We start from the raw sequence: 57671 nt of genomic DNA on the forward strand, positions 1-57671 counted from the left end.
GATGGGACGCCGTATGACGGGAAACTGTCACGTACGGTGTTAGGTGGGGGAAAAGGTGGAGATGATATCAAAGCTTTACCTATCACGCACAAGTGTATCTACTTGCAGTTTTTCTTTTTTCTCTAGCATTATTTTATCTTTAAGAGGCACAACATACTTACGTATGGATTCGGCTAGTTCATAGCAATCTATCGCTGAATAATCAAAACGCTCGTATTTTTTGAACATATAATCGCGATAATTCTCTAGTTGAATATTTTTTGCTTTTTGATGGCGAATTTCAATTAATTGATTTAATATGTTTTGGAGTTCTTTTTCAACAGATAAAAATTGTTCAGAAATAATAGTTTTTGCCTTTTTACGGATGTCACGATTCGAATCTTGTAAATAGGATTGTAATTCTGTTATCGTTTTTTCTTCTCCGTCCCAAATGGCACTTAATCCTCCAGTGATTTCAAAGTACTCTGTGACTAATTTGTCTTCCTGTATTTCTAATTCAATATTTTCCTCACAAAATAACTTTTGAGCATTTTTTATTTTTGTATCTAATAAACCATATACGTTAGAATCTAATTCCATTCGAAAAGGTGACTCTAAATATTTATTATCCAATAAATTTTGGTACCGCTTTAAAAGTGGCTTTACAAATTGTTGATCATGTTCAAATGTATCCTTTATTTCTTCATCATCCGTATTACATTGAAAGGCGATGTAATGTAATCTTAATTGTTCTTCGATTTCCCAAATTACTTTTGACTGCTCTTTTAACCAATTTTCAAGGTCTAGTTTTGAAGAAATCATCTTATTTAATAAAGTCGAAAGAGTTTTTTCCAATTGTAGTACATTACTAATATCAATCGTATTTACACGTTGCATTATATATCCCTCACTTTTTATTTATTCATAGAGATATTCTATTTATTAATTGTAATTCCCTTGTTAAGTGGGGAAAATGTGAAATAATGTTAAATTTAATAATTATAGAAGGTATTTATATGTCAAAGTAAAAAGTTTATCGTAAATGAAAATGTGTGGAGGGGTGCTACATGAGAAAGGGAACAAAGGTACTTGTATTATTAATTCCATTTGCTTTATTATGTGCCTGTGAGAATGAGATTGAAGATGCTAAAAGTGAAGATTCTATAGTGATGGATATTGCTACAGCAGCGGTAAAGGAGGAATCTTTTTTTAGTGCTGCTATATGGGATGAAAAAGCAAGAATAGTAGATTTAGAAATTGCTGATAGCGAAAATGCTAACGAAATAAAAAAAGAAATTAATAAAAGATTGCAAATTCAAGGTGTTACGTCCTATAAAGTAAATATATCTCAAAGAAACAAGGAGATTGTAAATGCAGAACATAGATGGGAGTTAGTTTTTGGACAGATATTTGATGACGTATTCAGGAAGAATGGATATGAAGGGTTTGGGATTCAGCAAATAAATTATAAAAAGAATCAACCTGTTACCATTGATATAAAAACTAAGATTAGCGATGATGAAGTAGGGGCGAGAGAACTTGGACAGAAAATAGAAAAAGAAGTTGAAGGGGTACTTAAAACAGAAGCAGTAAAGAAATGGATTGAAAATGATTCATACGCTATTGGGATTTACGATATAGATGATCGGAAAATTAACTAATTGAGGAATGAATGCTATATGAATATAAAATCGATATAATTAAATAGAAAATTGCTGAAGGAGGTGTAATATGTATAAGTATTTACATATTTTAAACGACATAGAAAATATGATTCAAAATGGAGAAATAAATGAAGGAAAGAAATTACCGTCTATACGGTCACTCGTTACGCAATATGAATGTAATAAGGCGACAGTTATACGTGCGCTTCATGAATTAGAAAAGCGTCATATTATATATTCTGTCCCTCAAAGTGGATATTACGTTGTTAAGAAATCTGGGAGTACCATAGAAAATAACGAGATAATTGATTTTGCTTCCTCAGCACCAGATCCAGATGTTTTCCCATATTTAGATTTTCAACATTGTATTAATAAGGCTATTGATACGTATAAAAATGATTTGTTTGTATATGGAACGCCGAAAGGTTTACCATCTTTAATACCAGTTATTCAAAAACAACTAGCAAATTATCAAGTCTTTACAAAAGAAGAAAATATTTTTATAACGTCAGGTGTTCAGCAGGCACTTGCTATATTAACTTCCATACCATTTCCGAATGGAAATGAAACTGTATTAATTGAACAGCCAACATATTATCTATATATTGATTATCTAGAAATAAATAAAGTTCCTGTAATCGGTATTAGACGTACGAATAAAGGTATCGATTTGAATGAATTGGAGCAAATATTTCAAACTGGAAAAATAAAATTCTTCTATACGATACCGAGATATCATCATCCGCTTGGAACGTCTTATTCTAAAGATGAGAAAGAAAAAATCACACTATTGGCTAAGAAATACAATGTATTTATAGTGGAAGATGATTATTTAGCAGATTTAGAAACTGATTCAAAAGCAGATCCGTTATATAGCTTGGATAATTGTAGTCATGTCATATATTTGAAAAGTTATTCGAAGATTATTTTTCCAGGTTTACGGGTTGGAGTTGCGGTCATCCCACGATCCATTGCAAATGCTTTCTATACATACAAAAAAATACTAGATATTGATAGTCCGATGATTTCTCAAGCGGCTTTAGAAATTTATATAAAGAGTGGTATGTTTGAACGTCATAAAAGTAAAATTAATTCTTCCTACTACAATAGATCAATAAAACTAGCAGAAACATTAGAAAAAGTGCAAAATGAAAATTCATCATTATTTACATATAATAGACAAAACACACTGGGAATACACACTTGTTTAGAAATGCAGAAAAACATAGTTACAGAAACACTTATACAAAAATTAGGTGACATTCAAATAAGTGTCGATACTATTGATAAGAATTATATGAGGGATTTTCCTAAAGAAAAACTATTAAAATTAAATGTTTCGAATGTAAAAGAAGATAAGATTGAAGAAGGTATTCGTAAAGTAATTGAGGAAATCAAGCAATCAAGACAGTTGGATTTTCAGTTTAGAAAGGAATAATTTGAATTAGGAGGTTTGTTGTGAGATTGTTTTACAATTAGTTACTCCAGATGGAGAAGCCTATATGAGGAAATATGATAGGAAGCATATACCAGAGGTTATAAAGCTGAATTATAAAAGTTGAATAAAATGAAACGATTACGGAGAAAAGTAGCAGTTGTGGCCGGAGCAACTATATATGTAACTGAATAACTATATGTTTTTTAAGAGCACTCTTAGCAAAAAGTGCTCTTTTTCATTAATGTAAATATTTACTTAGCATCTTTTTAAAATGATTTTTATCATAATTTACATATTGCGTAGCTGTATTTCGTATTGAATCTCCCGCGTAAAATCTTTCGTACAATTCGTGTCTAGATCCTAATGGGCTTCCGATGATATCCCAGGCTAACTTAAATAATTTTGTACGTTGTTCGGCATCTATATTCGTTCCATTAAAGTATTTTTTCAATAAATCAGCTATCGGACTCTGGAAGTCATTCGAGCTCGAAGGAAGTTGAATGAAACCACCTGCTCCAATTAATTGTAAAATTTCTATTGCACGGGGATAATATTTGGAACCAAGATTCCTTGCAGTTTCGATATATTTAAATTTCGGCAAATAAGTTTTTGTTTCATTTGTAGTACCTTCAACTTCTGCAGCAATTAAAAGTGCGCGAATTGTTTCGATTTGCATAATTAATTCCCCAAGCTTCTCTTGAACATGCAAATAAGTAGTAGCACCGATTGCTTCAGCAATTTCACAAGCAATTGCAGTTATAAATTCTAGCTTTACTACTAATCGTACAATTGCTTGGTGATAAGCTAAACTACTAGAAGCTATATCTGACTTTATTGCTCATAACGCTTCAGGGTTGTTATATAGTAAGACACGTTCCCATGGTACAAATACATTATCAAAGATTAATAGTGCATCCATTTCATCGTACTGTGAGCTAAGAGGGGAATCAACTGTAATTGAATGTGTATTCGCAAATGGTTCTCTACAAACCATATGTAATCCAGGAGAATTGGCTGCCACAATGAGAAAGTGAGCTAAATCTTTTTGAGTATCAGTCAGTTTTGCTAATGGATAGATTAATAAATCATTTGAATAAGGAGAAGCAGTACCGATCATTTTAGCACCACTTAAATAAATTCCGTCAGAAGTTTTCTTCGTAACTCTTAGTAATCCTAAGTCATTTGTATTCAACATTGATTCTGTAGATCGATTTATTTGTGGATCACGTTGAACTACGCTTAAGAACAAGTGATTATCTCTCGCTTCTTCATAATAAGATGTAATTTTATCTGGAAACTGTACATCGAATTTTTTATAAAAATATTTTGATACGTACCAGCCGGTAAGTCTCGATCTTGCGTAATCAGATAGTCTACTCATTACACCGTCTGTAGCATAACTCCACGTTTCAAAAGCGGTTCTTCTCATTAATAATTCGTTATAGGAATTCGGAATTAAAAAGGCTGTATGGACAAATTCTTTCGTTTTTGGGCTAACATATCCAACAGAATCTCTTCGTATTGGATCATCAAACAATGAAAATAAATTAGAAATGGTACTTAATGTTCCTGCAAAATGTTTGTCTGTAGTTACATCTACTTTTTGTCCATAGAGCCAAACGTTACGACCATCTTGTAAGCTCTTTATATAGTAATCTTTCAAATTTTGCATATTTCCTCCTTCTAAAGACTATTCATATATTTGGACATCTTTTAATGGTGGGGAATATACGTGGAAAGTTATTACTGCCGAATCTGTAGCATTATACATTTTATGCACAGTATCTTTTTTTACTGTGAAAATATTTCCCTCTGTAAACTCTTCAATCCGCTCGCTATTATTTTCGTACGTTATATTTTGTAGCGTACCATTGACTATTAGCATACATCCTACAGATATTCCGTGATCGTGCACAAAAGTCTTTGCTTTGCTGGGGAAATTTAATACTAAAATCTCTACAAATTCAGACTGATAGATAACGTTCCTTCCGTATTCAAGATTAACTGGTGAAGTAATAAAAGGAGATATTTTATGAAGTGAAATATTTAATGATTGAATAGCGTGTATTAAATTGACTGTATCGTAGTGACATAGGTTATGAAACGCCTTTCTTATGTTATGAATCAATTACATGTACAACTTCCTCCTAAGCATTTGCAGTGAAAGAAAGTAATCTCCTATTATATCGTGTGTAGTTGATTATATAACATTGTATTGAGTAAATTCAAAAAGGTGACTGGTTTTAATTGGGTAATATCTTCTTGGGGTAATATGGTAATTAATCCCGTTTTTTGTGATATGCTTGAACTATAGCCTATTTTCTATTGGAAAGGTGATGAAATAAATGGCAGTTCTTTTATTGGAAAATCTATATCAAATGTCTATTGTTTTACTGATCTTATGTTCATTTTGTTTTTATAGATATTTAAAGAAAATAAAAAGGGAAAGAAAGCTTACAGGTTTTGAAATTACGATGTATATCGTTACGCAACTTGCGTATTTTATTTGGGCGGCAACAACTTTTCTTAAGATGTTATCAGAATAGTAATCTTAAAGTGTTAGATGCTGAACAGTAATGTACAGAAGCAGTAACGGTATAAACCTGGGCAAGGGTAATTTCTCTATTAGGTAAATAAATATAGTCGATAACTAGATGGATAACAATATTACTTATAACATCTTTATAAAAAGAGAGGATATAAATGGAACAATATAAGTTAATTTTAAAAGAGCCTAAACAAATCGAGTGGGAAACAAATGAAATTAAGGACATACAGGACGATGAAATTATCGTTAAAACAATTGCAGGTGCAATAAGTATTGGAGCAGAGTTACCACAGTATAAAGAATCGGATGTTACAGATACAAATCCTATCTATCCAAAAAAAACTGGATATGAAAGTTATGGTGAAGTAATTCAAGTTGATAATAAAGTAACAAATTTAAACGTAGGTGATAAAGTAGTTTCTTTTTATGGACATGAAACGATAGGAATAGTTAAGGGAGATAAAGTAATTCGAGTGCCTAGTTATATAGCTTTATTATCTATTCTTTCGTGTGATGCTGCTAAAGGAGTATTGAAGCTAGACCCGCGACAGGATGAAAAAGTACTTATTACTGGAATGGGAGTTATCGGTTTACTCGCTTGTTATTTCTTAAAATACTATGTAGGTGTTGAGCGTGTGGATGTTGTTGAGCCTAATAAAAATAGAAGAGAATTTGCAAAGAAGTTTGGTGCGAAAAACCTCTTTGATTCAGAAAAACAAATAATAGAAACATATAATTACGGTTTGGAATGTTCTGCTATAAATAGAGGGTTTCACACATTGCAAAAGGCTATTAATAGTAATGGAGCGATATGCATTCTTTCTGATGGTAATATAGAAGACTTAACATTAACCGCCGACTTTTATCGAAAAGAATTGAAAATCATTGGTTCAAGTGATGGATATGATTACCAAAAACATGCAGATTGGTTTTTTAGTCAAATAGAACAGACGCCATGGATAGAAGAGATTTTTCAACATGAAATTCATTATACTGCGCTTGAAAAATGTTTTGAGGAATTAAGTGAAGGAATAATTACTCCTTTAAAAGTATTTGTCTCATATGAATAAAATGACAACGTACTTGTCACGTAGCTCACATATATTTTGTCATTAATATGATAATAAAACGAGGAGTAGCATGTACGTGTTAATTTTTAATAGGCACAACGGGTTGTTGCTCTTTCATTATGTACAAATCGTATATTATCTTTCTCAATGTACATATTAAGTAAAGTATTTAATATCACGTACATAAAAGGCGGGGTAATATGGATGGAAATAAGAAAAATGAAGAATTGAGTAAATTTAAGAAACAATGGTTTAATGAAGATAATCAACCAGTAGCTGGTATAGAGCTAGCCTTACCGCCTGATATAGGCAGCATGTTAGACTCGAAATCAGTTGATGATCAAAGTGGAGAAAGTAATAATGAATAAGTTTAATCTATACGCATCCATTTGGGTGCTTTTGTTTTTTTGACAATAGAAAATAGATCATCAAATTCTTATTGAAAAAAGATGGATCTAAATAGATCCATTTTCTATATATGTAAGTTTTAATTTTCACCAAAAAGTTTAAAGTGCATCTAGAATGCTAATAACATTTACCATTAAAGGATTGGGCTATTATGCATATTATTGTTGAAAGCATTATTTTAATTCTCACTGGGATTCTTGCATTAAAAATGACAGGTAGTAAATCTGTTAGCCAAATGACAAGAGCTGAAATCATCATAGTAGTATCAATTGCGCGTATTATTGTAGAGCCTGTATTAAGTAGGAAAGTAGTCCCATCTATATTTGCAGCTGTAATATTTGCAAGCGTACTTCTTATCATTCATTTCTTTGAACTGAAATCAAGGGAGGCGGAACAATTCCTAAATGGCAGTAGCTTTGTAATTGTTGAAAATGGAGAGATTATTAAAGCGAACTTGATGAAGGCAAAAATGTCTGAACAACAACTTTATATGCAATTAAGAGAAAAAGGAATACATGATTTAAAGATTTTGCAGCAAGTTACAGCTGAGCCGAATGGACGTATTGGTTATCAATTAATAGAGAAAGCTCAACCGATAACTTTAGAAATGTTAGAAAAAACATTAGATCAGCACAAAATAAAAAGATAATTTCTTATGTGAAATGCCAATATACAATTGAATTATTGGCATTTTTTATTTTTTCTAAATGTAAAAGTTAATATTTAGAATAGATATTCAGCCAATCTTTAAATTAGATATAGGCTTATTAATATGCTATATTCAATGGAGCTATAGTGACTGTGGTGAAAAAAGCAGCGTTAAAATGAATAGGTCTTTCATGTGATATTAAACATGAGATAAGAATAAGGAGATAAAAATAAAATGGAATTTTGGGAATCAAGTTTTATTGAGAAACAAACAATGTGGGGATTTGAACCTACAGAATCTGCAATTTTGACAAAAGATTTTTTTCTAGAAAAGAACATTAAGGACATATTAGTTCCCGGTATTGGATATGGTAGAAACGCAAAGGTATTTATCGAAAATAGTATAAATGTAACAGGTATTGAAATTTCGAAAACAGCGATCGATTTAGCAAGAGAAAACGGACTAGAAGATGTTAGTATGTATCACGGTTCAGTAAACGAAATGCCTTTTGATAATAAACTGTATGATGGGATATTTAGTCATGCACTTCTTCATTTGTTGAATGGACAGGAAAGAGAGAAATTTATTGAAGATTGTTATAATCAGTTAAAACCAGGAGGATATATGGTTTTTACAACTGTTTCTAAAAAAGCTCCCATGTACGGAAAAAGAAAACAGTTGGATAAAGATTATTATGAGATAATGGAAGGTGTAAAAATGTTCTTCTATGATTCTGAATCTATAAAAAAAGATTTTAATCAATATGGATTAGTACAAGTTTCGGAAATTGATGAACCAAATAAGAACATAGTAAATAAACCTTCAATCAATTTCTTAATGATAAAATGTAAGAAAGAACGATAACTAAAAGTTATTAAGAATGATTAAAGATGTTTATATATTGATTATGCACAAATAAAAAGGACAAGCATATAATATAAATACCTTTTAACTTTAAGTAACCTTAACTTTCGTTAATAGGGTATCTCAAAATCCCCAAAAGAGCACTTGCGGAAACAAGTGCTCTTTTATTTTTTTGTTTCATAAATATTTATACTTGCAAATTTCGTGCAATAAAAATAAATCTGAGAGAAATAACCATATCTTTATTATACGATTATTTCTGAACTACAAACGTTATAGCATTTGTTTTTAATTGAATGTGTCTTTCATTACGAACTATATTATAAGCTAATTCTTTTATTTCAACTTTTACTTCTTTCCATCCTTTATAAATACTTTTTAATAGATGTATCATTTCATCAGTTGGGAGATTAATTTCAATTAAAGCTTCTAATTCTTCATTCGTTTTTAAAACAATTTCTTGTATGTTAGAGTTAATAATTAAACAATTAATACCGTCGTTTTTTGTCCCTTGTTTCATAGAATGGAGCACTTTTTTAAAATCTTCTTTTGATTTAACATGCTCTAAACTTGATACTGCAACGATATAATCATAAGCGTTAGAGTCAATATGATAGTTTTCAATTTCTGCTTGTTCTGTTTTTATAACCTCGAATACATCATGTTCTTTGCTATAAGTTTGTAGCTTTGTTAAAGCGGAATTAAGTAAATCAACACATGTAACAGTGCCGCTAGTATTTCTTAATTTTTGTGCAATTGGAATGCTATTTCTACCGACGCCAGAGCCAAGATCAAGTACTTGCAAGTTGTTTTGTCCTTCAAAGTGATCCATCAAGTCCATAACTGTTTTAACCGGTTTGTACAGCCAAGAGCCAATTTCAAATAGTTTATATTGTTCATAGCAAAGGTCGTGATATTTCTTTTCTTCTTGTCTTATGTAATCGATACGGTTCATATTGTTTCAGCCCCAATATTTTTATTGCAAAATTCATATGTAGGACAACCTTTTATATTTGTTTGAATTCGAAAAATACCACCAGCATGTGGATACTCTTTTAATTCGTCATCCGTCATTCTTGTTCTGGCTGTTGTAACATATAAATCTGTTAAATTAGGTCCTCCAAATGTACATGATGTTACATATAAAGCTGGAATTGGAATATTTAATATTTGTTCTCCAGTAGATGGATTCCATCTAGTTATTTTTGAACCTCCCCAATGTGCAATCCATAAACAACCTTCTTCGTCAATTGTCATACCATCAGGTAGACCATCATTTTCAGAGAAATTGATTACATCACTTGGATTATGAATGTCTCCAGTACGTATATTATATTGATAGCGAACCACTTTTTTAGTAGGTGTATCTATAAAGTAAAAGTATGTATGATCAGGTGACCAAGCAATTCCATTTGATGTATTTACATGTGAAACTTTTTTCTCTACACTTAAATTATGATGTAAACAATACAAGGAACCTGCAGCATTCATACCGTATGTATCTGTAGAACCTGCCCAGAAACGACCAGCTGGATCACATTTTCCATCATTGAAACGATTTTCTATTAAATGTGGTTCAGGGTCAAAAATATGTGTCAGTTTTTCGGTATTTACATTAATAGAATAAAAGCCTTTTTCCATAGCTAAGAGTAGTACATCCTCTAAATATGGAACAACACAGCCAATTTGTTGATTGAGTGCAATTACTCGGTTCGTATTAGCGGTAGGATTGTAGATGCATAATTTTCTCTCCATAATATCAACCCAATATAAAAGTTGCTTTTTTTCATTCCAACATGGTCCTTCAGCTAAACTTGCTTTAGCATCTAAAACTAATTCTATATTACTGAACAAGATGTTCACCTCGCGTTATAAGATATTAATATAATTCGATAAGAATAGAGGTAAACCTTTTAGTCAGAGGATATTAAGATTTATACTGTAGAAAAATGACCTTCTCACAAGTGATTAAAAAAGTGTATAAACAAGGAGAGGAAAATGCATATGATGTTTTATGAAATTGTTTGCTTTTCTTGTAAGAATATATTTCGTGTTTACGAAGGCAGTGAAAAATATAAGCGATTTAAAGAGAAACCAAACGGGGCATATTGTTGTGATGAGTGTAGTCATAAAATTCAATTAGAAGCGATAAAGAATTTTTTTAGGTAATTAAACTAAAATTCCGGAAGTCATAACTTAATTTTTATTTTAGAAGATTTTTTAAGAATAATGTCTAAATATAGAATGTAAATAAAGATGAAGTATACACAAAACAATTCGTTTAATCGATAAGTATATATTATGAAAATTGAGTTAGAAATAAAAACGGCAAGCTAGAATTCGCTTGCCGTTTTTTTGAACCTTGGTGACTTTTACTGCTGTATTACCACATGCGCTTAATAATACAACAAGAGTTAGAATGAGAAATAAACGTAGTAATTTCATAGTGATCCCCTTTTTATCATTATAAAATTTTTCCAATGCGTAAATTAGTTTATCATTTTTTTATAAATAAATATATACATTAAAACTAAAAGTTGTTATTTAGTGATAATCTCTTATATACCATTTGGTTTCTATTAGTCTAAGAAACTTCAGTACATGTTGAATATTCGATTAATAAAATGTTATAGGAGTTAAATATTTTATCTTACTATTAGATTACTTGAATGAAAAGAAAACACCGAAAGTATATATAAAAACAGGTACTTTCGGTGTTTTCTTTTTTACTATCGTGAATACATTTTCGGACATTCATCACCACTTGGTTCATAAAAACAATGGCTTTTAAACTGTCCTACAAATGGCTGATTATACCATTCAGGTGGACAAGCTCCAACTGGACGGAAATACCAAAGAGCCCATCGTGCAGGCCAGCGCCATTCACCTTGTAAAACTTTTCGTGCGATTTCTTTTTCTGATTCACGAGCGCGTTGATAAAAATATCCATATTGTACTGCTTCAAATCCGCCGGGGCTTTGATATACAGCGTCTCGTACGGTACGGAGTTGTTTAAAATCTAAGCAATCACAAAATACACGGTTTACTACAACGCATCCAACTAACTCCTCACCTTGGCGACCTTCGCCCTCAGCTTCAGCACGAATTAAACGAGCTAGTAAATCAACATCACTTTCGTTGTATGGAATAAGGGGCATAGTGATACCACCTTTCTGTTATAGTAAAGAGTGTATGTTATAAAACAATCTGCGTGCTTTTTTACATAAAAATAACATTTAATTTTAAGAGGAGCTTGTATAAAAAAAGCTAATTAGTAATAGTAGATAACTATAAAAGGGAGAGGTATTATGTATCGAATTCATAAAGACCATATCATTTACTCAATGTCACCAGAGAATAAGCCGTGTATGGAAGTGGAAATTGGGAGCAGTCTTGTATTTGAAACATATGATTGCTTTGAAAATCAAATCGATTCTGAAGATATTGTGTTTCAAGAATTAGATTGGAATCGAATTAATCCAGCGACTGGACCTGTATATATTAAAGGAGCAGAACCTGGCGATATATTAGTTGTAACGATTGAAAAAATTAAAATTGCAGAGCAGGGCGTTTTAACTACAGGTGCAAACCTTGGTGTAATGGGGGATGAGTTAAATGAAAATACAGTGAAAATTGTCCCAATACATAACGAACATGTTTTGTTTTCAAGTGAACTACAAATCCCGATTAATCCAATGATTGGGGTAATTGGTACTGCACCGAAAGAAAAGAGCATTTCATGTGGCACACCGCATGATCACGGCGGGAATATGGACTGTAAAGAAATTAAAGAAGGAACAACATTACTACTACCAGTTAATGTCCCAGGAGCACTATTAACGTTAGGTGATTTACACGCAGCAATGGGTGATGGTGAAATTGGTGTTAGTGGTGTAGAGGTTGCTGGTGAGGTAACGGTAACAGTTCAAATTATAAAAGGAAAGAAATGGCCGTTACCAATGGCTATTCAAAAAGAAAAAATGATGACGATTGCTTCAGAGAAATTGTTAGATGATGCAGCAAGTCGTGCTGTACATAATATGGTGAAATTTTTACATGAAGAATTAGCAATGTCTAAAGCTGATGCAACTCTTTTATTATCGGCAGCAGGTAATTTAAAAGTTTGCCAAGTTGTGGATCCGTTGAAAACGGCGCGTATGGAATTAGGGATGGATTATGTGGAGAAACTAGGATTTACTTTTAGTAAATTTCATATTAAATAGATAAGGGACGAAAAAGGATACTTTTGTATAAAAGCATCCTTTTTTAATTTACGGATTTTGTGAAAAGGGGTAGTATTTAATTTATATAAGTATATTTGAGAATGTGGATTAAAAAGGAGTTCAATAATGGTCAAAATTATGATTGTAGAAGACGATATGAAAATTGCAGAACTATTATCAACACATGTCGCGAAATATGGTTATCAAGGAGTTATTGTATCGGACTTTCAAAATGTATTAGACATTTTTTTAGATGAACAACCAGAGTTAGTTTTATTAGATATTAATTTACCGAGTTTTGATGGGTACTTTTGGTGTCGTCAAATTCGCGGTGTTTCTACATGTCCGATACTATTCATTTCGGCCCGTGAAGGCACGATGGATCAAGTTATGGCGTTAGAAAATGGTGGCGATGATTTTATTCCGAAGCCTTTTCATTATGAAGTTGTAGTGGCGAAAATTCGTAGTCATTTAAGACGTGCATATGGAGATTATGCACCGAAACTAGAAGAGCGAATGATTGAGCAACAAGGCCTTTGTTTATATCCTGAAAGACTTGTATTGAAACTTAGAAACGAAGAGATTGATATAACGAGAAACGAAGCTATTTTATTAGAGACATTAATGAAAAATTATCCGCGTGTTGTGAGTAGGGAAGTGTTGTTAAATAGATTATGGGATAGCGAATCTTATGTTGATGATAATACATTAAGTGTAAATACAACACGTGTGCGTAAAAAGTTACAAACGTTACATATAGAAGGTGCGATTGAAACGATTCGTAGTGTTGGATATAGATTGCATATTACTTGGGATACTGGTATAGAAAAATGATAAGGTTGTTTATACGTGATCATATACCACTTATTTGCTTTACTATAATTCAACTACTAGCTATATTTCTCGTATATTGGTTTGATGGGCATAATCATATTACAACGGCGTTATATGCAATGTTTCTAGGGGCTTTCTTTATGGGAAGTTATTTAGTGTTTCGTTATTTTACACATCGTTCTTTTTATGAGCGCTTAGCAAACCCGATGCAATCTTTGGATGAATCTGTTCAAAAATCTGATTTTGCAGCTGTATCGGCTGCTCTTCAAGAACTACTTGAGGTGCAATATCGACATTATCAAAATCAGCTGCAAATGCAAGAGAGAAAAAATAATGACCATTTAACCTTTATGAATCAGTGGATTCATCAAATGAAAACACCTTTATCTGTAATAGAATTAATTACACAGGATGAAGTAGATTCACGTTTTGAAAGTATAAATGAGGAAACTGATCGATTAAAAAAGGGATTAGAAATGGCTCTGTATGTCGCACGTTTAGAAGCATTTACACAAGATTTTTATGTAGAAAGAGTACAACTACATAAAATAGTGAATGATTCGGTACATGAGCATAAACGGTTCTTTATCCGGAATTTTGTATATCCAGAGCTTGAAATTGATAAGGACATTACTGTAGAAAGTGATGCGAAATGGTTACAATTTTTAATTGGGCAAATACTATCGAATGCGATTAAATATTCATCAGGTAGTAGAGAAAAGATTAAAGTGAAAGCTTGTAAGGAAGGTAATACCGTTATACTTGAAATTGCTGATAATGGCGTAGGTATACCGAAGCAAGATTTACCAAGAGTCTTCAAACCTTTCTTTACAGGAGAAAACGGTAGAGATTTTAAAGAATCAACAGGAATGGGGCTATATCTCGTATATGAAATTACGAAGCAATTAGGACATAGTGTAGAAATCCATTCAGAAGTTGATAAAGGTACGGTAGTACGAGTAATATTTTTTAATGTGTAAAAAGTGATCAAGGCTAAAGAACGTTGGAGATAAGTTTTTTAGCCTTGTTTTGTATTTTTTAAAAAGTTTTCATATGAATAAATGATACAAATTAGTAAAAATTAAAGATATGAGCACATGAAATTGTAAAAATAAACTTGAAGAAAAATAATTGCTTTTGAAGTACAAATAATAATATTTACGCATACAGTATTATCATGGTACAATATGGTTATTAATGACAGAAAGGAATGATGGGTGGACGATGATTAACTAATCTTATTTTTAAATGTTGAAATTCAATAAATTTCAATTTCTAAAAAATAGGATTAGTCTGCCCAATTTCCATAGAACGGTATTGCTATTTATGTTACGTAATAGCTTATTTGGGTGTGAATATTTTAACGACTAATCCTGCCAAATTTATTTGGGAGGATTTTTTTATTCTCCCTTAATGAAAGGGATCGGTATTATGAAAGAACTATTAAAATTAAATGATGTTTATGTTGAAATAAAAGAAAATATGTTGTTAGAGAAAATGAATGTGACAGTAAAACAAGGGGATGTTATCGGATTAATTGGTAAAAACGGTGCTGGTAAATCAACGTTACTTCAATTAATAAATGGAAAGATTGAGCCTTCAAAAGGGATTGTTGAATGGCAGCAAATGAATATGACAACCGCATATGTTGAGCAAGAAATAGAATCTTTTATTAGTAATGATGTAATTGCAAAAGAAGCAGAACTTCTTGCGAAATGGGGCGTGCCAACGAACGATTTTCATACTTTAAGTGGTGGTGAAAAGCTGAAAATTCGATTAGCAAAAGGATTTGCTGAAAATCCTAATGTCTTAATATTAGACGAACCGACAAATCATTTAGATGAGATCAGTACGGGATTTCTCATTAAACAAATAAAAAACATGAAAGGTACAGTTATCGTTGTATCACATGATCGATATTTTTTAGATGTTGTCGCAACAAAAATATGGTCAATTGAGGACAAAAAATTAATTGAGCATAGTGGTAATTATACGAGCTACATGAAAGCACGTGAGCAAAAAAGAAAGTCGCAGCAGCGTGAATATGAAAAGCAGCAAAAAAAGATAGAACAAGTAGAAACACATATAAAAGAATTGAGTTCATGGTCACAAAAGGCACACGCGCAGTCTACAAAACAAGAAGGTGTGAAAGAAGAGTATTCAGTTGAGTTTTCTATTCAAGCGAACAAAAAAGTAGGAAAACGCTTTTTAGAAGTAAAGCAATTAAAAAAAGACTTTCATGGGAAAGTATTATTTGAAAACGTTAATTTTACAATTCAGCACGGTGAGAAAGTTGCGATTGTTGGACCAAACGGTAGTGGGAAAACAACATTACTGAAGATGATTATGGGAATGGAAACTGCTGAAGGAGAAATATGGATTTCACCTTCAGCAAACATCGGCTATTTAACACAAGAAGTTTTTGATTTACCGCTTGATAAAACACCAGAAAATTTATTTTTTAAAGAGACGTTTGAAGAACGAGGAAAAGTCCAAAATTTAATGAAACATTTAGGATTCCAAGCGTCTCAATGGAAAGAGCCGATTGAGCATATGAGTATGGGAGAAAGAGTAAAGTGTAAGCTAATGGCTTATATTTTAGATGAAAAAGATGTACTCATTTTAGACGAACCGACGAATCACTTGGATCTACCTTCACGTGAACAACTTGAAAATACATTAGCTGAGTATAACGGAACATTAGTAATTGTATCTCACGATCGATATTTTCTGGAGAAAACAACTAACACAAAACTCGTGTTTTCAAACAATACGATACAAAAGCAGCTAGAAGAACCTACTAAAACAAGAGATGATATTGAAGAGCTACGTTTAACGTTAGAAACAGAGAGACAAGAAGTATTAGGGAAATTAAGCTTTTTAACTTCTAAAGACAAAGAATATAAAGCACTGGATGAACGGTTTATTGAACTTACGAAGCAGATTAAGGAGCTATAACGTAAGTAAGGGGGATTAACATGGGAGAAGAGAGATTCACTAAGTTATTTAAAATAGATTGTGGAGATATATACTTGCAAGAGTTTACGGTCAAAGATGCAGAGAGTATTTATAAAATAGCAAATCAACCGGAAATAGCAAAATTTTTACCAGACTGGAAATCAACGAAAGAACAAAGGGTGGATTGGATTGCAGATTATGAAATACCAGCAAACAAAGCATTTCTTGATGCAGTGAAAACTACGAATAACATAGATAATTATATGTTAAAGCTAGGAATATTTAAGAAAGCTACAAATGAACTCATTGGATGGTGCTGCACAGGTATGAAAGAAGAACTCCCTTCACCAAACAGAGAGGTAATGTATGCTATCTCAAATGAATATCAAAATCATGGCCATGCTACAAAAGCGACTAAAGGTTTAATTGACTATTTGTTTAAAGAAACAAATTTAAATGTCCTTAACGCAATTGCTTTAATTAACAATGTAGCATCAAATAAAGTTATTGAAAAATGCGGGTTTATTTATAAGAGCCAACAGAGGATAGAAAATCAAATATATAATCATTATATATTGAGAAAATCTGAGTGGATAAAAATATAACGTTTGGTAGTAAAAGACCGATAGCAATCGGTCTTTTCTCATTTATATAATAAAGATTTATTATACATTATATTTCCTACTACTATACAATTATTATAAGATAGTTATGCGTTAATTTTAGTTTGAAATAATTATGTTGTCAGTTTTTTTAGAAATCTCACAAGCGTGTAAGGTAAATGAAAGATGAATCAATATGAGCTGTAAGACAATTCATTTACACTTTATAGTGAGCAGTGGAAATGAAGGGAGAATATACATGGAAATTTTACATGCAAAAAGTATTAGTAAAGTATATAAAGGGAAAGTACCTTATAAAGCATTAGTAGATATTGATTTATCAATTCAAGAAGGTGAATTTGTAGGAATTATGGGTCCATCAGGTAGCGGAAAAACAACGTTATTAAATATGGTATCTACTATTGATTCTCCATCATCGGGAGAAATATTTATTAATGACACAAATCCTTTTCAATTATCATCAGAAGAATTAGCGTTATTCCGCAGAAAACAATTAGGATTTGTTTTTCAATCATTTAATCTTCTTAGCACACTTACTGTAAAAGAAAACATCGTATTGCCGATGACTTTAGATGGTGTTTCCGTGCAAGAAATGAACAAGCGATTGGAAGAGATTGCAGAGAAGTTAAATATTACAGATATATTGAATAAAAGAACGTTTGAAATATCAGGGGGACAAGCTCAAAGGACAGCAATCGCTCGTGCGATTGTTCATAAGCCGCAATTATTACTTGCAGATGAACCAACAGGGAACTTGGACTCTAAATCTTCAAATGATGTAATGGAGATGCTGGATACTCTAAATAAAGAAGAAAAAGCAACGATGATGTTAGTTACACATGATCCGTATGCAGCGAGCTTTTGCAGCCGAGTAATCTTTATTAAAGATGGTCAACTATATAACGAAATTTATTGTGGTGAAAGCAGACAAGCCTTTTATCAAAAGATTATGGATGTCCTTTCTTTGTTAGGAGGGAAAAGGCATGACTTTTCGTCAGTTCGCATTTAATAATATTTTTCGTAATAAGCGTACATATGCTGCCCATTTTTTAAGTAGTGCATTTTCTATTATGATTTTCTTTACGTATGCTCTTTTATTATTTCATCCTGATTTACAAGGTGAGTTGAAATCGACAAGTGCAACAATAAGTGCATTTGGTACATTGGGATTTTCAGTTTCGCAAGGATTGATTTTTGTATTTTCATTTTTCTTCATTTTATATTCAGTTAGTTCGTTTTTAAAAACGCGTAAGAAAGAATTTGGCGTTTTAATGATGCAAGGTATGTCAATGAGACAGCTTAAGAAATTATTATTAATTGAAAATATGTTGATTGGACTTGGTTCAATTTGTATAGGGATTTTCATTGGACTCATATTTTCTAAACTAGTCTTATTGATAAGTGCAAGTGTATTAATGATTAATAATGGTTTACCTTTTTATATACCAGTGCGGGCTGTATTATTAACAGTTATCACATTTCTTTTCTTGTTTTTAATTGTTTCATTATTTACATTTAAAATGATAAAAGTAACGGAACTTGTGGAACTTATTCGAGCAGAGGAAAAGCCAAAACCTGAACCGAAATCTTCAGTTTTATTATCGCTACTTTCTTTAATTAGTATAGGGTATGGATATTTTTCAGTATTTCGCTTCATACCAAGTACCAATTTTATTACGCTTGGAATAGGTGTGCTCCTAGTAATTATAGGAACGTACTTTTTATATACACAGTGTAGCGTGTATATATTGCGCCTTGCTAAAAGGAGAGAATCTTTCTTTTTAAAGAGAACAAATATATTAACATTTTCTGAATTAATTTACCGTATGAAAGATAATGCAACGATGTTTTTTATAGTATCTATTGTTTCAGCAGTTGCATTTACAGCAATTGGTACAACAGACGCAATTGGAAATAGGGATTTGGTAAGGATGACAAATCCGTATACATTTTTGTATGGAAGTTTTGAAAATGACAAAGTATTGAATAAAAATCTTTCTATTATAAAAAAGCACCTTTCTGATGCTAATATTCCGTATCGAATGGCTTCATCTTCATATATATACACAGAAAATGGCGTAAATGTAATGAAGTTAAGTGAATACAACGATCTTGCTAAAGCACTAGGCTATCAACAAGAAACAATTGAAAAAGAAGATGAAATTTTATTAATTCCTGGAGTCGTATCACAAAAACAAGAATTTAAAAATGGCGAGTATAAAAAGAATATAGAAGTCATTCAAGGTGACTGGACAAAGACATTTCATGTGAAAAAAGCTGTAGAAAATTTAGTTTTACCACACGATTCTAGAACTATTTATATCGCTGTTCAAGATCAGGTATATGATGGAATGCCTCTTACTAGTGACCCAGTTAATAAAGAAATTCCATATCGTACTTACGGATTTGTTGTAGATGATTGGATAAAAACGAAAGAGATTTCCAATCAATTAAAGAGTATATTTGATAAAGATCTTAGGGACAGAGATTTCTACTTTGAAGCTTTAACATTAAACTTGTTGGAAGCAAAGCAAAAGAATGGTTTATTACTTATGGTAAGTATTTTAGTCGGAATCGTCTTCTTTACATTTGCTGCTAGTTTTATTTATTTCCGATTATATACAGATTTGGATCGCGATCAGCAGCAATATAAAATGATTTCGAAAATGGGATTAAGTAAAGGTGAGTTAAAAAAAGTTGTAACGAGACAGTTATTATTAATGTTCTTTTTACCAATTGTCGTTGCAGTGATTCATACTGTAGTCGCTTATATAGCATTACAGCAATTAGTCGATTTTTCTATCATAAATAGCTCTATCGTTATTTTAATTTCATTTATATGTATACAAGTTTTATATTTCTTTATAACCCGTTGGCGTTATCTGCAAAAGCTTTATAAGGTTATGGAGCAATAGAATTTATTAGCTTGTAAGACTACAATAAAGTATGTAGAAAAATGAACTGTATGATGAAAGGAAACGAGATGAAAAGAACTTTAACTATTTTTATGTTAACGATACTACTATTAATAAGTTTTAGTGCATGTTCTAAAAAGGAAAATCCATTTCCTGCAAACGGTGTATTAATTATTGGAGATGAAAATAATATTTCACCAATTATTAATCGTTATCAGGAAATTACGGAAGAAAATGAAGTGTTTTCTGTGAAAAAAGGGGAAGTTGGAAATGGAAATGTCTTAATTTTAAATGAATCTACAGCACAAGCATTGATTAAAGAAAAACTTTTTCGAAAACAAGATAATGGCTCCAATTATATTATAGATACGTTACCGAAATTCCCAAAAGAAGGGGCGCTATTATTTACAAGTGAAGACAATAAGACTATGAAAAGTATTAAAATAGGAGAGGAAGAGATTCCTGTTACATACGATAGTGATGCTTGGATAGGTAACAATCGTAAATATTCAACGGAATGGTATATGATTGTAGCAAAAAATAGTGTTTATAAAGAAATAAAGGCAAATGAAAATGCATCTTCTTCATTTGAAAAAATCACTAGGTGACGAAAAACCTAAAATGTCGACAGATAATACATTGGTTAATGAAAATGTCAAAGTAAAAAAGTTAATTAAAGGTTTGGAAGGAGAAGTATCTTTTCACTTTGTAACGATTGGCGAAAAACCTTAAAAAAGAGTTCGAAGTTGATAAAAATTTCATCAGCTTCGAACTCTTTTTAGTTTATAGACAAATCAATTATTATGCTTTACATTACTTCATTTAATCGAGTCTCACTCGTTTCTTCAATCGCATTTGAATTTTGAACTGAATTATTTTGTGCTTCTTTTTCTTTACGAGCCTTTTGTAGCATTTCAAGTATAATCCATAAAGGAACACCTTTATCCTTTAACATCTTCCATAAATCTAATTCATTAAATTTATGTTCAGGCTGTTTCATTTCTTTTTCGGATGAACGAATATCGAACTTGATAGGATCATTTACTTTCTTACTTTCAAGTTTAGTAGAAGAGATAGTATTATGCTCAAGAGTAGATGGAGTTATTTTAGTAGGTTGAGATAATGTATGAATATTTGATCCGATTTGCATGCTTTTTTCCTCCTTTTCAAGCAATGAGATTAGTTTTCTTATGGTTTTTAAATCTTTTTAACATGAGGAAACTATATTTAATTATAAATTCTAATAAACAGATTTACAAGTTGTATTGTAAAAAGTAAATGTTTATTTGAATTAATATTTATCAACATCTGTATATGTTTTCTATATATACAACGTATATAAAATACTTTACATTATGTTTAAGTTATTAAAGTATTCTGTTATTTTTTAAAAAAGAAAAATGTAAACGTTTTATTAGGGGGAGAAAGTATGGGGAAGTTATTTTTAAAAATATGTTTTTTCGCATTAGTGACCGTATGTTCATTCGCAGCGAAAATATCATACGCTGAAGAGAGGCAACAAAATAATTATCCTATCATAACATACCGCAGCTGTTGGACCTGTTTCTAGTAACTGGGATCGTGCATGTGAATTGTATGCACAAATTAGCGGTGGGACAGTAGACTATGGTGCAGTACATGCTGAGAAACATGGACATAATCGTTTTGGCAGAACTTATAGTGGTTTTGCGCCGAATTGGAGTGAAACAAATAAAGTTCATTTAGTTGGACATAGCATGGGTGGACAAACGATTAGAACATTAGTACAGCTATTAAAAGAAGGTAGTTTTGAAGAAAAGAATTATGTAAAAAATCACCCAGACACCAAAATATCACCACTATTTGAAGGCGGAAAATCATATGTTCATAGTGTTACAACATTAGCAACCCCTCACAACGGTACAACACTTGCGGATGGTAGTCTTCTACTGCCGTTCGTTAAAGATTTACTCATTACAGCTGCAAGCTTTGGAGGAAACAATAATTTATCATTATATGATTTTAAATTGGATCAATGGGGTATAAAGAAAAATGCTGGAGAGTCCTTTTTCCAATATAGTAATCGTATTCTAAATAGTTCACTTTGGAAAAATACAAAAGATATAAGTCAATGGGATTTAAGTACAGATGGTGCAAAGGAGTTAAATAATTGGGTAAAGACGCAACCAGATGTGTATTACTTATCCTATAGTGGGCATGCATCACAAGCAGCACCTATAACAGGTTTACATTTGCCTCATATAACGATGAATAAAGTGTTAATGGGAAATGCATTTTTCTTAGGTTCTTATGCGAGATATGAAGAAAACCGTCCGTTAGTTGATACTTCTTGGTGGCAAAATGATGGTGTAGTAAATACAAATTCTATGATTGCACCCTCTTCTAATGTTGCTGTAAATAATAATGAGTCATTACAGATTGGAAAATGGAATCATATCGAAACGAAAGCGAATTGGGATCATCTCGATATGGTAGGATTAAGTGTTTCAGACTCATTAGGTTTTTCTAGCATTCAAGAGTTTTATAGAACAATTGCTGAAAAGCTATCACGTTTACCGAAATAGGTAATAATAAAGCGCTCTCGATGGAATTCGAGAGCGCTTTATATTATATTGAAAGAGGGATTTGGTAGAAAAATATGGGGGGATATTATGAAAATTCAAGTTGTATTATCAGGATACGGAACAGTAGGTAGAGAGTTTATAAAATTATTAAATGAAAAATATTCATATATATATGAAACATATGGGATTCAATTAGTTGTAAGTGGCGTATTAGGGAGAAATATTGCGATACATAATGAAGACGGCTTATCACTTCATCATTTATTGATGTATGGTGGCGGTACCGCTGCAATTGAAAAATATTTAGAGTATCATCCGAAGGAACGTGCAACAACTAGCATAAGTGGTACTGTATTGGTAGAATCAACAGTTACAAATCTTAAAGATGGAAATCCAGGGAAACAATATATGAAACAAGCGATGGAGAAACAGATGGATATAGTAGCAATTTCTAAAGGGGCGCTCGTTACAAACTGGAGAGAAATAAATGAAGCAGCAAGAGGCGCAAATGTACGAATTCGATATAGCGGTGCAACAGCCGCTGCACTACCGACCCTAGATATCGGACAATTTAGTTTAGCGGGTTGCAGTATTGAAAAAATAGAAGGAATATTAAATGGAACAACTAATTATATTCTTACGAAAATGTATGAGGAAGATGTGATATTTGAAGAAGCACTGAAAGAAGCACAAGATAAAGGAATTGCTGAGACAAACCCTATATTAGATATAAGTGGTTCAGATAGTGCGTGTAAATTGTTACTTTTGACAAACAGCTTAATGGGAACAGAGAAAACACTTACTGATATACATATAAAAGGAATCGAGCACGTTACAAAACAGCAAATTAGAAATGCTAAGGAACAACATAAAATTATTAAATTAATAGCATCAACATATAAGGATGAGGGGGGCAATGTCAATTTAAATGTTGAACCGTGCGAAATAGAAAAAAATCATCCGTTAGCAAAAGTAAATGGGACCGAAAAAGGAATTACGTTCTTTACAGATACGATGGGACAAGTTACTACAATTGGTGGGGCTTCTAATCCACGAGGCGCTGCAGCTGCAGCTTTAAAAGATGTAATTAACTTATATCGAAAAGATTTGTAAGACCGTACCGCCCTTTATAAAAAATACATATGTCGTGGACCTTTTGAGAATGAAATAAATATGCAAAAATGATTGCAGGGGGTAAGGAATTGTTTAAGGATTTTAAAGTTGTTAAAGATCGTCCCGTTTATATTCAATTGAAAGATTATTTGAAGAAGATGATTATGAAAGGGCATTTGCTCGGGGATCAAAAAATCCCATCAACAAGGGAACTAAGTGAATTACTAAGTGTGAGTAGAAACACTGTACTCGCTGCTTATGCAGATTTAGAGCAAGAAGGACTCATTTATGCAGTTAAAGGAAAAGGGAACTTTGTTGCGAAGGTGGATATATCTAACACTTCGTCTGTTGAAATAGATTGGAAAAATAAACTTAATACAGTGACCGCATTAGCGGATGAATTAGATTTAATGAAACATGGTGTTCGTTGGGAAAAAGGAATGATTGTTTTTAATAGTATAGCCCCGGATGAGAAGCTATTTGATGTTGAAAATTTCAAAAGAGCTTTTCTTACTCGTATGTCCATTGAAGGAGACATCGTATTGAACTACGGATATGCAAAGGGATATAGACCGTTAATGAATTATTTACTTCATTACATGGAAATGAAAGGTGTAGACATTTCGAATAAAGATATTCTAATTACAAATGGATTTACAGAAGGATTGGATATTGTACTCTCTTCTTTATCAAAAAAATCCGGGCGTGTCATTTGTGAGAATCCAACTCACCACGCTGCACTTAAGCTTTTCCGTTTACATGGACTTGAAGTTCATGGGATTGATATGCATGAGGATGGTATTGATACGAATGAAGTTGAAAAAAGTTTGCGTGAAAAAGATTTTGATTTTGCTTATTTAATTCCTTCTTATCATAATCCAACTGGTATTGTTACGAGTTCAGAGAAAAGGACGGAATTGATGAGGTTATTCTCAAAATACAAGGTTCCTATTATAGAGGACGGATTTAATGAAGAATTACGTTATTCAGGTTCACATTTAGCTCCATTATTAACTTTTGCTGGAGCTGGCAATAATGTGATTTATATTAGTAGCTTTTCAAAGGTACTTTTCCCTGGTTTACGTGTAGGCTGGATTATTGCAGATAAAGAGCTGATTCATTATTTAGAAAGCGTAAAAAGAGCAAGAACGATCCACACATCTACGTTAGATCAAGCTGTTCTGTTTCAATATTTACATGAGGGATATTTTGAGAAATATTTAAAAAAGGCAAGATCTGTTTATAAGAAAAAATATGAGTTAGCTGTCGGGGCATGTAACCAGTACATTCATTTCAAAAGAATGACTGGAGATGGTGGACTTCATTTATTTATAGAACTAGAAGAGCATATGAATGCCCGCACACTTTTACAAAAGTGTTATGAGAAAGGCGTTACGTTTTCACCTGGAGATGTTTTTTACTCTGATGGAGAAGGAGCGAACACTTTCCGATTAGGGTTTTCGCGCTTGAAAGAAGAAGAAATAGTTCGGGGAATTAAAATAATTGGTGATACAATAAAAAATGAAATTTGGAGTTGAGAAAATGAAAATCGGTGTTATTATGGGCGGGGTATCGTCTGAAAAACAAGTTTCAATTATGACGGGGAATGAAATGATTGCTCATTTAGATAAAAATAAGTATGAAATAGTTCCAATTACATTAAATGAAAAAGTGGATTTAATTGAAAAAGCGAAAGACATTGACTTTGCGTTGCTCGCGTTACACGGAAAATACGGAGAAGATGGGACAGTTCAAGGAACACTGGAGAGTTTAGGAATTCCTTATAGCGGAAGTAATATGTTATCTAGCAGTATATGTATGGATAAAAATATTTCGAAAAAGATTTTACGTTATGAAGGTGTAGAAACACCAGATTGGATTGAACTTACAAAAATGGAGGATCTAAATCTTGATGAGTTAGATAAGTTAGGATTTCCATTAGTAGTAAAACCAAACTCTGGCGGATCGAGTGTCGGAGTGAAAATCGTTTATAATAAAAATGAATTGATCTCAATGCTAGAAACTGTATTCGAATGGGATTCTGAAGTAGTAATTGAGAAGTATATAAAAGGTGATGAAATTACATGTTCAATTCTGGATGGAAAACAGTTACCTATAGTTTCAATTCGACATGCAGCCGAGTTCTTTGACTACAATGCAAAATATGATGATACTAGTACAGTTGAGGAAGTTATCGAACTTCCAGCAGAAATTAATGAACGTGTAAATAAAGCGTCACTTGCTTGTTATAAAGCATTAAAATGTAGTGTTTATGCAAGAGTTGATATGATGGTGAAGGACGGAATTCCATATGTAATGGAAATTAATACATTACCAGGGATGACACAATCAAGTTTATTGCCAAAAAGTGCAGAAACAGCGGGAATTAGTTATAGCAAACTATTAGATATGATTATTGAAACATCATTAAAAGTTAGAAAAGAAGAAGGGTTTTAAGGGAATTATATAACTAATTTTTTGACAGTTTCACGAAGTATGCTATGATGAATACATTATAAAAACAAAATATTTATCTACTAGGGGGGCCTTTTATAGGCTGAGATCAAATGTGATTTTGAGACTCTTAGTACCTGATCTGGTTAATGCCAGCGTAGGGAAGTGGGAAAGACGTTGCTATTTAATGAGTAAATAAATACTGTCAATTTCACTTTCTTTACGCCTGTAAAGAAAGTTTTTTTATTTTACAGCTTTAATAATTGTGGATAAATAGTTATATTTTATATATTATTGGAGGGATTTAAATGACTTTTTCACAATCATTACGTAAAGAAGTAGATTCAATTTGGGAAGCGAGTTTTAACCATCCTTTTGTAAAAAAACTTGGCGAAGGAACGTTAGATTTAGCTAGTTTTCGTTATTATGTGCTTCAAGATTCATATTATTTGAGCCATTTTGCTAGAGTACAAACTTTAGGAGCTGCAAAAGCTCTTGAATTAGAGACGACAGCTCGTATGGCACATCATGCTCAAAATACATATGAAGCAGAGTTATCTTTACATGAGAATTTTGCTAAAAAGCTAGGGATAACAAAAGAAGAAAAAGATAATTTTATTCCTGCGCCAACTGCATATGCGTATACTTCACATATGTATCGTGCTGCGTATGAAGGGCATTTAGGAGATATTATTGCAGCAATTTCACCTTGCTATTGGTTGTATTATGAAATTGGTGAACGCTTAAAAGAGTGCCAGCCGGAAGAGGCAATTTATAACGAATGGATTTCTGCTTATGGATCTGATTGGTTCCGTACGCTAGTTGAAGAACAAATTACACGGTTAGATACTATTGCTGAAAAAGTAACAGAGGCAGACCGCAAGCGTATGAAACAGCATTTTATTATTAGCAGTCAATATGAATATTCATTTTGGGAAATGGCTTATACATTAGAAAAGTGGCCAGTGGATACAGACGTAAAAGACGTAATTGGATAAAGAATAGAAGTAATGTTATAGATAGGTGTGGATCATACCTATCTATATATTTTTTCTTGTCAAATTTGTGTAAAGTCATTAGTGCTACGGATATGGCGAAATAGAATATCGATAAGTTAGCTAATTTAATTGTCTACGAATTAACTGGATAAATTTCTGCCACATTTATTTTACATTCAAAAAACGTAAAGATTGGTGGTATGAAGTTAAATAAGAAAAGAAACCGGCTCTGTTAATTGTAATGGATTTGCTTTTTCTTTACGGGAATTGCTAAATCATCATGGAATGCTGTTCATACAATATGCAAATATGCATATTGTATCTTTTTGAGTTCTTTATGTGTTAAAATTAGATATATAGATATAGGAATATAAAGAACCAAAAGCAGGAATATCCAATGAATTTTGAGAGGTGTTATATGTTTACAAATAAGAAATTAATTCGATTTGGTTTATCGTTATTTGTATTTTTAGGGATAATTAATTTTACAATCAGCTATTTCCAAACATATCTTGAAACAGCAGCAGATATTAAATGGGTAATTCCAGAAATTTGGAAAACTATTTTGCTAGATGTTCCTCAAGGGATACTTGTTCTTTTAGGCGCAATTGCTTTATATGATTTCACAAAAGAGGCATCAAAAAAAGACGCATCAATCTAAATGTGTCTTTTTTCAATTAGCAATTTCATATAGAGATTTGCTGGAGAAATAGAATGAAAAGCCCTAATTAGGGCTTTTTTTGTTGGAATTTCTTAACCTCATAGAAACTAGTCACTTGGAGGTGTTATAGCGAAAGCCATTTACAGTACAGAAAAATCTAAGCAGCAGACGGAAATATATAGGATATGGATCATAATTATTGAGAAATTAATTGAACTTAGTAAGTATGAAGATATGACGCTAGAATTCATATTTTTTAATTTTTATTTATCTCGCTATTTGCCGGGCAGTAAGCCCCCCACCTCAAAATTCAGCGGAAGCAAAGAAGTTAGGTAGGGGATGAACAAAACCCCACTGATTAAATTTTCACTTTATAAAAATGAGCCCATAGTAAAAATAGGTATATGAACAAGGTGCATCATCTAGTGATAAGTCATACTTTGTTGGTGTACGTATTGAACTTAGTTTATAGCGCTATTTCTACTTAGATGTAACGAACAGGAATATAGGGAAGTATTGATGAGGTTGTATTTTATAAACGGAGGTTATGAAAATGAATCAGTTTCAACAAGAACTACAAGCGTTAAGCCTTAATGATTACCGGTCTGGAAATATTGTCTATTGGGACCAGCAAAACCAATATCCGTATTACTATATTGAAGATGCTGCTCGTCGCTGTGGCGGTTGTGGTCGTTGTGGCGGCTTCCGTTGTGGTGGCTTCCGTTGTATTGGTTGCTTCGGTTGTTTTGGTTGTGGAGGTTGCGGAGGTTGTGGCGGCTGTGGTGGTTGCTCTAACTGTTTTGATGGTTTTACTGATACTACCGGTACTATTGTAACGTATGAATATTGATAACATCTATCTTGCTAGTTGCGGGTAGTAACATCCCCAAAAAAATTCAGTGAGAGCAAAGAGAAGTTAGGTGGCGGACTGCCCATAAAATCCCGATTGGTGAGAGCTGATTAAATTTTCACTTTATCAATTAAAAAACATTAGTTATATATGTACGTGCCGACAAAGAATATAGCCATTATTCATGGATATATTCAATCATTCAAGTAAAAGAGTAACAATAAGATATATAGATGTAATCAAGATGTGATGGATAAAGCAATGACTAGATTTAAAATCTAATCATTGTTTTTTTCTTATGGTTTTATCATTAAATATCTGTCTAGTTTGGGCATTGCTTCCTTCTAGCTAATGATTTTATTACAACCGTGTAAGGTTAATGTAATGTTAATCGATAGTAAAATAAGTTGCTTGAGTGTATTTTAAATAAGATTAAAAAGTACTGTTTATCTATAAAATAATTGGGTAAATAATATGTAATTAGGAAGTGTATGAATATGGTTGAACTAAAATCTATTTTCCATTCGTATAAACTAAAGAGAAAAATAGCTAAAGATTTATACGGAAAAAGAGATGAATTATCACTGTTATTAAATGAATTTAATAATATGAAATGTACAGTAACATCTGAAAAGAAGAAAAACAATATGTTATCTCGTTTGCAACTAATTTATGAAAATATGAAATTAGATAAGCAGTATCCTCTATCAGTTTCTTTTGATAGTAAATTATTGGAGCGATTAGAAAAAGAATCTCTACATACTATTGAGGATGGTGTAACATGTCTACATTTAATGTTAGATATGAATTATGAAAAAATAAAACAATATGGGTCGGGTACAAGTAGGTCATTCGTTCCATTATCGCAGTCTTCTATTTGTCTCGCTGATTGTATTTGTTTAACAGGATTTGTAGTAGGTTTACTAGGAGCAATTTCATTTGGAGCATTACTGTTATCTATATGTTCAGTCACATAACGCTTAATATTTGTAAAGAGAGCACCGATTTAAGGTGTTTTTTAGTTTTTTGTAAATTTATTGTAAATGATAAGTACAATATACCAAGTAAATTGTATAATTCAAATGTATTAAAATATAAATGTAAGGGGCTGTATATGATAATTACTTTTAATTTTTAAAAGAGTCATTTTGATAATGTTTTGTTTAGATAAATAGTTTTTACTTTTCTTTTAAATACTTCGTTTAAATGAATTAGATTAAGTAATTATTGTTCTAGCTTTTTGATAATCAAGACAATCGAAGAAAGGAATCATTTTATGAAAAAATTAAGGCTGTTAACATTTGAAAATATAGTAGAACCCCTTTTAAATGAAGAGGTATCATTTATATACTTTCCTATTGAATGGCTGGACATCGTAGAGATACATTATAAGACGTTTTTATTAACGAGTAAGTTGAAACGTTTGAATAAAAGATTATATGATATGTTTTCGGATATATTGTTTATTCAGCATAATCCGTACGTATTAAATGAAAATATACCATGGATTGTATCAAAAGAACCTATTAAACAAGAGCAACTCGATTATATTTTTCAAAGTTGGTATGAGATTATTCATGATTGGAAGCCAAATAGATTAGTAGAACCACCAAAATATGAATGGCAATCCGATTTGATTTCTAATTTGCCAGTACTACATGATAATGAAACGTATTCTAAGTGGGTACCCGCTTTAATCTCACATATTTTTTGTGAGCGTCCTATATATTTAGAAAATACAAATGAAGAAGAAATCTATTTTTCTCCTCTTAGATCACAAAATATTTGTGAGGCGATGTCAGAGCCGATAAAAGATGAAAAAACACAAGATTTTTTCTCCTATGTATATCGATTCCAATGCATAACCCGTGGTGGTGAGAACGCTCCATTATTAAATATTTCAATAGGGATTCGGAGATTTTATCAAGAATATAATCATCCAGATATTACTTTACTTTTAAGACGGAAACGAGGCATGATATTGATTTCTACCTCAGAGTTTGCGTCAAATAATAAAAAAATACGGTTTGTAAAACTAAAAATACAACAAGCTACAACCGGTATGAAATGGATTAAAATATTTAGAAATTTAAAAGATGATTTTCAAATAGGGGGAGAGGTGGATTTAGACCATATTCTCCAATATCCGAAAGATTATATTGTAGGGGAAAATAAAAGGGTGTTATTTCCATACAATGAGAGAATTTATAAAGTTCAAGGTACTAAAATAGAACCGGGTATAAAAGTAAAGGAAAGAGAGTATTTATTTAAAGAATTTCAGCGTAAATTCTCTTATTTCACAATACTTCCAGAATGTAAAAAGATAGCAACAAATAACAAAAATGAATTATTTCCTTTATTTGCACCAAAAGGATTAGAGACATTAACATTAGAAGTTTGGTCTGAAAATATAGTGCTGGAAATAGAACAAGCATTACTTGAGAGTCAAATTGTTTTGACTAAAGTTGGTGAAAATTCTTATGTTTTGAATACAGATTTTCCAGTGTTATTAAAGATTGTGAGATACAATATTGAAAAGGTGTTACAAAATCCATATAAAATGCAATATTGCCAAAAATATAAAACAAATCTTGTAGATGATGTTACGAAAGCTGTCTATGCTACCGCGGGCGAGCGCAGTGATGCGACATTAGCATTAATCGCATTGAAAAATTGTGATGGACGAGAAAAAATTGATCCAAAACAAATCATTAGAGAGGGATTTGCACGAGCAAACCGTATTTCAACATTTATTAATTTATTTATAGGCCAAAGTGTATCTCGTAAAACAATTGTAAATAGTGTTTTTAGTTTATTAGGGCAAAAAGGATTTTTGAAGCGTAGTTGGAATAAGATAAATTTACCTTGTATATATGTTAATTTATCAATTGAACGAATATCGAAATTTGATTTCTTACCTATTCTTTCAAAAATAAAAGGAAAAGAAATTTTATATAAATTATATGGGAATACAGAATGGCAAACGATTGATTACGTATTATTAAATATAAATAAACATAATGCATTTTTACCACAACCATCAAAGAGAAATGATATGGGAGCTCTTTTTAAACAATATGTTTCCGAAACATTAATGGAAATTGTACAATATGCAAAAGAACAAAATGAACAAGTTTATTTCATTGTAGATGCAAATTTGAGAAGGTATTGGATAAAAGAGTTACAAAATAAAGAAATTAATACAGATATTTTACCTGAAATTGTTCCAGAGGTGTTAAAGGTTCCAAATTTAAATATTATTAGAATAAATACAGGTTTTGATGTACCAAGTTACGGTTTAATAGAATGTGATGATGCTTTAGATAGCATTGGCTTATATGCAGATCAAAAAGGGATGTATTATAGCACTGGTGAATATTCACTTAATTGTAGTGGGATTTTTCAGCGATATATACTTGAAATTCTACCATTAGGTGTAAAACCTGTAGAAAGGGATTATATCGCTAAAATGATACATTACATGTGCTGTAATTCTAGTATGCTTTCGAAAAAGAATGTACACATGACATATTCCATGCATATGGAAAAGGTAATAAAGAGTTATATTACTGACATAGATGCAAGAGAGTTTAAAGAATTTGATGATGAATTGGATGTAGATGTAGTAAAAGTAGAAAAGAAAGATTCAATTATTCTACTTTAAATACTAGTAAACAAATCCTGCTCGTTATATCGATCAGGATTTGTCATTTTTTTATGTAAATAAGGATATCCTTTGTCAAGTATCTTTTCGTTTACATATTTACTTTATGTGCAGACAGGATTAATATGTTTTTTAGAAATACAAAAACTATTTCATATGGAAAAACGATTTTTATTAATTGAAAAAATTTGAAAGGAATGGGGAATTGTGAAGAAATTAGATGTGCTCTTAATGCTACTGAGCGGCCTCTTTCCAATTGCAGGACTTACAAAGCAAATCCCTCTAGAACAATCTATATATATTGGAGGGCTTTTATTTTTTACTAGTTTCGGTAGTTATTTTGCTAAAAAGATGTATTCACGTATATGCAGTTGGATAGCGTATGCGCCATTTATAACATTACTGTTAGTTATTTGGCATCAGGATATTTCAACAAGCTCAATCATAGCAAATGCGAAAATTGCTGCATGTGTCGCGTTAATTCCATGTTTATTCCGTTTTCGTACATATGGACTTACTTTTGGGCTTATTCTCATTATGGGCCGCTTTACTATGGGATATAAAAGAAGTACAGTCGTTAGTCATACTTGAACGCATAACGAGTTTAATGACAAGCCATTATGTATATATATTACTATTAATTGGAGGACTTGTAATAGGAGGATTACTTGCGATGTTCATTCACCGCAAAGAGAAAGATAATAATAAAGAAAATATAAATCTACTTGGACCAAAAAAGAAACGCAAAAGATTATCATTTAAGATTCGTCTTCCAAGATTACCGAAATTAAGGATGAAACTATTTAAGTTTGGTGGGAAAGAATCTAAAAGTAAAATGCCAGAAAAAATCCATGAGTATAAGTACGAAGAACCAGTTGCAACATATGAAATGACAGAGCAAATAAATCCATACAAAGAAAATGCAGTTCAAGGTCAAACAAGGATGGAACGCCGAAGAAATAGGTATAATGCATAATGAAGTTTAATAACCCCGTAATGACTTATCTTAATATTGATAAATCATTACGGTTTTTTTATGTAATGAAATGAAGGTTGCTATTGCGGAGGGGAATAGCATATTTTATAGATAGGAACTAAAATAAGGGGAGGATAAAATGCTTATCATTACATATATATCTGCTTGTATATTATTCTTAGTTAGCTTTTTACATGTATATTGGGCTTTCGGAGGTAATTGGGGGACAAATAGTGTTATTCCAACTAAATCAGGGGAAAAGGCGTTTACACCTCGCACCGGAATGACATTGTTCATTGCATTATTATTAAGTATGGCAGCAATAATTTTGTTGCAACAAGCAAATATTGTTCATTTTGCAGTTCCTAATGTTATTATTCAAGTCGATTCCTGGATTTGTATGATTGTCTTTTCTATTAGAGTAATTGGTGAGTTTAACTATTTTGGTATCTTTAAACGACAAAAAGATACGCACTTTGCAAGAATGGATACGGGTTTATATATTCCACTTTGTGCATTTTTATCTTTATCTTTCTTATTAGCAATAATTTTGTGAGTGAATAATAGTAGTTTCTTTTCTCAACATATATGTAAACGTGAGAAATCTAAGAGTAAATAAAAAGGATGTAAGCGCCTTCTTGTCGAAATGTAAATTATTATGAAAGGCGGTGACACTATGAAGTATGTAAAAGTTAGTATGAATGGTGGAAGTGAACATAAATTCTCAATGACTTTAGATCGGTTTGAAGAACTTATTACTACAGAGAATGGGATATTAGAAAATAAATTAGTATGTATTGAAAATGTAATGATTAATCCTACTAATATATCTTCTGTAGTTGAAAAAATTGGTGTACCGGCTAAGTTTATGGAAGCTTAAAATGTTAGATAAAAAACATCCATTGGGGATGTTTTTTAATTTATAAATATGAAATTGTACAGTGAATATTTGAGTAGATTTTTTAGCAATGACTATGCATATATTAAGTACCTGAACATGGTGCTTAATATATGCACGAAATAATAAGTACAAGCATATAGTATTAAGTAGGACAAGATCTTCGTGTCCTACTTAATACTCAGAAAAAACCTCTAATCACATAAGAGCATCCAATTGCAGGGTGCTCTTATTTTTTATGAAAATCTACTACGAGCCTTATTTTATAGTAGGATGCAATAATAAATAGCTATTTTGAAATAGTGTTTTTTAGCCTTTAATTTTAAATTTATCTTTAACGTTAATAAATATTAAAAATAATATGATAGCAGAAATTAAGTTAGATAAGTAGAAATTTTGATGAAACAGTAGTTCAAAGATGACATCGGAAGTAACGAATAAGGCAATAGCAGGTAGTATGCAAATAAATATAAATCTCCAATTTTTTAAGTAATGTTTATAATTTGTAAGTACTTTATCCATAAATATAGCTCCTATATTTTTGTTTTTATATAATTATACATTTAGATACAAGGATTTTCAAAGTGGCAATATTTAGTAATTCAAAAATATAAGGAGAGCTTTTGTTGAAAATCCAGATTGCTGTAGTAATCTGGATTTAACTTTAAAGAACTATACTAAAATGATACACTATAATCTACGTTATTTTTGAATTGAATAGAGGGATTTGTGTGATAGATAAAATTAAAAATGCTGTAGAGGATATGTACGAAGATGAGGCTAAAGATTTACTTCAAAGTATTCTCATACAGTTAAACTTATTAGAAGAAAACTATACTGAAGATACAATTAAAAATTTGATGGATATTCCGAAACAATTAACAAGTAATCCTACTTATAAAAGGAATGTAAAAGAAAGTATGCACGTACATATTGCTTTTGATGATTCAACGGCTGGTTGCTTAAAATATATGTTAAGTCAAGAAGAATTATTTGAAGAGAGTGTTGTTGCTTTTTCGGAATTCTTTTCAATTGGACCGATATATAGGTTGCATACGAATGAGGGGCAACTAGCAAGACAGAAGTGGTTAATAAATAACTTAACAGCTTATGATAGTTATTTTGAAGAAGAATATTTATCAAGATTTATAGCAACTATAGAAGAACTACATACTATTCCTGTTGAAACGCCTATTACAATTTGGACGGCTGATAATGCACATGAACATGTAGGCCTAAGTTTTGTAATGGCACAATTAAAGGATAAGAAAAACATTCGAGTTATTAATACGTCTGAAGCAAGTAGAGAAATATTAAAACAAGAGTATGATATTCGTGGAACGGGAGAATTACCACCTGAAAGTTTAGCTCTATTCCAAAAAAGTTTTATAAAGCTACCTTATTTAACTGAAGAGAAGCGCATGAAGTTTGAAAATGAGTGGGATAGATTATCGGAAAGCATAGAATGTTTAAGAGTGTGGAAAGAAAATGAAGTGCATTCTGTACAGGAAGATTATTTTGATCAATTTATAATTGAATGCGCGAAAAGTGTGGGTGCTGATCGAGAGTTCCTCAAAGCTCCTAGAGTAATTGGTGAAGCACTTGGTCTTGTTGAACAATTGGTTGGAGATACTTTCTTAGAATATCGTTTGAAACAATTAATTAAACAAGAAGTATTTGAATTTGAAGGTTTGTTAGATGAAATGCGTTTTTATAGTGTGAAGTTAAGGAAATAATAAACACATTCTATTTTTGAAAGGCTCGTATTTTTAATAATACGAGCTTTTTAAGTTGAATTTGGGCTATACATAAGCTTCCCAGAGAGGGCATATCACATATGAATGGTAAAGGTAATGAATGAAAAGAAGGTGATTTGTTAATATGTATAACCAACAAAATTATCCATATGATCAAGCGATGTATTATAATCCACATGACTACGGGTATGAACCTACAAATGAAGTGAGAGATATTGAACAAGAAGATTACAGACCAGATGATGCGGAAGATGCTCCAACGTCACCACCACCGTCACAGGCGCCGTCGTTACCGTCTACATTTGCTTCTCCGGCTCAATCAGGTAATATGAAATCATGGATGTGTAACTGTCTAGGAAGATGGGGCTATTTACGCTTACATCGTCCTGGTCCTTTCGGAAGGGACTTATGGTTTTTTCCGACTGAAGTGAGAAGAAATGGAGTGTCAGGTTACACGTGGCAAGGTGGTCGTCGTCGTAAAGTAAGTTATCGCTATCAACAAATTAGTAATTTTATGTGCTTCGCATAAAGAGAAGTGGGAGAGTGAAACGATTTTACTCTCTCACTTTTTTATTTTTCAATATACGAAGTAAGATTTTGATTAAAAATTTACAATTTTCACGTTTTTATTAGAGTATAATGCATATGTTGGGTTGGTTTTCAAAAACAAATGAGAGTGAGGGAATACAATGTCAATGAAAAACAAAGTTGGGTTAAGCATAGAGGATGGCATTAATTTAGCTTCAGCTCAGTTTAAAGAAGATGCGTATGAAATTTATAAAGAATCGCGAAAAAAACAACCTATATTATTTGTAAACCAAGTTGAAATCGGTAAAGAATGGCTCATTACTAGATATGAAGATGCTCTGCCACTTTTAAAAGATAATCGTTTAAAAAAAAGATTGGACAAATGTGTTTTCTCAAGATATAAAGAACATGTATCTTTCCGTTGATAATAGTGACCACTTAACAACACATATGTTAAATTCAGATCCACCTAACCACAGTCGTTTACGATCTTTAGTTCAAAAAGCTTTTACACCGAAGATGATTGCACAATTAGACAAAAGAATTGAGAGAATAGCAGATGATTTGATAAGTGATATAGAGCGAAAAGGTACATTAAATCTTGTGGATGATTATTCATTTCCATTACCGATTATTGTAATAAGTGAGATGCTCGGTATTCCAAAAGAAGATCAAGCGAAATTTAGAATTTGGTCTCATGCTGTTATTGCATCACCAGAAACACCTGAAGAAATAAAAGAGACCGAAAAACAACTATCTGAGTTTATTACATATCTTCAATATTTAGTTGATATTAAACGAAAAGAGCCAAAAGAAGACTTAGTGAGTGCTTTAATACTTGCAGAGAGTGAAGGACATAAACTTAGCGCTCGGGAACTATATTCAATGATAATGCTATTAATTGTAGCAGGACACGAGACGACAGTGAATTTAATTACAAATACGGTATTAGCACTTCTTGAAAATCCAAATCAATTACAGTTATTAAAAGATAATCCAAAACTAATTGATTCGGCTATTGAGGAAGGATTGCGTTATTATTCTCCAGTTGAGGTTACAACTGCAAGATGGGCAGCGGAACCTTTTCAAATTCACGACCAAACAATCGAAAAAGGAGATATGGTTGTCATTGCCTTAGCTTCTGCAAACCGTGATGAAACTGTATTTGAAAATCCAGAAATATTTGATATTACACGGGAGAACAACCGTCATATTGCCTTTGGTCATGGTAGTCATTTCTGCTTAGGCGCTCCACTTGCGAGGTTAGAAGCAAAGATTGCTATTACTACTTTGTTTAATCGAATGCCTGAACTACAAATAAAAGGCGATCGTGAAGAAATTAAATGGCAAGGTAACTATTTAATGCGTTCTTTAGAGGAATTGCCTTTAACTTTCTAGAATAGTTAAAAGGAGACATGCATACATCGAAAATGATTTACATAGAGTATGTATGTGTTATTTAAATTCGAAACGGAAGGGTGAAAACATCCCAATGATCAACTAATTCTATTTGTAAGAGATCTTCGTTAAAAAACGAAATATTCTTCTGAATAGGGTTAGTCTGTACATTTATAGAAAAGGGATGTATATCGCTCTGCGAATATATAGTCTTTTTATATGATTTGTGCTGCCTCCTGTTCAGAACATGAAATAGGAGGCTTTTTTATGTCGACAAATGTAGTAACGAAACAAAACAATGGGGTATCACAAGTATTAAAAAATCGGTTTGTTCAAGGGATTTTAGCATCAGCATTATTTTTACAAATAGGAATATGGGTTCGAAACTTTGCGGTATTACTATATGTAATGGAAATGACAAAAGGTGATGCTTTTGCTATTTCGATGATTTCAGTTGCTGAATTCGCTCCAATTTTTATTTTTTCATTTATTGGCGGTACTTTTGCTGATAGGTGGAAGCCAAAGAAGACAATGATATGGTGTGAAACGTTAAGTTCCATTTCAGTATTCGTTGTATTAATTACGCTTATGTTTGGAACGTGGAAAATTGTGTTTTTTGTGACACTCATCTCTGCAATCCTTTCACAGTTTTCACAACCATCTGGAATGAAGTTGTTTAAACAACATTTATCAACGGAACAAATTCAATTAGCAATGTCTATATATCAAACGATATTTGCAATATTTATGGTATTAGGACCAATACTAGGGACATTTATCTTTCATAGTTTTGGAATTTATATTTCAATCATCATAACAGGTATTTCGTTTTTACTTGCGGCAGTTGTATTGTTATTCCTTCCGAAAGATCTTGAAAACGACGTAGAAAAGAAGGATATCACTCTGTTGCAGGAGATGAAGGATGGTATTAAGTATGTCAAAAAGAAAAAAGCATTAACTTTGCTAGGGCTTTGTTTTATGGCTGCAGGACTAGGTATAGGATTAATTCAGCCATTAGGTATATTTATTGTGACTAAGCAGTTAGGATTATCAAAAGAGAGTTTACAGTGGCTACTAACAGTAAATGGTGCGGGAATGATTGTTGGCGGAGCATTAGCAATGGTATTTGCGAAAAACGTTGCTCCGCAAAAGATGTTAATTATCGGTATGCTTGGTCAAGCAATTGGTATTGGCATTATAGGATATTCTACAAATTTATGGGTGACACTTACAGCGCAGCTTTTTAGTGGTTTAGCTCTTCCTTGTATCCAAATTGGTATTAATACGCTTATTATTCAAAATAGCGATACCGATTTTATAGGTCGTGTAAATGGTATTTTAAGTCCGCTTTTTACCGGTTCAATGGTAGTAACGATGAGTATAGCTGGCTCATTAAAAGAGATGTTTTCATTAAGTATGATGTATGAAGGGACGGCTTTACTTTTTATAATTGGATTATTGTTTATTTTACCTATATACAATTTAAAGCCAGTAATAGCGGTAGAAAGTGAAATAAGTGGTAAAGGAAGTGCTATACAAAATGAATCCTAATCCAAATGTTAAATACCCTATTGAAGGCAATCCAAACGTTCAATTTATAAAAAATATAATAACAAAACCTAATATACTTGTTGGTGACTATTCTTATTATGATGCGAAAGATGGAGAAACATTTGAAGATCGAGTATTACATCATTATGAATTTCTTGGAGATCGCCTTACTATTGGAAAGTTTTGTTGTATTGCATCTGGAGTTAACTTTATTATGAACGGAGCCAATCATCGGATGGATGGATTTTCGGCATATCCATTTAATATATTTGGAAATGGGTGGGAGAAGTATACACCTAGTTTGTCTGATTTACCTTATAAAGGTGATACAGTTATAGGAAATGACGTTTGGATTGGTATGGATACAACAATTATGCCCGGAATAAAAATAGGGGATGGTGCAATCATTGCAGCTAAATCTGTTGTGACTAGAGACGTCGCACCATATACAATTGTTGGTGGAAACCCTGCAAATAAAATAAAAGAGAGATTTTCAAATGAAATAATTCAAGAATTATTGCAAATTCAATGGTGGCATTTTGATATTGAAAAAATAACTGGAAATATTGATGCTATTGTACGCGGAGATATTGAACCATTAAGAAAGCTAAAAAGGGAATGAAAAACGGATGACAAATAGTATCATACCTCCGAATTTTGTTAATGATAATAGAACAAGGAGGTGTGATACTATGGCACAAGACGTTTTATGTGAAGTAAACAACTGTAAATTTTGGGCGAACGGTAATAAATGTAGTGCAGAGGCAATTTACGTAGTAAGTCATAAAGGTAAACATGCATCTACAACGGAAGAAACAGATTGCAAAACATTCGATCCAGAAGTGTAAATTCTTTAAGGGTAGCCAAATCGTGGTTGCCCTTTTATTAATGATAGTATTGATAATAAATATCATTTTCATTCATTAATTTTAGCTTTTTTTGTTATTTTTTCATATTTTCTTCATAAGTGAAGTAATCCAACTCAATTCATGTTCAATTCGTGATTTACTAAATTCAATGACTTCAGTAATAAAGGGTGAGGTAACCTCTAGAGACTGAATAGCGGTAAGTTGACTATGTAGTACGTTTTGACGTACAGCCAAAATCTCTTTTCTAGCTTCATATTCAAGTTTTTCAAATAGCGCGATACGAACAAGAAATTCTGCATTATTTGTCGCAAGTTTTTCGGGAAACTCTCGTAACATTTCAGAAAAAATTTCTTCTCCTGTTTCTGTTATATCGTACATATTTCGGTTTGGTTTTCCAACTTGTTTATGTATTTTTTTCGTTATAGCACCCATATTTTCAAAGCGACGAAGGGCAGGGTAAAGCATGTTGTGATTTAATTCAAAATTCTCACCTAAACGATTTTGAACATTTTTTTTGATTTCATATCCATGTTTTGGTCCGGTCGTTAATTCTGCTAGTAGTAAAATGTCAACGTACATAAAAATCCCCCTTATATATTTCTCAAGTTCTCTAATGAAAAATCCCCTTTAGTATATGTTAAAATAACATATGATAGTTTATACAACTTTGAACTGCCGACCTATCACTTTTATTGTAAAAGAAAAGGGAGGAAAGAACTATGGCTTCACCTGAAAATGTTATTTTAGTTCATGAAATTTCAAAGCTGAAAACAAAAGAAGAATTATGGAATCCATATGAATGGTATCGTTTGATGAGGGATAATCACCCAGTTCATTATGATGAAGAGCAAGATGTATGGAATGTTTTTTTATATGATGATGTAAATCGTGTTTTATCAGATTATCGCTTATTTTCAAGTAGAAGGGAGCGCAGACAATTCTCAATCCCTCCTTTAGAAACTAGAATAAATATAAACTCTACAGATCCACCAGAACATCGCAATGTACGTTCCATTGTTTCTAAGGCATTTACTCCAAGAAGTTTAGAACAGTGGAAACCTCGAATACAGGTTATCGCAGATGAACTTGTACAACATATCGAAAAATGTAGTGAAGTTAATATCGTTGAACAGTTTGCTGCACCTTTACCTGTTACCGTTATTTCTGATTTATTAGGAGTCCCAACAACAGATCGTAAAAAAATTAAAGAATGGTCTGATATTTTATTTATGCCGTATAGTAAAGAAAAGTTTAATGATCTGGATGCTGAGAAAGGGATAGCATTAAATGAATTCAAAGCATACCTTCTACCGATTGTTCAGGAAAAGAGATATCATTTAACCGATGATATCATTTCTGATTTAATTCGAGCTGAATATGAAGGCGAAAGATTAACCGATGAAGAAATTGTAACCTTTTCATTAGGTTTACTAGCGGCTGGGAATGAAACCACTACAAATTTAATTATTAATAGCTTTTATTGCTTTTTAGTAGATTCACCTGGAATTTATGAAGAGTTAAGAAAAGAACCTAACTTAATTTCAAAAGCGATTGAGGAAGTATTACGCTATCGCTTTCCTGTTACATTAGCCCGGAGGATTACAGAGGATACAAATATATTTGGTTCTTTAATGAAAAAGGATCAGATGATTGTTGCGTGGGTTAGTGCAGCGAATTTAGACGAGAAAAAATTTTCACAAGCCTCTCAATTTAATGTACATCGAACAGGAAATGAAAAGCATTTAACCTTTGGGAAAGGTCCTCACTTTTGCTTAGGAGCACCACTTGCACGTTTAGAGGCTGAGATTGCATTAACTACCTTTATAAATGCTTTTGAAAAAATAGAGCTATCTCCATCTTTCTGTTTAGAAAAATGTATATTGGAAAATGAACAAACATTAAAATACTTACCTATTCGTTTGAAAGCTAAATAAAAATCTTAACAAGGTGCATACATTTGCATCTTGTTTTTTGTTTCTCAATTGTGAGTTTTCGGTAATCACCTTAATATGGAATTGTATAAAACGTAGAGGAGGATTCTTATGTTGACTTGTAATGGAAGTAAATCATTTCAAAAGTTTATTAAAGGTGTTACAGATCTTATGGAAAACGGTTTATTTGAAGAAGAAATAGTGTGTGGCATTGAAAAGTTACTAGAAGAACTTTTAGAAAAGAAAACATGGCTTCCGTTAGATAAACAGAAGGCCAATTTGACTCAATATGCACGACATTTATTGTATGAAGATCCGCTCAAACGTTTTGAAGTACTAGCTCTCGTATGGAAAGATGGACAATCTACACCTTTACATGATCATGACGGCACATGGGGAGTAGAAGGCGTTTTTTCAGGAAGGATTATGGTGCAGAACTTTATACAAACGAAACAACTTGGAAATTCACTTGTTTATTTAACACATACAGGAAATCTTTATTTGGGAGAAGGAGAAACAGATAAAGTAATTCCACCAGCGGATTGTCATATTCTTGAAATTAGCAAAAATGAAAGCGTTATTACGATTCATGTCTATGGAAAACGGTTAGAAAAGTTTAAAGTATATATCCCAACTGAAGAAAAAAATGTGTACATGTGTGAGACAAAATACATTAGTTATAATTCATAGTTTAAAATCCAAAGCTTTTTAAAAAGAAAAGCTTTGGATTTTATTTTTAATTATTTCTTGACCTGAAACGCTTTTCATAAATTATAAATAAGAAGTACCTCACGAGGATTGTATGAAAACGATACCTAATGATTAATTAGAACTCGTGTATTTATAGAAAGTGGTGAAGAAATAATGAAATTAATCGCAATTGATTTAGATGGAACTCTTCTTTCGGGGAATAAAATGATAAGTAAAGAAAATGCAGAAGCAATTCGAACATGTCAAGAAGCTGGCCATGTTGTAGTAATTTGTACAGGACGTTCTATTGTTGACATTGAGCGATTATTGTTAGAAGTTGATTTAGAGTGTCCAATCATTGCGGAAAATGGGGCTCTTATATATAAAGATAAAAAAATGATGAAGAGATATCCAATTCAAAATATGCAGGCACTTGAGATTGTAGAATATCTTGAAGAGAATGGTTTATATTATCAGCTCTATACTGATAAAGGTGTGTATGTACCGGATTATGGAGTAGAGAGTGTACGTAATGAAATTGAGTATGTGAAGAATTCAAAAGAAAATTTCGACTTGAAAGAGTTAGAAACAATCGCAGCATTATATCTTGAGCATACAGCGTTTCATAGTGCGGAAAGTTGTAAACCAATTGTAGAAACAGATATACATGTGCATAAACTATTACCATTTTCTTATGAAATTGAGAAATTAAAAAAACTCAAAGAAACATTTCTTCATAATACAGATTTAGCAATTACATCTTCATATTGGCACAATTTAGAGATTAATCATCGAGATGCTCAAAAAGGGAATGGATTATATACTTTAGCAGAACATCTTAATATTCCGGTTGAAAACACTGTAGCGATAGGTGATGGGCTAAACGATGTTTCTATGATGGAAAAAGCGAACATATCAATTGCAATGGGGAATGCAGTAGAAGAAATAAAAGCAATGTGTAAATACGAAACGTTATCAAATGAAGAACATGGTGTGGCACATGCTTTATATAAATATGTAATGTAATTAAAAAAGAAAAAAGAATCCAAGTGGATTCTTTTTTCTTTTTATTAGGGGTAAGGTATTCTATGAGATTCATAGAAGCCTTATTACATTTTATTATATAGAATATATTGGAATAAATGTTTATATTTTTCATAAAAATTGTGAATATTTTATGAACTTTATACTTATTGCATGTTTATACCGCTATTAGTAACGTGTATGACTCTCAAGTGAAAATTCAGTGAATGTAAGGAGGAATTCAAGTTACCTAGACAATAAGTGAGGAATCAACGAAATATATACTAATTAAAGGTATCTTCAGTATATATATTCTTTTCTTGTTTTAAGTGAAAAATAAAATTTGTTCGAATAATTATTCTACAGCTATATACCTACACTAGCTTTCTTCGTATAATGAAGAAGTATGAATTTTAGATTTGTATGAATTTTACATATTGAGGTGAAAAAGGAATGAATTCGCGGCTAATGGAACTTATTGATGTGAGTACAATAGAAACCATGGCAGAACAATTTTATCAATTAACTAACATATCACATCAACTTCTTGATGCTGAAAAAGAGTGTGTTTTTTCATTCGGAATGAATGAGATAAAAAAGAGTAAACTTCCAAAGATTGAAATCCCCATTTTCTTATACAATCAACATTTAGGATCTTTTGTTGTATGGTCCAAAAAAAGTGAAATTTTTAGTTGTCAAAAATACTTCGAAATGCTCTCAAGTTTAATTTTAGATGGCGCAATAAAAGTATTTCAAAGTAAAAATACAACGTTGCTTTCTCGGAAAGAGGAGGAACTACATACGATTTTACAAAACATGCCTGTTATGGTCGATGCGCTTGATTATAATGGAGATTTTGTTTTGTGGAATCGAGAATGTGAAATTGTAACAGGTTATACCGCTGAAGAAATAATTGGAAATCCCAATGCACTGCAATTACTGTATCCTGATTATAATTATCGCCATCAAATACAAAAGAAATTTTTAACTTGTGGAAAAAATTTCAGAGATTGGGAAATGCACTTAACATGTAAAAATGGTGAAGTCAAAACAATAATGTGGTCGAATATATCAGAACAGTTTCCTGTAACAGGATATAGTTATTGGGCTGTTGGTGTAGATATTACACATTTAAAAGCGATAGAAGAGCAGTTAAAACAACAAACATCTGAACTGGAATTAATTTTTAAAGCTTTACCAGATTTATGTTTCTTAACAGAAGATGATGGTACAATTATAGATTACAAGGCAGGATCTCCTACAAAGTTTTACGTACCCGCAGAAGCTTTTATGGGAAAAAAGTTTTACGAAGTATTACCATCTTCAGTAGCACAGCAGTTTCAGGAAGCCATTAATCAAGTGAAGGAAAAAGGAACGAATGTAATTGTAGAATATCCACTCACACTTAATGGAAGTATTGATTTCTTTGAGGCTAGGTGCTTACCATTATTACATGATAAAATTATGATTATTGTACGCGACATTACAGAGCGAAAAAAGACAGAAGAATTGCTAAATAAATCAGATACACTTGCAGCAATTGGTCAATTAGCAGCTGGCGTGGCTCATGAAGTAAGAAATCCTTTAACTGTAATTAAAGGTTTTATACAGTTATTCCAAATTAATAAAGAAGATCAAGAAAAATATTTTGATCTTATGCTTTCTGAAATTGAAAGGATAGAAGCAATCCTACAAGAATTTCTATCAATTGCCAAAACAGATGAGATAAACACAGAAAAGAAAAATATTTATCAAATTTTTAAAAATGTCGTATCGTTAATGAATACAAAAGCAATTATGACAAATATTCAAGTTGAACTATTTACAGATGACAAAGATATAATTATTGAATGCTCAGAAAATCAATTGAAACAAGTATTTATTAATATTTTGCAAAATTCAATCGAAGCTATGCCAAATGGTGGGGAAATTTCAATTCACATAAAAGAAATAAATGATGATGGTGTCATCATTCATGTAATAGATGAAGGAATAGGAATACCTGAAGAAAGAATTAAGAGATTAGGTGAACCTTTTTATAGTACGAAAGAAAAAGGGACTGGTATTGGATTAATGTTAAGTTATAAAATTATTGAAAGTCATCAAGGGACAATTAGTATCATGAGCGAGGTTGGTGTCGGGACAACAGTAACTATTTACTTACCGAAAGTACTAAGTAAACAATCTCTTTCTAATTGTGACGACAAATGTATAGCAATACGCAATAGTAGTAATTCTTAAATCAATTAATACCCAATAACAAAGCGATTAGTGAAAACTAAGCTTTTTGTTATTGGGTATTTTTTATATTTAATTTAGTAAACTTTACCGTTTCTTTACCTTTGTTTTAATTTCTATTAAGTTTTAAACACTATATTAATATTTGTACAAAGCAATGTATAGAAATTGTACATTACTTTTAATATAGAAATGTGATTATTATTTGGAATATTGTAAGGAGGAGATTATGACAAGGTGAAAAAGCAAGAGAAGAAAAGTGGTAGAGTAGTACCTCTCCGGTTAAATATTTTATTCCTTTGTGTATTTTTATTATTTTCTGGCATTATTATTCAGTTAGGGAAAGTGCAAATTTTTGATGGAGAAACATATAAAAATGAAGTAGAGAAGAGAGAAAATGCAACCGTGGGCCTTTCTGTACCACGTGGGAAAATATTTGATCGTGAAGGAAATCCAGTAGTTGATAATAAGTCTTTACGTACGATTACATATACAAAGGTGAAAGGTGTAAAACAAGAAGAAATATTAAAATCAGCAAGACAACTTGCAGATATTATTGAAATGCCACAAGAAGATATAGATAAGTTAACTGAGACTGATAAGAAAGACTTTTGGATGCAATTAAATCCAGAACTTGCTCAAGACTTAGTATCAAAAAAAGAAATAGATAAGTTCCGAGATAAGGATATTACCGGAAAAGAGCTAGACAAAAAAATAGAAGATTTAAAAAGGAAACGCGTTACAGACAAAAATCTTCAAGAACTAACGGCTAAAGATATAGAAGTGTTAGCTATTAAAAGTAAAATGACCTCAGATTTTCAAATGGCACCTCAAATTATTAAAAAGGACGTTAGTGAACAGGAATATGCGGTGATTAGTGAAAATTTAGCGAACCTTCCAGGAGTAGACGCATCAGTTGATTGGGAGAGAATCTATGTAAATGATGGTCTATTCCGTTCTGTTCTTGGTAACGTTTCAAACGCTGATGAAGGATTGCCACGTGAACGATTAGATTATTATTTAGTGCGTGATTATAGCCGAAATGATAGGGTCGGCAAAAGTTATATCGAACAGCAATACGAAGATGTACTTCATGGTACAAAAAAAGAAGTAAGAAGCATTGCTGATAAACAAGGAAATACTATTAGAACGGAAACTGTTACTGAAGGGAAAAGCGGTAAAAATTTAACTTTAACAATAGATATGGAATTGCAAAAAAAAGTAGAGGAGAGCATAGAAAAAATATTAAAACAATATAAAGGATCAGAATCAATGTTAGACCGTGCTTTCGTAGTGATGATGAATCCTAAAAATGGCCAAGTATTATCAATGGCTGGGAAAAGGCTTGTAGAAAAAGACGGGAAAATGGAAGTAGAAGATTATGCTTTAGGCACGCTGACAAGTTCATATGAGCTTGGATCAACGGTTAAAGGTGCGACAGTGTTAACAGGGTTTGAAACAAATGCAATAACTCCTGGAACACATTTTTATGATGCACCTATGAAGTTTAAAGGAACTAAGGAAAAAAAGTCTTGGAAAAATTTTGGTGATATAGACGATCTAAGAGCGTTACAAGTTTCTTCAAACGTTTATATGTTTAATATAGCATTAAAAATTGCTGGTGTGGATTATGTGAAAAATAGTTCACTAGATATTAAACAAGAATATTTTGATAAAATGAGATATTATTTCAGGCAATTTGGACTAGGCGTACAAACTGGTATTGATTTACCGAATGAAACTGCAGGGCAAATTGGAAAAAAAGATAATCAGCCTGGTTTCTTATTAGATTATTCTATTGGGCAATATGATACGTATACACCACTTCAGCTTGCACAATATATTTCGACTATCGCAAATGGAGGATATCGAATGAAACCACAAATTGTTCAAGAGGTTAGAGAACAAACCGTTCAAAAAGATGAGGTTGGTAAAGTAGTACAATCAATAGAACCCGTTGTTTTAAATAGAATCGATATGAAACAAGAATATATTAATCAAGTAAAAGAAGGATTTAGAAAAGTATTTCAAGAAGGAGATGGAACAGGAGTAAGAGCGTTCCAAAAAGCACCATATAAACCAGCTGGTAAAACAGGGACCGCACAAACTGTATATGGTGGAGAAAATGCAATTGGGCGAAATGCGAAAGGCGATCGTAGAGAATGTTATAACTTAACATTAGCTGGATATGCGCCATATGATGATCCAGAAGTAGCATTTTCTGTTGTAGTACCGTGGGTTGAAAATGATAAATCGGGCATTAACTCCGATATTGGAAAAGAAGTTTTAGATGCTTATTTTGATTTGAAGAATAAGCGGTTAACTGGTGAAGCGCCAAAAACAGATGCCTCTAAAGAGAATTAAAATGTACGAAACGTCTCTAGCATTCCTGTAAACTAGAGGCGTTTTTATCTGGGGATAGATTAGAAATGAGGTATATATGAAGCTGTTTATTCTAAAATATTGGAGGAACATATGTAGCTACATATTAATTATAATAGGGGTTATTTTTATTAATAAGTCCTTTTTATTTTGTATGGTAGAAGGAATTTCGATGCAACCTACTTTGAATGAAAAAGATTATATACTTGTTAATAAGGTAAAGGTAAAAAGCGTGATGAGTCGTATATACATTTAGATATGACACAAGTATCCAATCGTTTTTCAAATTTTAGAGAAATAAAAGTTCCTACGCATAAATTATTTGTGTTAGGTGATAATCGTAATCATAGTAAAGATAGTAGGAATACACTTGGACTTATTGATGAATCAAATATAATAGGTAAAGTAGAAATGGTATTTTATCCATTTGATCATATAAAATGGATAAAATAATTCTATTAACGATTCACATTTTATAAAATAAATCATATATTGATAGCATAGGACAAGCAGAAAAGCTTGTTCTAACCTCACAGAACACTCCTTATCACGGTTAGGCATCTACATAGGTAGATGCTTTTTTTTATGTTGATGACTGAAAATTATTTATCAATATAATGTAGCAAGCATATTAGGACTATTAGGGGAAGATTACTTGTACAAATAACAGTATGCTTAATTAAAACAATGAAATGTAAGGAGTGAGGAATAAGTGCTAAATATTTTAGTGGTTAATTTTCCAGCAGAGGGACATGTAAACCCTACATTAAATTTAGTAAAAGCCTTTACTGAACGAGGGGATAACGTACATTATATTACAACGGCAAACTTTAAGGATAGAATTGAAGATTTAGGAGCTACTGTACATATTCATCCGGATCTATTAAAAGAGATTTCTATTGATGCTGAAACCTCATCTGGGTTAAATGCTTTCTTTCATGTGCATGTTCAAACTTCTTTATATATATTAGAAATTACGAAACAATTATGTGAAAGTATAAATTTTGATTTCGTAATTTATGATATATTTGGCGCAGGAGAGTTAGTAAAGGAGTATTTACAAGTTCCAGGTGTAGTGTCCTCACCTATATTTTTAATTCCGCCAGAATTTTTGAAGACATTACCTTTTCATCCAAATGCAGATATACCATTCCAACCAGAGGAAATATCTGGAAAATTACTAAACCAGATGGAACATAAATTTGGAGTAAAACCAAAGAATAATCTTCAATTTATGAATAATAAGGGTGATGTTTGTCTCGTATACACAAGTCGCTATTTCCAACCTAATAACGAATCGTTCGGAGAAAATAATATTTTTATTGGACCGAGTATTTCAAAGCGTAAAACAAATATAAAGTTTCCACTGGAATCACTTAAAGAAAAGAAAGTTATTTATATTTCAATGGGAACACTGCTTGAAGGACTCGAACCATTCTTTAATACTTGTATTGATACTTTTTCAGATTTTGATGGGATAGTTGTAATGGCAATTGGTGATAGAAATGATATCTCTAAAATTAAGAAAGCACCAGATAATTTTATAATTGCTCCATACGTACCTCAATCAGAAATATTAAATGAAGCAGATGTTTTTATTACACATGGCGGTATGAATAGCGTACACGATGCCATTCATTATAATGTCCCATTTGTAATAATACCGCATGATAAAGACCAGCCAATGATAGCGCAAAGATTAACTGAGCTTGAAGCGGCACATAGACTATTGAAAGAACATGTTAATGTGCACACTTTAAAAGAGGCCGTAACAGATGCTCTTTCAAATGAAAAGTATAAACATGGTATAAAAAAACTTAATGATAGCTTTTTAGAATGTGGTGGTTCAAAAGAAGCAATTGCAGTTATTGAATCTCTTTTAAATAAAGTAAAACTTTAATCGGTAGGGATTTTACTACCCATAAATAGCGGGATAAATAGTCGTAACTGTATACAAGCATAGAGGTTCTCACCTTTATGCTTGTATATTCTTATCCAGCAAATTGCACAGCAGTATTTGCATGTAAAAAAGCAGTATCAAAAACGGGAACAGTAAGATCATTTTGGGAGATGAGTAAAGGTATTTCAGTACAGCCTAATAATATACCTTCAGCTCCGTTTTGAATTAATGATTTTGTAATTTGTAATAACTTTTCTTTAGATGTTTCTGAAATGATCCCTCTACTTAATTCATCTAATATGACATGGTGGATAAAGGTTCTTTCCTCTTCATTTGGGATAATTGTCTCAATGTTATATTTCGCTAATCGTGATTTATAGAAATCTTGCTCCATCGTTTGTTTTGTTCCTAATAGTCCGATACGTTTTATATTCTGTTCTACCATTTCTTTAGCACTTACATCACCAATGTGAAGAAGCGGGATAGATATTGCTTGTTCTACTTCCTCGGCAAATAGATGTACGGTATTTGAACACATTAATAAACATTCAGCCCCAGATTTTTCAACTTTCTTTGCAACTGTAACTAGTTCATTTTTCACTTCTTCATATTGATGGTTTTGTAATAAAGTAGTTACTTCACCAAAGTCCATACTATATAAAACTAACTTTGCATTTTGATCGTATTGAGAGAGTGTAAGTGTATTAATATGTTTATAGTATAATGATGTAGATTCCCAACTTAATCCTCCAATCAAACCAATAACTTTCATAATGCATTCCTCCCGAAACGATTTTGAATTTATTATTTCATAATTCCGATAAGAATACAATGATTTAAATGATCTATTTAACAAAAAATAAAAATAGTAAGAAAAGTGTTGAAATTAACATTCTTTAGTGCCATAATACGAATTACAAATTAATACTTATCCAGAGAGGTGGAGGGAACGGCCCTAAGAAACCTCAGCAACCCCTATGCAATTTTATAGGAAGGTGCTAATTCCGCAGAGGACACGATGTGTTTTTTGAAAGATAAGAGGATTCTTGAACGTGAAAGAAAATGACCTCTTATGTAAGAGGTCATTTTTTTGTTGTATAGAAAGGGAGTGTCGATGCATAATTCATTTTTAAATTAAATATAGAGTAATAAAAGTTGACTAATATGAGAGGGGAATTGTCATGAACAAATTATCAACAAAGTTAGTAGTAGCAATCGGTATTGGAGCAGCATTATACGGGATATTAGGACTTTGGGGATTTTCTATTGCACCGAATACATTTATTAAACCAGCATTAGCTATATTAACTGTTTTTGGAGCATTATTTGGTCCAGTGGCAGGACTGTTAATCGGACTTATCGGTCATACCGTAACAGATACGATTGCTGGATGGGGGATTTGGTGGGGCTGGGTTATTAGTTCAGGTATTATTGGTTTTTCAATGGGGCTTATTCAAAAAAGAGTTGGTTTTAGTGTGAAAAACGGGTCATTTAACAAGGGGGATATTTCTTATTTAGCAATTACTGGGCTAGTTGGTATTGTCATTGCTATTATATTTGCTGGGGCATTCGATATTATTGTGATGGGGGAACCATTTGACAAAATTGTTATACAAGTATTAGGAGCAACAATTTCCGATGTCATCGTTTTCTTAGTACTTGGATTGCCACTTACAATTGGTTTGGCGAAATCCAATAAGAAACATACACATTTAAAAATTGAAAAGTAGGGATGTTAACATGCAACCAATTATTTCGTTTGAACAATTCACCTTTCAATATGGGCATGCTGTGCAGCCTACTTTAAGTGATATTACCTTTCATATATACCCTGGGGAAAAAGTGCTAATTGCTGGACGAAGTGGCTCAGGAAAGTCGACATTAGCTCATTGTATAAATGGGCTAATCCCATTTTCTTACGAAGGGAATAGTACAGGTAACGTTTTAATTGCCGGTAAAGATCCGAGGGAAGGAAGTATTTTTGAACAAAGTAAACAGGTAGGAACAATTTTGCAAGATCAAGATGCTCAATTTATTGGTCTGACAGTAGAAGAAGATGTAGCTTTTTATTTAGAAAATGAATGTGTAAAGCAAGATGACATGAAAAAGATTGTTTCGGACTCATTAAGAAAGGTGAAGATGCATATGTTTCATAAACAAAGTCCACATGAATTATCAGGAGGTCAAAAGCAAACAGTTTCTCTTGCTGGTTTATTAACAACAAATGCGGATATATTATTGTTCGATGAACCGTTAGCTAATTTAGATCCACTAAGCGCCTTACATACGATAGAACTTATGAAAGATATACATGAACAATATAATAAAACGATTGTTATTATCGAACATAGAATAGAAGAAATTTTAAAACTGGATTTAGACAAAGTTATATTAATTGATGAAGGTAAAGTTATTGCGATAGGAACACCAAAAGAAATCTTAGCGTCAAATATATTACCACGTATCGGCTTAAGAGAGCCTATTTACATCGAAGCATTAAAGAGATTACATTTTGATAGTAATAATGACGTAATATATCCAATGGAAAACCTTCAAAAAGAAAAGGTAAGCAACGTTATAAAAGAGTGGATGGAGAAACAAGTCATATTAAAAGGGAATACTAAAAACAAGGAATTACTTAAAGTGGAGAATTTATCATTTTCATACCCTAATAAACAAAAAACATTAGAAAATGTAAACCTTTCAATATATGAAGGAGAAATTGTGGCACTGTTAGGACATAATGGAGCAGGGAAATCAACATTAGCTCATAGTCTTATAGGCATAAACAAAATGAAAAATGGGAAAATCTTGTTAAAAGGTGAAGATATTAATTCTTGGTCTATTCGTAAACGTGGGGAAATCATATCTTACGTGATGCAAAATCCAAATCATATGATTACACAGCCTACTGTTTTTGAAGAAGTTTCATTTACATTAACATTACATAATTTTTCTAAGGAAGAAATTAAGAATAAAGTAGAAGGAACTTTAAAAATTTGTGGTTTATATCCATTTCGTAATTGGCCAATTCAATCGCTAAGCTATGGGCAAAAAAAGAGATTAACAATCGCATCTGTATTAACAACAAATCCTAAGCTTATCATATTAGATGAACCGACAGCGGGACAAGATTATTATCATTATAAACAATTTATGTCGTTTATTAAAACTTTAGCTAAAAAGGGTATTTCATTTGTTTTTATCACTCACGATATGAATCTCGTACTAGAATATGCAGACCGTGCAGTAGTTCTACATGAAGGGGAAATTATTGCGGATAATACAGTGTCTAATGTATTTGGTGATCAAGAAACGTTTCAAAGAGCCAACTTAAGAGAGAGTTCTTTAACCAAGCTTGTTAAATTTAGTGGGATTGCATCTCCAGAAAAATTTATGGAGCTTTATTTAGACAGTAATAGGAGGGAGGAAGGTGCATAGTACATATTTTCATCGTATGGATGGGGTAGTGAAATTGTTTTTATTTATTTTTTGTATGACGCTTACTTTTTTGTTTTTTGATTTTCGGGTGTTGCTAATATTATTTATTATTGGGTGTATCGGACTCAGCGTTGCTAAAATTCCATTTCGTAAAATTTTAATTGTTTTTAGTGTCATATTTACATTTAGTTTATTAAACTCTGTCATGATTTTATTTATTACACCAACTCATGGATCTGAATTAACTGAATCATATACCGCGTTTTTACATGTTGGATATGCAACGATTACATATGAAACATTATTTTATGCAGCTACACTTTCATTAAAGTATTTTACGTTATTACCATTTACACTTCTTTTTATTTACACGACAGATCCAAGCGAATTTGTAAGTAGCTTAAGTAAACTTGGTATTCATTATAAGATTACATATGCAATAAATATTGCACTACGTTATATTCCTGACATCCAGTCTGAATATAAAATTATTAAACACGCGCAAGAAGCAAGAGGAGTGGCTTTTGAAAAAGGAGAAGCAAGTTTATGGGTTCGTATGAAGAACCGTGTTTTAATTTTCTGGCCACTGATCATTCATTCTCTAGAAAGAATAGACACGGTTTCAAATGCAATGGATTTAAGAGGATTTGGAAAGAAGGATAAACGTACATGGTTTTATACAAGTAAGGCGAAATGTGAAGATTTCATCGCTTTATTTGCCGGTTTTTTCATATTCATTGTTGCGGTATATTTAAAATTAAACGTATTTCAAAACTTTTGGTATCCGTTTTAAAGCACTCTTACATGAGTGCTTTTACTTATTTTTATGTAGACATGCTCAAAAAAGGGATATACACATAATGTATAATACGAACCAGTTAAAATGATCAACTACCTATTAGTTTTCAAACCAAAAGGAGGAGAAAATATGAGTTACGGTGGTTCTTGTGGTTTTGGTGGAGGTTTCGCTTTATTAGTTGTGTTATTCATTCTATTAATAATTGTAGGATGCAGCTGCTGGGGCGGAGGATACTAATTTTTAATTAGTCTTCACAAATGTAAACTAAAAAAACATTGAAGATACTTATGTATCGAAACAAATAAAAAAGGAGCGACTATGCTCCTTTTTTATTTGTTTTAATGCGTATTCTTACTATATTTCGGGAACGTAATCGTTAAAGTCGTTCCTTTACTAACGATACTTCTGATTTTTAAACTTCCATGCATCGTCTCAATAATCTTAACAGCAACCATTGTACCTAAACCAGTTCCTTTTGTTTTTGTACTAAAATACGGTTCACCGAATCGATGTATTTGCTCCTGTGACATTCCAACTCCGCTATCTTCAATTCGTATTTCAACTTTACTATTATTGATAGATGAGGAAATACTTAAGGTACCACCATTAGGCATTGCTTCAATACTGTTTTTTATTAAGTTTAAAAAACATTGTTGAAAGTGCTGTTTATTACCAACAATGGTTGCCTCAGAAAAATCCTGTGTAATATGTATCGTATTCATATTACACAATGGCAATATCATATTAATAACTCGATTTAACTCTTGTTTTACTGAAATTTGATCTAATTTTTCTGGAGCAGGTTTGGCAAACGTTAAGTAATCATCGATAATTTCTTGGGCACGATTTAACTCTTCAAGTATATGTTTAATATATTCGTCTCTTGATTCAGGAGTTAAATTTTGTGTTTTTAAAAGCTGTGTAAATCCTTTTACAACCGTTAAGGGATTCCTGACTTCGTGCGATATACTTGCAGCGAGTTGGCTAACAATCTCCATTTTTTCCATTTTAATTAATTTTGAGCGCATTAATACAGCATCTTTAATAACTTCATTTATATAAACAATAAATAACATTAAAGTAGTCGGTAATACCATGAAATAAATAATATACAAATTATTCACTTCAAAATCTGATAAGGTTAATACAATTAAAGTTGTAAATATTGCTAGGAAAAAGGTTAAAAACATGGAAAAAGCTACTTTAAGTTTTCTATTATATGTATTAAATTTTGAAGATGCGAGTGCTGTAACGATGAACATTATTCCGTAAACAACAACTGTCAGCATGTTAAAGCCATAAAATAAAAATCTCGTAATTAATAAAATTGTAAACAATATGATACCGACAGGGAATCCACCATAAAGCGTACCTATTATGACCGGAATTTGTCTTAAATCATGAATACAACTTTCATCCATATAGATAGGGTATCGCATACATAAAATAAGCGGGATACTAGAACAAAGGGTAATCAGTAGTATTTTATATTTCTTTAAATAGTGCCGGCTATCATATATGAAATAAAAAACAAATATACTACATAAAATGTATAGAAGATTATTTAATACGTTTTGATTAATATAAACAAAGTCCATAATATTTGCCTCGTTATTCTGAATTTCCTTTTCATATGTATTATACATGATAACATGTGTTAAGCTGCACGAAACTTGTTAATAAAATTCACTTGTTTTCGCGGTATTTCTAGAAATAATATTTTATTTAACTGCTAGATTTAAAGCTGCTTTTACTATCCAATGCAATAGGAGTATGGAATTATTTAAAATACCATTATCTAGTGCTGATTTATACTATTCTTGAATGTGCATAACATTTAATTTCTGAAGTGCAATCATTCCTATGTTAGTTATAACATGGTGGGGCATGTTGCTACTATAAGAAACGTAGATATTCTTTTCTATACGTTTCATTTTAATTTCTAACCACTGAACCAGATAGTCTTTTAAAGCAAGCTTAGACGGCTCCACAAAAGTCCCTTTATTTAACTCCGTAATTTTTTTCGCCTTCTTTTTTGTCTTATAACCAGTAAACCACTTTTATCTTCTTTTTACTGTCTCTGGATCAGGACCGATATCAATAATGATGCAATATTTATTTCCTCTTTTTCGAATATGTCCTTTCACTTAAAACACTCCTTCATTTGTTTTGAATCATGTTGTATAAGTCTAGTTGTAATTTTGCTGCTATGAAAATTACATAGTTGGACATATCAGCGATGGATATATTTTACCATATATAAACTGAATTGATTATTTAATATATTAGTTGTTTTTTTACAAAAGTTAATTTTATAAAATGATTTTGTATATTTGAAGCAATATTTTTATTTAAAACACCTTATTTGGAATAGTACATCTTGTATATATCATATTTTGTACAATTAATATTTTCTTATTTTAGAAATGATTTTAATTTGGAGTGAGATATATGGAGAGGAAAAAGAAATGGGAAGGATTAAACTCTAAAAATCCATCTGCTGATTCACTGGATTCGAGTTTAATAGGACCGACATTGCCACCGATTTCTTCATTTACTCTACCAACGGGATTTGAATCTGCATTCAGAGCTTTCAAATCTACTGATCAGTCCGTTACTGCTAATACACTGTCTATAGTAACATTTGAAACTACACAATTCGATTTAAATGGTGAATATGATGGTGTATCAACATTTATACCGCAACAAGATGGAGTATATTTAATTATTACTACTATAATTTTTAGTCCTACTGATGATACTCTAAATTATGTGACGGAAGTATTTATAACAGTTAACAGTGCTTTAATAGC

50 protein-coding genes, 10 pseudogenes and 2 riboswitches (1 of these 62 running past the window's edge) are annotated in these 57671 nt (G+C 31.8%); of the genes and pseudogenes, 47 read left to right on the forward strand and 13 right to left on the reverse strand.

Annotated features, from left to right (window positions below; translation table 11 throughout):
• Positions 1-90 precede the first annotated feature (90 nt).
• A pseudogene (locus tag MR169_RS18125) lies at positions 91-876 on the reverse strand (M3 family oligoendopeptidase); the annotation flags it as partial.
• A gap of 170 nt (positions 877-1046) precedes the next feature.
• Here MR169_RS18125 and MR169_RS18130 point away from each other — a divergent pair.
• The 3 genes and pseudogenes from MR169_RS18130 to MR169_RS18140 all read left to right on the forward strand — a co-directional run.
• Positions 1047-1640, forward strand: a complete 594-nt coding sequence (locus tag MR169_RS18130; protein ID WP_242319789.1) for a DUF4030 domain-containing protein — start codon at positions 1047-1049, stop codon at positions 1638-1640.
• A 70-nt stretch (positions 1641-1710) separates the two neighbouring features.
• On the forward strand, positions 1711-3081 hold the full coding sequence (locus MR169_RS18135) for an aminotransferase-like domain-containing protein (RefSeq protein WP_242319790.1): 1371 nt from the start codon (positions 1711-1713) through the stop codon (positions 3079-3081).
• A 13-nt stretch (positions 3082-3094) separates the two neighbouring features.
• Positions 3095-3205: pseudogene (locus tag MR169_RS18140) on the forward strand (carboxypeptidase regulatory-like domain-containing protein); the annotation flags it as partial.
• Between the two features lie 114 nt (positions 3206-3319).
• Here the strand turns inward: MR169_RS18140 and MR169_RS18145 are convergent.
• A pseudogene (locus tag MR169_RS18145) lies at positions 3320-4753 on the reverse strand (4-hydroxyphenylacetate 3-hydroxylase family protein).
• Positions 4754-4771: 18 nt separating this feature from the next.
• Positions 4772-5209 carry a cysteine dioxygenase gene (locus MR169_RS18150; protein ID WP_242319791.1) on the reverse strand — a complete coding sequence of 146 codons (438 nt, stop codon included), beginning with the start codon at positions 5207-5209 and terminating at the stop codon, positions 4772-4774.
• Positions 5210-5426: 217 nt separating this feature from the next.
• Here MR169_RS18150 and MR169_RS18155 point away from each other — a divergent pair, with 217 nt between their 5' ends.
• The 5 genes from MR169_RS18155 (at position 5427) to MR169_RS18175 (ending at position 8620) form a co-directional block, all read left to right on the forward strand.
• A complete protein-coding gene (locus MR169_RS18155) occupies positions 5427-5627 on the forward strand; it encodes a hypothetical protein (RefSeq protein ID WP_000279681.1) in 201 nt (66 codons plus the stop codon).
• Positions 5628-5784: 157 nt separating this feature from the next.
• A complete protein-coding gene (locus MR169_RS18160) occupies positions 5785-6699 on the forward strand; it encodes a zinc-binding dehydrogenase (RefSeq protein ID WP_242319792.1) in 915 nt (304 codons plus the stop codon).
• A gap of 200 nt (positions 6700-6899) precedes the next feature.
• Positions 6900-7067: a hypothetical protein gene (locus MR169_RS18165; RefSeq protein ID WP_000348947.1), complete on the forward strand. Its 168-nt coding sequence runs from the start codon at positions 6900-6902 to the stop codon at positions 7065-7067.
• 191 nt (positions 7068-7258) lie between these two features.
• Entirely contained in the window at positions 7259-7756 is a 498-nt protein-coding gene (locus MR169_RS18170; protein ID WP_000547582.1) for a DUF421 domain-containing protein, read from the forward strand.
• A 234-nt stretch (positions 7757-7990) separates the two neighbouring features.
• A complete protein-coding gene (locus tag MR169_RS18175; RefSeq protein WP_000397590.1) occupies positions 7991-8620 on the forward strand; it encodes a class I SAM-dependent methyltransferase in 630 nt (209 codons plus the stop codon).
• 253 nt (positions 8621-8873) lie between these two features.
• Here MR169_RS18175 and MR169_RS18180 read toward each other — a convergent pair whose 3' ends face one another.
• Together MR169_RS18180 and MR169_RS18185 are read right to left on the reverse strand one after the other, a co-directional pair.
• Positions 8874-9575, reverse strand: a complete 702-nt coding sequence (locus MR169_RS18180) for a class I SAM-dependent methyltransferase (protein WP_001079461.1) — start codon at positions 9573-9575, stop codon at positions 8874-8876.
• Positions 9572-10474, reverse strand: coding sequence for an SMP-30/gluconolactonase/LRE family protein (locus MR169_RS18185; RefSeq protein WP_000492422.1), 903 nt, complete (start codon positions 10472-10474; stop codon positions 9572-9574). The genes MR169_RS18180 and MR169_RS18185 overlap by 4 nt, the downstream gene beginning before the upstream one ends.
• Before the next feature lie 144 nt (positions 10475-10618).
• Between MR169_RS18185 and MR169_RS18190 the strand changes: the two genes are divergently transcribed.
• The gene (locus tag MR169_RS18190; RefSeq protein ID WP_000551047.1) at positions 10619-10789 is read left to right on the forward strand and encodes a DUF2197 domain-containing protein; all 171 of its coding nucleotides are present in this window, start codon (positions 10619-10621) and stop codon (positions 10787-10789) included.
• A gap of 165 nt (positions 10790-10954) precedes the next feature.
• On the opposite strand, the pseudogene MR169_RS28500 reads toward MR169_RS18190, so the two are convergent.
• Together MR169_RS28500 and MR169_RS18195 are read right to left on the reverse strand one after the other, a co-directional pair.
• Positions 10955-11065 (reverse strand): annotated as a pseudogene (locus tag MR169_RS28500) (BA_1872 family lipoprotein); the annotation flags it as partial.
• A 284-nt stretch (positions 11066-11349) separates the two neighbouring features.
• Complete coding sequence (locus MR169_RS18195; RefSeq protein WP_001128398.1) at positions 11350-11778, reverse strand: cell wall hydrolase; 429 nt, start codon at positions 11776-11778, stop codon at positions 11350-11352.
• A 150-nt stretch (positions 11779-11928) separates the two neighbouring features.
• Here MR169_RS18195 and MR169_RS18200 point away from each other — a divergent pair, with 150 nt between their 5' ends.
• The 8 genes and pseudogenes from MR169_RS18200 (at position 11929) to MR169_RS18235 (ending at position 20905) form a co-directional block, all read left to right on the forward strand.
• Positions 11929-12843: an acetamidase/formamidase family protein gene (locus tag MR169_RS18200; RefSeq protein ID WP_016117979.1), complete on the forward strand. Its 915-nt coding sequence runs from the start codon at positions 11929-11931 to the stop codon at positions 12841-12843.
• Positions 12844-12969: 126 nt separating this feature from the next.
• On the forward strand, positions 12970-13677 hold the full coding sequence (locus tag MR169_RS18205; protein WP_242319793.1) for a winged helix-turn-helix domain-containing protein: 708 nt from the start codon (positions 12970-12972) through the stop codon (positions 13675-13677).
• Positions 13674-14657, forward strand: coding sequence for a sensor histidine kinase (locus MR169_RS18210; protein ID WP_002103134.1), 984 nt, complete (start codon positions 13674-13676; stop codon positions 14655-14657). Before MR169_RS18205 ends, MR169_RS18210 begins: the two co-directional genes overlap by 4 nt.
• Positions 14658-15108: 451 nt before the next feature.
• The gene (locus MR169_RS18215) at positions 15109-16635 is read left to right on the forward strand and encodes an ABC-F family ATP-binding cassette domain-containing protein (RefSeq protein ID WP_242319794.1); all 1527 of its coding nucleotides are present in this window, start codon (positions 15109-15111) and stop codon (positions 16633-16635) included.
• A 20-nt stretch (positions 16636-16655) separates the two neighbouring features.
• A complete protein-coding gene (locus MR169_RS18220; protein ID WP_000503530.1) occupies positions 16656-17240 on the forward strand; it encodes a GNAT family N-acetyltransferase in 585 nt (194 codons plus the stop codon).
• Between the two features lie 256 nt (positions 17241-17496).
• Entirely contained in the window at positions 17497-18267 is a 771-nt protein-coding gene (locus MR169_RS18225; RefSeq protein WP_000404273.1) for an ABC transporter ATP-binding protein, read from the forward strand.
• Entirely contained in the window at positions 18242-20173 is a 1932-nt protein-coding gene (locus MR169_RS18230; RefSeq protein ID WP_242319795.1) for an ABC transporter permease, read from the forward strand. Before MR169_RS18225 ends, MR169_RS18230 begins: the two co-directional genes overlap by 26 nt.
• Before the next feature lie 68 nt (positions 20174-20241).
• Positions 20242-20905: pseudogene (locus tag MR169_RS18235) on the forward strand (lipoprotein BA_5634 family protein).
• A 76-nt stretch (positions 20906-20981) separates the two neighbouring features.
• Here the strand turns inward: MR169_RS18235 and MR169_RS18240 are convergent.
• Positions 20982-21323 (reverse strand): DUF3914 domain-containing protein, encoded by a 342-nt coding sequence (locus MR169_RS18240; protein WP_001165518.1) that lies wholly within the window; start codon positions 21321-21323, stop codon positions 20982-20984.
• A gap of 279 nt (positions 21324-21602) precedes the next feature.
• Between MR169_RS18240 and MR169_RS18245 the strand changes: the two are divergent.
• The 12 genes and pseudogenes from MR169_RS18245 to MR169_RS18300 all read left to right on the forward strand — a co-directional run bounded on the left by MR169_RS18245 (position 21603) and on the right by MR169_RS18300 (position 34333).
• Positions 21603-22737, forward strand: a pseudogene (locus MR169_RS18245) (esterase/lipase family protein).
• Positions 22738-22824: 87 nt separating this feature from the next.
• Positions 22825-23850 carry a homoserine dehydrogenase gene (locus tag MR169_RS18250; RefSeq protein WP_000701767.1) on the forward strand — a complete coding sequence of 342 codons (1026 nt, stop codon included), beginning with the start codon at positions 22825-22827 and terminating at the stop codon, positions 23848-23850.
• An 89-nt stretch (positions 23851-23939) separates the two neighbouring features.
• Positions 23940-25388, forward strand: a complete 1449-nt coding sequence (pdxR, locus tag MR169_RS18255) for a MocR-like pyridoxine biosynthesis transcription factor PdxR (RefSeq protein ID WP_000471609.1) — start codon at positions 23940-23942, stop codon at positions 25386-25388.
• 4 nt (positions 25389-25392) lie between these two features.
• Positions 25393-26307 carry a D-alanine--D-alanine ligase gene (locus MR169_RS18260; protein ID WP_242319805.1) on the forward strand — a complete coding sequence of 305 codons (915 nt, stop codon included), beginning with the start codon at positions 25393-25395 and terminating at the stop codon, positions 26305-26307.
• 72 nt (positions 26308-26379) lie between these two features.
• Positions 26380-26485: riboswitch (TPP riboswitch) on the forward strand.
• A gap of 127 nt (positions 26486-26612) precedes the next feature.
• Positions 26613-27302, forward strand: a complete 690-nt coding sequence (gene tenA, locus MR169_RS18265; RefSeq protein ID WP_242319796.1) for a thiaminase II — start codon at positions 26613-26615, stop codon at positions 27300-27302.
• 397 nt (positions 27303-27699) lie between these two features.
• Positions 27700-27963, forward strand: a complete 264-nt coding sequence (locus tag MR169_RS18270) for a DUF3937 family protein (protein WP_002101034.1) — start codon at positions 27700-27702, stop codon at positions 27961-27963.
• Positions 27964-28516: 553 nt separating this feature from the next.
• Positions 28517-28813 (forward strand): heterocycloanthracin/sonorensin family bacteriocin, encoded by a 297-nt coding sequence (locus tag MR169_RS18275; RefSeq protein ID WP_001071370.1) that lies wholly within the window; start codon positions 28517-28519, stop codon positions 28811-28813.
• Positions 28814-29304: 491 nt separating this feature from the next.
• Positions 29305-29790, forward strand: coding sequence for a hypothetical protein (locus MR169_RS18280; RefSeq protein ID WP_001999865.1), 486 nt, complete (start codon positions 29305-29307; stop codon positions 29788-29790).
• A gap of 299 nt (positions 29791-30089) precedes the next feature.
• On the forward strand, positions 30090-32477 hold the full coding sequence (locus tag MR169_RS18285; RefSeq protein WP_242319797.1) for an RNaseH domain-containing protein: 2388 nt from the start codon (positions 30090-30092) through the stop codon (positions 32475-32477).
• 207 nt (positions 32478-32684) lie between these two features.
• Positions 32685-33453, forward strand: a pseudogene (locus MR169_RS18290) (DUF3959 family protein).
• 139 nt (positions 33454-33592) lie between these two features.
• Complete coding sequence (locus MR169_RS18295) at positions 33593-34009, forward strand: DUF3995 domain-containing protein (protein WP_242319798.1); 417 nt, start codon at positions 33593-33595, stop codon at positions 34007-34009.
• 120 nt (positions 34010-34129) lie between these two features.
• Entirely contained in the window at positions 34130-34333 is a 204-nt protein-coding gene (locus MR169_RS18300; protein ID WP_000878369.1) for a hypothetical protein, read from the forward strand.
• Positions 34334-34660: 327 nt separating this feature from the next.
• On the opposite strand, the gene MR169_RS18305 is transcribed toward MR169_RS18300, so the two are convergent.
• Positions 34661-34873, reverse strand: a complete 213-nt coding sequence (locus MR169_RS18305) for a hypothetical protein (RefSeq protein ID WP_000362070.1) — start codon at positions 34871-34873, stop codon at positions 34661-34663.
• Positions 34874-35082: 209 nt separating this feature from the next.
• Here MR169_RS18305 and MR169_RS18310 point away from each other — a divergent pair, with 209 nt between their 5' ends.
• The 6 genes and pseudogenes from MR169_RS18310 to MR169_RS18335 all read left to right on the forward strand — a co-directional run bounded on the left by MR169_RS18310 (position 35083) and on the right by MR169_RS18335 (position 40433).
• Positions 35083-36087 carry a DUF1835 domain-containing protein gene (locus MR169_RS18310; protein ID WP_242319799.1) on the forward strand — a complete coding sequence of 335 codons (1005 nt, stop codon included), beginning with the start codon at positions 35083-35085 and terminating at the stop codon, positions 36085-36087.
• Between the two features lie 145 nt (positions 36088-36232).
• A complete protein-coding gene (locus tag MR169_RS18315) occupies positions 36233-36637 on the forward strand; it encodes a hypothetical protein (protein WP_000282681.1) in 405 nt (134 codons plus the stop codon).
• 160 nt (positions 36638-36797) lie between these two features.
• A pseudogene (locus MR169_RS18320) lies at positions 36798-38034 on the forward strand (cytochrome P450 family protein).
• A gap of 267 nt (positions 38035-38301) precedes the next feature.
• Positions 38302-39585 carry an MFS transporter gene (locus tag MR169_RS18325; RefSeq protein ID WP_242319800.1) on the forward strand — a complete coding sequence of 428 codons (1284 nt, stop codon included), beginning with the start codon at positions 38302-38304 and terminating at the stop codon, positions 39583-39585.
• On the forward strand, positions 39575-40207 hold the full coding sequence (locus MR169_RS18330) for a Vat family streptogramin A O-acetyltransferase (RefSeq protein ID WP_242319806.1): 633 nt from the start codon (positions 39575-39577) through the stop codon (positions 40205-40207). Before MR169_RS18325 ends, MR169_RS18330 begins: the two co-directional genes overlap by 11 nt.
• 70 nt (positions 40208-40277) lie before the next feature.
• Positions 40278-40433 (forward strand): DUF1540 domain-containing protein, encoded by a 156-nt coding sequence (locus tag MR169_RS18335; RefSeq protein ID WP_000046095.1) that lies wholly within the window; start codon positions 40278-40280, stop codon positions 40431-40433.
• A 102-nt stretch (positions 40434-40535) separates the two neighbouring features.
• On the opposite strand, the gene MR169_RS18340 is transcribed toward MR169_RS18335, so the two are convergent.
• Entirely contained in the window at positions 40536-41033 is a 498-nt protein-coding gene (locus MR169_RS18340; protein WP_000289120.1) for a PadR family transcriptional regulator, read from the reverse strand.
• A gap of 140 nt (positions 41034-41173) precedes the next feature.
• Here MR169_RS18340 and MR169_RS18345 point away from each other — a divergent pair, with 140 nt between their 5' ends.
• The 7 genes and pseudogenes from MR169_RS18345 (at position 41174) to MR169_RS18375 (ending at position 50618) form a co-directional block, all read left to right on the forward strand.
• Positions 41174-42388, forward strand: a complete 1215-nt coding sequence (locus tag MR169_RS18345) for a cytochrome P450 (protein ID WP_000168022.1) — start codon at positions 41174-41176, stop codon at positions 42386-42388.
• Positions 42389-42496: 108 nt separating this feature from the next.
• Positions 42497-43075, forward strand: a complete 579-nt coding sequence (locus MR169_RS18350) for a cysteine dioxygenase family protein (protein WP_000954437.1) — start codon at positions 42497-42499, stop codon at positions 43073-43075.
• 174 nt (positions 43076-43249) lie between these two features.
• Complete coding sequence (locus MR169_RS18355; RefSeq protein WP_242319801.1) at positions 43250-44101, forward strand: Cof-type HAD-IIB family hydrolase; 852 nt, start codon at positions 43250-43252, stop codon at positions 44099-44101.
• A 450-nt stretch (positions 44102-44551) separates the two neighbouring features.
• A complete protein-coding gene (locus MR169_RS18360) occupies positions 44552-46339 on the forward strand; it encodes an ATP-binding protein (protein ID WP_001088569.1) in 1788 nt (595 codons plus the stop codon).
• A gap of 234 nt (positions 46340-46573) precedes the next feature.
• Complete coding sequence (locus MR169_RS18365) at positions 46574-48700, forward strand: peptidoglycan D,D-transpeptidase FtsI family protein (RefSeq protein WP_242319802.1); 2127 nt, start codon at positions 46574-46576, stop codon at positions 48698-48700.
• 76 nt (positions 48701-48776) lie between these two features.
• Positions 48777-49171: pseudogene (gene lepB / locus MR169_RS18370) on the forward strand (signal peptidase I).
• Positions 49172-49430: 259 nt separating this feature from the next.
• Positions 49431-50618 carry a macrolide family glycosyltransferase gene (locus MR169_RS18375; RefSeq protein ID WP_242319803.1) on the forward strand — a complete coding sequence of 396 codons (1188 nt, stop codon included), beginning with the start codon at positions 49431-49433 and terminating at the stop codon, positions 50616-50618.
• 91 nt (positions 50619-50709) lie between these two features.
• On the opposite strand, the gene MR169_RS18380 is transcribed toward MR169_RS18375, so the two are convergent.
• Positions 50710-51390, reverse strand: a complete 681-nt coding sequence (locus tag MR169_RS18380) for an aspartate/glutamate racemase family protein (protein ID WP_063547418.1) — start codon at positions 51388-51390, stop codon at positions 50710-50712.
• Positions 51391-51543: 153 nt separating this feature from the next.
• Positions 51544-51659, forward strand: a riboswitch (SAM riboswitch).
• A 140-nt stretch (positions 51660-51799) separates the two neighbouring features.
• Here MR169_RS18380 and MR169_RS18385 point away from each other — a divergent pair.
• The 4 genes from MR169_RS18385 (at position 51800) to MR169_RS18400 (ending at position 55095) form a co-directional block, all read left to right on the forward strand.
• The gene (locus MR169_RS18385) at positions 51800-52348 is read left to right on the forward strand and encodes an ECF-type riboflavin transporter substrate-binding protein (RefSeq protein WP_001038210.1); all 549 of its coding nucleotides are present in this window, start codon (positions 51800-51802) and stop codon (positions 52346-52348) included.
• 10 nt (positions 52349-52358) lie between these two features.
• Positions 52359-54059: an ABC transporter ATP-binding protein gene (locus tag MR169_RS18390; protein WP_242319804.1), complete on the forward strand. Its 1701-nt coding sequence runs from the start codon at positions 52359-52361 to the stop codon at positions 54057-54059.
• Entirely contained in the window at positions 54052-54852 is an 801-nt protein-coding gene (locus tag MR169_RS18395) for an energy-coupling factor transporter transmembrane component T family protein (RefSeq protein WP_016117999.1), read from the forward strand. The genes MR169_RS18390 and MR169_RS18395 overlap by 8 nt, the downstream gene beginning before the upstream one ends.
• Positions 54853-54987: 135 nt before the next feature.
• Positions 54988-55095 carry a YjcZ family sporulation protein gene (locus MR169_RS18400; RefSeq protein WP_000120182.1) on the forward strand — a complete coding sequence of 36 codons (108 nt, stop codon included), beginning with the start codon at positions 54988-54990 and terminating at the stop codon, positions 55093-55095.
• Between the two features lie 101 nt (positions 55096-55196).
• Here the strand turns inward: MR169_RS18400 and MR169_RS18405 are convergent, their stop codons facing one another.
• Both MR169_RS18405 and MR169_RS28355 read right to left on the reverse strand, forming a co-directional pair.
• On the reverse strand, positions 55197-56456 hold the full coding sequence (locus MR169_RS18405) for a sensor histidine kinase (RefSeq protein ID WP_016118000.1): 1260 nt from the start codon (positions 56454-56456) through the stop codon (positions 55197-55199).
• Positions 56457-56582: 126 nt separating this feature from the next.
• A pseudogene (locus tag MR169_RS28355) lies at positions 56583-57005 on the reverse strand (tyrosine-type recombinase/integrase); the annotation flags it as partial.
• Positions 57006-57309: 304 nt separating this feature from the next.
• On the opposite strand from MR169_RS28355, the gene MR169_RS28270 reads away from it, so the two are divergent.
• Positions 57310-57671, forward strand: the 5' portion of a protein-coding gene (locus tag MR169_RS28270; RefSeq protein WP_000440007.1) for an exosporium leader peptide-containing protein. It continues 250 nt past the right edge of the window; only the first 362 of its 612 coding nucleotides appear in the window; the start codon lies at positions 57310-57312; its stop codon lies beyond the right edge, outside the window.

The sequence above is a fragment of the Bacillus cereus group sp. BfR-BA-01349 genome (assembly GCF_022663795.1).
In the GTDB taxonomy this organism is placed as follows: domain Bacteria; phylum Bacillota; class Bacilli; order Bacillales; family Bacillaceae_G; genus Bacillus_A; species Bacillus_A cereus.

Coding starts and splice junctions, on each gene's coding strand:
- MR169_RS18350 (WP_000954437.1), top strand. CDS start 42,497: ATGTTGACTTGTAATGGAAGTAAATCATTTCAAAAGTTTATTAAAGGT.
- MR169_RS18330 (WP_242319806.1), top strand. CDS start 39,575: ATGAATCCTAATCCAAATGTTAAATACCCTATTGAAGGCAATCCAAAC.
- MR169_RS18300 (WP_000878369.1), top strand. CDS start 34,130: ATGAAGTATGTAAAAGTTAGTATGAATGGTGGAAGTGAACATAAATTC.
- MR169_RS18205 (WP_242319793.1), top strand. CDS start 12,970: ATGGTCAAAATTATGATTGTAGAAGACGATATGAAAATTGCAGAACTA.
- MR169_RS18200 (WP_016117979.1), top strand. CDS start 11,929: ATGTATCGAATTCATAAAGACCATATCATTTACTCAATGTCACCAGAG.
- MR169_RS18340 (WP_000289120.1), bottom strand. CDS start 41,033: ATGTACGTTGACATTTTACTACTAGCAGAATTAACGACCGGACCAAAA.
- MR169_RS18285 (WP_242319797.1), top strand. CDS start 30,090: ATGAAAAAATTAAGGCTGTTAACATTTGAAAATATAGTAGAACCCCTT.
- MR169_RS18135 (WP_242319790.1), top strand. CDS start 1,711: ATGTATAAGTATTTACATATTTTAAACGACATAGAAAATATGATTCAA.
- MR169_RS18155 (WP_000279681.1), top strand. CDS start 5,427: ATGGCAGTTCTTTTATTGGAAAATCTATATCAAATGTCTATTGTTTTA.
- MR169_RS18400 (WP_000120182.1), top strand. CDS start 54,988: ATGAGTTACGGTGGTTCTTGTGGTTTTGGTGGAGGTTTCGCTTTATTA.
- MR169_RS18295 (WP_242319798.1), top strand. CDS start 33,593: ATGCTTATCATTACATATATATCTGCTTGTATATTATTCTTAGTTAGC.
- MR169_RS18305 (WP_000362070.1), bottom strand. CDS start 34,873: ATGGATAAAGTACTTACAAATTATAAACATTACTTAAAAAATTGGAGA.
- MR169_RS18390 (WP_242319804.1), top strand. CDS start 52,359: ATGCAACCAATTATTTCGTTTGAACAATTCACCTTTCAATATGGGCAT.
- MR169_RS18275 (WP_001071370.1), top strand. CDS start 28,517: ATGAATCAGTTTCAACAAGAACTACAAGCGTTAAGCCTTAATGATTAC.
- MR169_RS18250 (WP_000701767.1), top strand. CDS start 22,825: ATGAAAATTCAAGTTGTATTATCAGGATACGGAACAGTAGGTAGAGAG.
- MR169_RS18180 (WP_001079461.1), bottom strand. CDS start 9,575: ATGAACCGTATCGATTACATAAGACAAGAAGAAAAGAAATATCACGAC.
- MR169_RS18220 (WP_000503530.1), top strand. CDS start 16,656: ATGGGAGAAGAGAGATTCACTAAGTTATTTAAAATAGATTGTGGAGAT.
- MR169_RS18280 (WP_001999865.1), top strand. CDS start 29,305: ATGAATATGGTTGAACTAAAATCTATTTTCCATTCGTATAAACTAAAG.
- MR169_RS18175 (WP_000397590.1), top strand. CDS start 7,991: ATGGAATTTTGGGAATCAAGTTTTATTGAGAAACAAACAATGTGGGGA.
- MR169_RS18355 (WP_242319801.1), top strand. CDS start 43,250: ATGAAATTAATCGCAATTGATTTAGATGGAACTCTTCTTTCGGGGAAT.
- MR169_RS18190 (WP_000551047.1), top strand. CDS start 10,619: ATGCATATGATGTTTTATGAAATTGTTTGCTTTTCTTGTAAGAATATA.
- MR169_RS18230 (WP_242319795.1), top strand. CDS start 18,242: ATGACTTTTCGTCAGTTCGCATTTAATAATATTTTTCGTAATAAGCGT.
- MR169_RS18165 (WP_000348947.1), top strand. CDS start 6,900: ATGGATGGAAATAAGAAAAATGAAGAATTGAGTAAATTTAAGAAACAA.
- MR169_RS18315 (WP_000282681.1), top strand. CDS start 36,233: ATGTATAACCAACAAAATTATCCATATGATCAAGCGATGTATTATAAT.
- MR169_RS18270 (WP_002101034.1), top strand. CDS start 27,700: ATGAATTTTGAGAGGTGTTATATGTTTACAAATAAGAAATTAATTCGA.
- MR169_RS18380 (WP_063547418.1), bottom strand. CDS start 51,390: ATGAAAGTTATTGGTTTGATTGGAGGATTAAGTTGGGAATCTACATCA.
- MR169_RS18210 (WP_002103134.1), top strand. CDS start 13,674: ATGATAAGGTTGTTTATACGTGATCATATACCACTTATTTGCTTTACT.
- MR169_RS18130 (WP_242319789.1), top strand. CDS start 1,047: ATGAGAAAGGGAACAAAGGTACTTGTATTATTAATTCCATTTGCTTTA.
- MR169_RS18385 (WP_001038210.1), top strand. CDS start 51,800: ATGAACAAATTATCAACAAAGTTAGTAGTAGCAATCGGTATTGGAGCA.
- MR169_RS18170 (WP_000547582.1), top strand. CDS start 7,259: ATGCATATTATTGTTGAAAGCATTATTTTAATTCTCACTGGGATTCTT.
- tenA (WP_242319796.1), top strand. CDS start 26,613: ATGACTTTTTCACAATCATTACGTAAAGAAGTAGATTCAATTTGGGAA.
- MR169_RS18325 (WP_242319800.1), top strand. CDS start 38,302: ATGTCGACAAATGTAGTAACGAAACAAAACAATGGGGTATCACAAGTA.
- MR169_RS18240 (WP_001165518.1), bottom strand. CDS start 21,323: ATGCAAATCGGATCAAATATTCATACATTATCTCAACCTACTAAAATA.
- MR169_RS18360 (WP_001088569.1), top strand. CDS start 44,552: ATGAATTCGCGGCTAATGGAACTTATTGATGTGAGTACAATAGAAACC.
- MR169_RS18260 (WP_242319805.1), top strand. CDS start 25,393: ATGAAAATCGGTGTTATTATGGGCGGGGTATCGTCTGAAAAACAAGTT.
- MR169_RS18195 (WP_001128398.1), bottom strand. CDS start 11,778: ATGCCCCTTATTCCATACAACGAAAGTGATGTTGATTTACTAGCTCGT.
- MR169_RS18345 (WP_000168022.1), top strand. CDS start 41,174: ATGGCTTCACCTGAAAATGTTATTTTAGTTCATGAAATTTCAAAGCTG.
- MR169_RS18215 (WP_242319794.1), top strand. CDS start 15,109: ATGAAAGAACTATTAAAATTAAATGATGTTTATGTTGAAATAAAAGAA.
- MR169_RS18160 (WP_242319792.1), top strand. CDS start 5,785: ATGGAACAATATAAGTTAATTTTAAAAGAGCCTAAACAAATCGAGTGG.
- MR169_RS18225 (WP_000404273.1), top strand. CDS start 17,497: ATGGAAATTTTACATGCAAAAAGTATTAGTAAAGTATATAAAGGGAAA.
- MR169_RS18335 (WP_000046095.1), top strand. CDS start 40,278: ATGGCACAAGACGTTTTATGTGAAGTAAACAACTGTAAATTTTGGGCG.
- MR169_RS18405 (WP_016118000.1), bottom strand. CDS start 56,456: ATGGACTTTGTTTATATTAATCAAAACGTATTAAATAATCTTCTATAC.